Raw genomic sequence first — 55,228 nt, forward strand, 5'->3', positions numbered from 1 at the left:
CATTGGTCGGCGCGCATGGTCATGACGACGGCGCGCTCTTGAGTAGTCAGATGTTTGTAGATTTTTGCCATGGCGGCACCTTACAGCAGAAGGTGTTGCACTTGGTCTTTGAGAACGCCGGGCATACGACTAAACAGTCAGGCTGTCGCCGGCCGGCCTTCGGCCAGCAAAGGCTGCCGATTGCGAAACCATTCGCTGGCCTCAGGCTCCCATGGGAAAGTATTTGTGGTGCTCGGGAAAATAATTTGATGGGCTCTGAAACCACTGCCTTTATTTAGCCACAGAGCCCAGCCCATGTATTGCTTGAAGTGCACAGGAGCGACGTCGCCGATCACGCACTCGAATCCGCCGCCCAGCAAGCCGGCAACACGCGAGCCCGGTGGCAAATCGCGCCCGTCCCGCATTTGTCGATAGCATTCGTTGATCGCGTAGTGGGAAAGCTCGCTCTTTAATCCGATGACGATGAGTTCCGGCATTCCCAATGATTGCTCAATTCCGATCGAGTAAGCAAACGGCGGCAAGCCTTCTTCTTCCATAACGCTGATCACATGGAGTCCATACTCTTCGATATCAGCAAGGGCTTTCGCGTCGCCATCGCCAGAACAGGCGGTTTGCTCATCCTCATCTTCCTCCTCTTCATCGGGCGCTTGCTCCCAACGTTCCCAGTCCGCGCCGACCTTTTCTCGCCACGCGCTCCAACCTGGAAGCAGATCGCTGACCTGCCCCAACGTCGCGTCGCGCTCGAGGATGCATCCCAGACAAAGCAGGATGCACTCCCCTGGCTCGTACGTCGTGGCATCGAGAAACTGCCAACCGCCATCGCGATCATGCGACACGCGTAGCACCGGAAAGCCATCGTGCACTACTTTGGCTGTAGAGAAGGTTACCGTGTTGGTAGCGTCAGAGAACGGCCAGTTCAAAAAATCGTGCGTGTGTTCGGACATGTGGGAATCCGTGATTGGTTGACTCGCACACGTAAACCGGCAAGCGAACACGCAGTTTATTACAAGACGCGATAGAAGTGAGTCTCCTGCTTCGGCGCGAGCCATGTGAAACATGCCACGGACGAAAAGTCGCCTGTCGCCGCACCGCTGTCTCTTGCCTGCAACGCGAGGCGATAAACGCCTGGCTTAGCTTGCGGACACAGACCTGACGTTGGCGCAACGCGTGCGCGCCCATACTGCCGCAAATAACGCTGCAGTCAGCGGGACGAACGTGCCGGCTTCCGGATGGGCCGCTTCTGATTCATCCCACACGCCTGCGGGTAGCCCACCGAACTCATCAGCCGGATGGTCGCGCGTGTAGCGATACGCTAAACCATTGCCGTTAATTTCCAGGTAGCGCGTAAAGTAGCCGTCGAGATCGATCTCGAAATAGCCGAGATAGTCTTTCAAGCCGCGGGTATTGCCGATGGACGAGTAGAGCCGGTAGAGCATGGAACGCCTGTCGAGTGGTGTTAATGTAATAGGGATACGAGACACAGTCACCGCCCAACTACAGAGACAATCAAATGTAGAACGCGAGTGTGGAAAGTCAAGGAGTCGCCTGGTATGCGTCAAGGCTGTGATAAGAAGTCTCTCCAACATATCCCGAGCCGCGCAGGGCGGAAAAGCGTAGCGCACTCCGCCAGCGAGGAGTATGCAGTGCGAGCTTGCAAACATGGCAGAATGCGCTCCGCTTTTCCGTCTTGCATTTACCTATTCAAAGAAGTCGTCGTCGACTTCGCCCTTCATGGCGGCGCGCACCGCTTTCTGGGAAAATCCGCGCTGCATCAGGAAGCGCACTTGCTTGTTGCGCTCGGCAGGATCGGTAGCGACCGTACCGAACTTGCGCTGCCACACTTCGCATGCCCTGCCCGTTTCGCTGTCGCTCAAACCCGCCTTTAATTTCTGCAAGGCTACACCACCTACGCCATGACTCTGCAGCTCGGCCATGATGCGGCTGTTGCCGAAACGATGGGCGCGCCGGTGGATCAGCGATTCGGAGAACCGCTCTTGCGACAGCCAGTTGTTTTTTTCCAGAAAGTCGAGCAGAGCGGCGACGTCGTCGCCCTCTTGCGCATACTTGGACAGCTTGCGCCCCAGTTCCAGCCGGCTGTGCTCCCGCATCGATAAAAAACGCAGGGCACGGCCTTTCAGGCTCAGTTGGGGCCGGGCCATCAGCAACGACGCCCGATTACTCGGCGACAGCTTTCAGCTTGGGCGCCTTGGCCGCGACCGCCGGCTCTTCGCCTGGGAGAGGCGGCAGTTCGCGTACGCCGAGCGCGGCACGGACCTTGTTCTCGATCTCGCGCGCCAATTCCGGCCGCTCCTTGAGGTAGATACGCGCATTGTCCTTGCCCTGGCCGATGCGTTCGCCGTTGTAGCTGTACCAGGAACCGGACTTTTCGACGATCTTGTTGTCGGCGCCCAGGTCGAGGATTTCGCCCTCGCGCGAGGTGCCTGCGCCGTACAGGATGTCAAAGTGCGCTTCCTTGAACGGTGGCGCGATCTTGTTCTTGACGACCTTGACCTTGGTTTCGTTGCCGATCACTTCGTCGCCCGACTTGATGGAACCGGTGCGGCGAATGTCCAGGCGTACCGACGCGTAAAACTTGAGCGCATTGCCGCCGGTGGTGGTTTCCGGGCTGCCGAACATGACGCCAATTTTCATGCGGATCTGGTTGATGAAAATGACCAGCGTGTTGGTGCGGTTAATGGAACCGGTCAGCTTGCGCAGTGCCTGGGACATCAGGCGTGCCTGCAACCCTGGCAGCGAATCGCCCATGTCGCCTTCGATCTCGGCGCGCGGGGTGAGCGCGGCTACGGAGTCGATGACGATCAGGTCGACGCTGCCCGAACGCACCAGCGCATCGCAAATTTCCAGTGCCTGCTCGCCCGTGTCAGGCTGCGAAATGAGCAGGTCCGACAGGTTGATGCCCAGCTTTTTCGCATAGCCCACGTCCAGCGCGTGCTCGGCGTCGATAAAGGCGCAGGTGCCGCCCAGCTTTTGCATTTGCGCGATGGTCTGCAGCGTGAGCGTGGTTTTGCCCGACGATTCGGGACCGTAGATTTCCACCACGCGCCCGCGCGGCAAGCCGCCCACGCCCAGCGCGATGTCCAGACCGAGCGAACCGGTCGAGACAACCTGGACTTCTTCCACCGGGGCGTTGCCGTCCATACGCATGACGGAGCCCTTGCCAAACTGCTTTTCAATCTGCGCCAGGGCGGCGGCCAGCGCCTTGCCCTTTTCTGCAGCGTTCAATACGGTTTTCTTGTCGTCCATAATTTTCTTTCAGTCTGAAGAAGGGCGGGGTGGCGCCACAGGTACATCACAACAGGTACTGTACAAGCGTACAGTAGTTTTGGCAAGCCTAACGTGCAGACAATTTTAAAAAATTACCCGGCCTTGCCCCAAATGAAACACAATAGGCGCAAATCAAAACAGGTGCCCACGGATGCGTATTTTACTTGCCGAAGATGATAGCGTGCTTGCCGACGGACTGACGCGCTCCTTGCGTCAGTCGGGCTACGCCATCGATTGCGTCAGCAATGGCGAGGAAGCCGACACCGCTTTGTCGACCCAGGAGTTCGATCTGCTAATCCTCGACCTGGGCTTGCCCCGGCTCTCGGGCCTGGAAGTGTTGCGGCGCCTACGGGCGCGCGCCTCGCTGCTGCCGGTCCTGATCTTGACGGCGGCCGACTCGATCGAGCAGCGCGTCAATGGCCTGGACCTGGGCGCCGACGACTACATGGCCAAGCCGTTCGCGCTGTCGGAACTGGAAGCGCGGGTGCGCGCCCTGACCCGGCGCGGCGCCGGCGGCGGCCCGGCCGTGGTGCGCCATGGCCCGCTCACGTACGACCAGGTCGGGCGCAGCGCCTACATCAACGAGCAGATGCTGGACCTGTCGGCGCGTGAACTGGGCCTGCTTGAGATTTTGCTGGCGCGCGCCGGGCGCCTGGTCTCCAAGGAACAGCTGGTCGACCATTTGTGCGAATGGGGCGAGGAAGTATCGAACAACGCCATCGAAGTCTATGTGCACCGGCTGCGCAAAAAAATCGAAGTGGGCGGCGTGCGCATCGCCACCGTGCGCGGTCTGGGCTACTGCCTCGAAAAATTCGCGCCCGCAGCCGTCGACGACGCAGCGCCGTAACAGTGGATGACCGCGATGCCGGCCTGACCCAGGCCACCGCGCTGGCGCCGGATACGGTGCTGTACGTGCCGCCCAATACCGAGCCGGACGAAGACATGCAGCATTCGCTGTTTGGCGAAATCCTCGACTGGATGCTCGCGCCCCTGCTGCTGCTGTGGCCCATGAGTATCGCTATCACTTATCTGGTGGCCAAGTCGATCGCCAACCAGCCTTTCGACCATGCGCTGGAAGACAGCGTCACGGTGCTGGCCCAGCAGGTCAAGGAAGTCGACGGCAAGGTCCGCTCGCGCCTGCCCGGCAGCGCGCGCGACATCCTGCGCGCCGACGACGTCGACAATGTCTACTTCCAGATCGCCGGCCCGGACGCGGCCCACATCGACGGCGACCGCGATCTGCCGCAGCCGGCCAGTCCCGAGCACTACCGCAGCGGGCGCGTCCACTTTCGCAATGATGTCATGCACGGCACGCCGGTGCGCATCGCGTTTTCGTACGTGAACCTGGGCCCGCTGGCGGCGCGCGGCGAGGAACCGCATACGGCGCTGGTGCAGGTGGCCGAAACGCTCGACAAGCGCGCGCTGCTGGCCAATGAAATCATCAAGGGCGTGATCCTGCCCCAGTTCATCATCCTGCCGATCGTGCTGGCCCTGGTCTGGTTTGCGCTGGCGCGCGGCCTGTCGCCACTGGCGCAGCTGCAAGAACGCATCCGCGCGCGCCGCCCGGACGACCTGTCGCCCATCGATGCGCGCCAGGTGCCCGAAGAAATCTCGCCGCTGGTGGGCTCGCTCAACGACATGCTCGAGCGTCTGGCGCAAACCATCGACATGCAAAAGCGCTTCATCGCCGACGCCGCGCACCAGATGAAAACGCCGCTGGCGGGCATGCGCATGCAGTCCGAACTGGCGCTGCGCCAGGTTGATCCGGGCGAAATCCACCGCTCGCTCGAGCAGCTTGCCACCAGTTCGGAATCGGCCACGCGCCTGGTCAACCAGCTGCTGGCGCTGGCGCGCGCCGAGTACCAGCCGCAAGCCGGCCTCGCACTCCTGGAACTGGACTTGAACGGCGCCGCGCGCGCCATCGTGCACGACTGGGTGCCGGCGTCGTTCGCCGCCAAGATCGACCTCGGCTTCGAAGCCCCCGCCGGCGCGGTACTGGTGGCCGGCCACGCGCTGATGCTGCGCGAGCTGCTCTCCAACCTGATCGACAATGCGCTGCGCTACACGCCGGCGGGGGGCAGCGTGACGGTGCGCGTGCGCTACGACGGCGGGTATGCCAACCGCGCGCTGCTGGAAGTGGAAGACACCGGTCCGGGCATCGCCCCGGCCGAACGCGTCCACGTGTTCGAGCGCTTTTACCGCATCCTGGGCAGCCGCGCCCCCGGCAGCGGCCTGGGTCTTGCCATCGTGCGCGAGATCGCGCAGCAGCACGGCGCCGAAGTCGACATTTTCAACAACCCGCGCAGCACCGGGCCCAAAGCGCCGGGCTGCCTGTTCCGGCTGACCTTCCCGCCCTACCCTGCGCTCGACGCGGACCTTGCATGACCAGCCCCGACCCCAATCTGAACCTTGACCCCGACCTCGATCGGGCGCGGCGCGCGCAATTGATCGCAGCGCGCGACGCCCACTGGCGCCGTGCGCGCCGCGTCACCATGCTGCTGCTGCTGACATGGTTTGGCGCCACCTTCTGCACCGTGTTTTTCGCGCGCGAGCTCTCCGCGCTGACCATGTTCGGCTGGCCGCTCTCTTTCTACCTGGCCGCGCAGGGCGTGGCGCTGGTGTACCTGGCCATCATCGGCGTCTATGCAATCGCGATGGACCGGCTCGACCGCCGCTTCGCACGGCGCTTGGCCGGAGCGGCGCCATGAAAGCGGCGCGCACCTATTTCAAGCGCCTGTCGCGTTACTATCTTTACTACGCGGCGACCTTCTTCGCTTTTCTGGCCTCGCTCGCGCTGCTCGAACGCGAAGGCATGCCGCGCGTGTGGATCGGCTACCTGTTCATGGTCGCCACGATTGCCTTGTACGCGGTGATCGGCGTCGTCAGCCGCACTTCGAACGTGTCCGAATACTATGTGGCCGGGCGGCGCGTGCCGGCCCTGTTCAACGGCATGGCCACCGCCGCCGACTGGATTTCGGCGGCCAGCTTCATCAGCCTGGCCGGCGGCTTGTACCTGCACGGCTTTGACGGCCTGGCCTACATCATGGGCTGGACCGGCGGCTACTGCCTGGTGGCGCTGCTAATCGCGCCCTACCTGCGCCGCTTCGCGCAATACACCATCCCTGACTTCCTGGCGGCGCGCTACGGCGGCGGCGCCGGCGGGCGCGGTGCGCCGGTGCGCATGATCGCCGTGGGGGCCACCATCATCGTCTCGTTCACCTACGTGGTGGCGCAGATCTACGCGGTCGGGCTGATCGCCTCGCGCTTTGCCGGCGTCGATTTTTCGGTCGGGATTTTCCTGGGGCTGGCCAGCATCCTGGTGTGTTCCTTTTTGGGCGGCATGCGCGCCATTACCTGGACCCAGGTGACGCAGTACACCATCATCCTGGTCGCCTTCCTGGCGCCCAGCATGTGGCTGTCGATGAAGCACGCCGGCAGCCCGCTGCCGCAGCTGGCCTACGGAACGGTGCTGCCCAAGCTGGCGCTGCGCGAGCGCGCGCTGCTGGCCGACCCCAGGGAATTGCAGGTGCGCGCGATTTTTCGCCAGCGCGCCGACGAATACGGCGCGCGTCTGAAGGCGCTGCCCACCTCGTGGGAAAACGGCTTGCAGGACACGCAGCGGCGCCTGGACGCGGCACGCCTGCGTAACAGTTCGCTGGCCGAGGTGCGCGCCGCCGAGCGCGCGCTGATTGCCTACCCCAAGACGGCCGAGGAAGCGGCGCGCACCTGGAACGCGGGGCGCAGCGCCAACCTGGCGCGCGCCGCGCCGCCCTCCCCGCACGCCACGCCCTTTGCCGCCGACGATAAGGAAGGCTCGGACATCGCCCGCAACAATTTTCTGGCGCTGGTACTGTGCCTGATGCTGGGCACGGCCGCCCTGCCCCACATCCTGATGCGCTCCTACACCACGCCCTCGGTGGCCGAAACGCGCGTGTCCGTGTTCTGGACCCTGTTTTTCATCCTGCTGGTGTACCTGACCATTCCGGCGCTGGCGGTGCTGGTCAAGTTCGACCTGTACACCACGCTGGTGGGCAGCGACTACGCGCACCTGCCGACCTGGATTTCGTACTGGGCCAACGTGGACAAGGTGACGCCCCTGATCAGCGTGGCCGACATCAACGCCGACGGCATCGTGCAGCTGGCTGAAATTGCCATCGACGGCGACGTGCTGGTGCTGGCCACGCCCGAAATCGGCGGACTGCCGTACGTGATTTCCGGCTTGGTCGCCGCCGGCGGCCTGGCGGCGGCGCTGTCGACGGCCGACGGCCTGCTGCTGGCGATCTCGAACGCGCTCTCGCACGACGTGTATTACAAGGTAATCGATCCGTCCGCCTCGACCCAGAAGCGGGTCACCATTTCCAAGCTGCTGCTGCTGGGCGTGGCCTTCATTGCCGCCTACGCCGCTTCGCAAAAGCCGGGCGACATTTTGTCGCTGGTGGGCGCGGCGTTTTCGCTGGCCGCCTCGACGCTGTTTCCGGCGCTGGTGCTGGGCGTGTTCTGGAAGCGCGCCAACAACACCGGTGCGATCGCCGGCATGCTGGCCGGCTTTGGCGTGTGCGCCTACTACATGCTGCATACCAATCCCATCCTGGGCGGCAGCGCGGCCGGCCAGTGGTTTCATATCGCGCCCATTTCGGCCGGCATTTTCGGCGTGCCGGCCGGCCTGGCCGTGCTGGTCGCCGCCAGCCTGCTCACGAGTGCACCGGGGGTCCAGACGCGCGCGCTGATCGACCATCTGCGCTCGCCCGAATGAGCGCCGTAAATGTCCCCGAGGACAGGTATGCGCCCTGAATATTTTATGAACTGAGCAACATCACGGTCAGATTGTTGTACGATCTTTCTCCAAAACAATCTCCCCAGAGGCAGCCATGTCCCGTCCTTTCCGTATCGCCCTTTTTTGTCTGGCCTGCGCCGTGGGTGGCCATGCCAGCGCCGATGAACTCGTTGATGCCAACGCGGCGCTACAGCAGAAAAATTACCCGGTTGCGCTCAAGCTGTTCGGCAAGCTCGCCAGCGACAACAACCACGAAGCGCAACTGCGCCTGGGCGAAATGTACTGGTACGGCGAAGGTGCGCCGCTCGACCGCGCCAAGGGCGACGCCTTGTTCGCCCAGGCCGCCGCCGGGGGCGATCCGGGCGCCGTGGCCGCCACCAAGCTCAGTGCCCAGCGCGCCGCGCACGCCGCCGACATCGCACTGTGGACGGGTGGTTATACCGGCGCCGAACTGCGTGCGGGCCAAGTCAACTGCCAGGCGCCGGCCCTGCCTGCGGGCCGCTCGATCGTCAACGACGAGATCAAGCGGATCGGTGCGCAAATTAGCGCCTGGACCGGCTGCTACAACGGCTTCGTCGCCAACATGGCCACCGTCATGCCGCCAGGTAAGACCATTCCCGGCGGCGTGCTCGAAGTGATGAGCGAGCAGGAACTGGCGCAGGCCAAGGGGCACCTCGAGCAGGTGTACAAGGGCGTGATCGCCGCCGCCAAGGCCGATGCAGATCGTTTTATTGTCCAGCGCGATCAATGGCAGGCGGCAACGCTGGAATACGTCAAGGCAGAAAACGACAGGATCGCGGTGCGCACCTTGCAGGCCAAGCGTGATCTGGACCGCACGGAAGCGGCCCGCGTGGAAGCCAACAGTTTCCGACCAATGGCCAAGCCCGTCGGTCCCTCGAAATAGTGGCAGCGCAAGCGTAGCGCGCGCGCCCACCGGTGCGCGTCACTAAAGCTGCTACCATCGCGCTTCCATTTTTGGAGGTCCGCCATGCAAGCATCGCTGCTGCTCGCCCTTGCCACCTTGCTCGCCGTGCAGGCGCCGGATACGCTTGCCGACACCATGTACAAGTGCGTCGAGGCGAGCGGCAACACCGCCTATTCGAGCCGGCCATGCACTGGCCAGGCGCGTGAAGCAAAACAGTTCGCGGTGCCGGCGCCCGAGACGGAACAGGCCAGCAGCGCGCGCTTGACGCGCGAACGCGCGCAGTTGCGCGTCGCCGACAAGCAGTTCAGGCAGCGCCTGGCTGAACGGAACGCGAGGGAAGGCGGCGCGCGAACCTATGGCGCCCATCCCGTTGCCAACACTGCGCGCGGCGGGCAGCGCCAAGGTGGGCAAGCCAAACCGGTGCAAGGCAAGCAGTCGCAAGACCAGCTGGCCAAAGACACGCTGGCAAAAGAACGCGCCGAGGCGGCCAGGCTGAACGCAGCGCGCATCGGCAACTGCAGCATGCGCCGGCTTGAGGCGAACTGTCTGTAAACGTGCCAAAAACAGCCGGTCCCCAATTCGGGTTAAGCTTGCCGTTAAATCGGTTCACTCAAGGAGATGCGCATGTCGTCGGGAAAAATTCTGGTAGCCCAGGGAGGCGGCCCTACCGCCGTCATCAACCAGTCGATGGTCGGCGTGGTGCTCGAAGCGCGCCGCTTCAGTAACGTCACCCGCGTATACGGCGCCATGCACGGCGTGCGCGGCATCGTCGACGAAGCGTTCATTGACCTGACCCAGGAAACCAGCGCCAACCTCGAACTGGTGGGCGCCACGCCTTCGTCAGCCCTGGGTTCGACGCGCGACAAGCCCGACATCGCCTACTGCCAGAAAATTTTTGAAGTGCTGCGCGCGCACGAGATCGAACACTTCTTTTACATTGGCGGCAACGATTCGTCCGACACGGTGCGCATCGTCAGCCTGGAAGCGAAAAAGGCCGGCTATCCGCTGCGTTGCATCCACATTCCCAAGACCATCGACAATGATTTGGTCGGCAATGACCACACGCCGGGCTTTCCGTCGGCCGCGCGCTTCGTGGCGCAAGCGTTCGCCGGCGCCAACCTGGACAACCGCTCGCTGCCGGGCGTGTACGTGGGCGTGGTCATGGGCCGCCATGCGGGTTTTCTGACCGCGGCCGCTGCCCTGGGCAAAAAATTCCCGGACGATGGCCCGCACCTGATTTACCTGCCCGAGCGCACCTTTGTTCTGGAAAATTTTTTGGCAGACGTCAAGCGCACCTATGCGCAGTATGGCCGCTGCGTGATCGCCGTCTCCGAAGGCATCCATGATGCGTCGGGCGAAGCGATCGCCAGTTTGCTGTCGTCCGAAGTTGAACGTGATGCGCACGGCAATGTGCAACTGTCGGGCACCGGCGCACTGGCCGATTTGCTGTGCGACGAAATCAAGGCCAAGCTCGGCATCAAGCGGGTGCGCGGCGACACCTTCGGCTACCTGCAGCGCTCGTTCATGGGTTGCGTCTCCGACGTCGACCAGCGCGAAGCGCGCGAGGTGGGCGAAAAGGCGGTGCAGTTCGCCATGTGGGGGGATCAAGACGGGTCGGTCGCCATCAAGCGCAGCGGCGACTACGCGGTCGAGTATCAACTGATGCCGCTCGAAGACGTGGCCGGCAAGACGCGCGTGATGGAAGACCTGTTCATCAGCGAGAGCGGCACCGACGTGACCGACGCTTTTCGCGCTTACCTGCGCCCGCTGCTGGGCGGCGGCATGCCGGACGCGCACCGCCTGCGCGCCGCGCCGGTGGCTAAAATCCTGAATAAATAAGTCGGCGGCGACCCGGGGCCAGACTGTCGATCTGACCCCGGTCATTTTTTCGCGCAATACCGTCTCTGACTACAGGCGTCAACATTATCATAATGATACTCTTCTGACTGGGCAACTTTGCCAGCTACCGGAGTCATGCGATGCCGTTCCCCCTGGCCAGAATTGCCCGCTTGAGCGCGGCAATCGCGCTACTCTCCTGCGCCGTTGCGACCAGCGCGCGCGCCGCCGAAGCATTGCCTCCCATCGACAGCTTTTTCGCCAGTGCGCGCTTTAGCCACCCGCAGCTCTCGCCCAACGGCAAGCTGTTGGCCGTGGTCACCGGCGCCCCCGGCAAGCGCGACGAGCTGACCGTGCTGGACCTGGTGGACGGGCGCGTGTCCGTGGCCGCCAATTTCCGCGACGCCGATATCGGCGACTTTCAGTGGGTCAATGACAAGCGCCTGGTGTATGCCACGCGCGACCGCCAGGCAGCGCAGGGGCAGATGCACAATGGCCCCGGCCTGTACGCGGCCAATGTCGACGGCAGCGGCGCGCTGCAGCTGGCCGACCGCAGGGACAACGTCGGGCGCACGCCGGTGCGCGTTGCCAACGGCCGGGTGATGCTGCCGTGGCACACCTATCTCGCCAGGCAGGCCGGGGCCCAGAATTCAGACGCCGTGTATGTCTACAGCCGCCGGATGGCGGGCGGCGAGTTTCAGGAAGTGGACTTGCTGCTGCTCGACACGCTCACCGGCCGCGCAAAAAAGGTCGACGCTCCGGAACACGTCCAGGGCTGGGTGCTGGACCAGGCGGGCGAGCCGCGCCTGGCCATCACGGGGGAAAACGACAGCCAGTCGGTGCAGTACCGCGATCCGGCCACCCAGGCCTGGCGCGCGCTCGTCACCTTCGACGCCTTCAAGGGCGGACCGGGCGCCTTTTCGCCGCTCGCCTTTGGCGCTGACGGCACGCTGTATGTCGCCGCCAGCAAGGGCAAGGACAAGATCGCCCTGCACACGCTCGAGCTCGCCAGCGGCAAGCTCAGCGCTAAGCTCAGCGACAAGCCACTGGTCGTCGCCGATGACTACGATTTCAATGGCCGCCTGATCATGGGCAAGTCCGGCTTGCTCGGCTTTCGGGTCGTCACCGACGCCGAAAACACGCTGTGGTTCGATCCGGCCATGAAGGCCGTGCAGGCCGAGGTCGACAAGAGCTTGCCCGGCACCGTCAACCTGCTCAGCGTGGCCACGCGCGGCGAAACGCCGTGGGTGCTGGTGGAATCGTATGCTGACGTACGGCCCAGGACGCTGCTGCTCTACAACAGCGCGACCAAGGCCTTCAAGCGCATCGGCAGCACCAATCCTGCCATCAAGCCGGAACGGATGGGCACCCAGCAAGCCATCAGCTACACGGCGCGCGACGGCCTGACCATTCCCGGCCTGCTGACGCTGCCGGCCGGAGGCCGGCGCGCCGGCCTGCCGCTGGTGGTGCTGGTGCACGGCGGGCCTTACGTGCGCGGCAATTCATGGGGCTGGCAGCCGGAGTCGCAATTTCTCGCCTCGCGCGGCTATGCGGTGCTCGAGCCGTCCTACCGCGGCAGCACCGGCTTTGGCAGCAAGCACTTTCGCGCCGGCTGGAAGCAATGGGGCTTGAAGATGCAGGACGATATTGCCGACGGCGCCAAGTGGGCGATCGCGCAAGGCTTGGCCGACCCCAAGCGCATCTGCATCGCCGGTGCCAGCTACGGCGGCTACGCCACGCTGATGGGACTGGTCAACGATCCGGACCTGTTCAAGTGCGGCGTGGACTGGGTTGGCGTGACCGACATTGCGCTGCTGCGCAACGGCCAGTGGTATTTCGCCAGCGACCTCACCGAACGCTACCTCAAGTACGGCATGCCGGTACTGGTGGGCGACGTGGACAAGGACGCGGCGCAGCTGAAGGCAACCTCGCCCATCGAACAGGCCGCGCGCATTACCCGACCGCTGCTGCTGGCCTACGGCGGCGCCGACCGGCGCGTGCCCAGCTACCACGGCACACTGTTTTACGAAGCGGTAAAAAAGACCAATCCGAACGTGGAGTGGGTGCTGTATCCCGAAGAAGGGCATGGCTGGGCCTTGCCGGAGACGCGCGTCGACTTCTGGGGCCGCGTCGAAAAATTCCTCGAGAAAAATATCGGCCAACCTTAGGGAGTAGCGTCGCTGTCGGCCACGCCGTCTCCCGGCGCCCCTTCGCCATCGTCAATCCATTCGATGATGTCGCCCGGCTGGCATGCCAGATGCTCGCAGATCTTGGCCAGGGTGCCAAAACGGATGCCCTTGACCTTGCCGGACTTGAGCAGCGACAGGTTCTGCTCGGTGATGCCGATGTAGGCGGCCAGGTCCTTCGACTTGACCTTGCGCCGCGCCAGCATCAGGTCCAAGTGGATCACGATGCTCATCAGACGAAACCCTCGTTGTCCTCGGCCAGGCGGCGCCCTTCATGCATCAGCCGGATAATCAGGTAAAACAGCGCGCATACGAGGATCAGCAGCAGTTCGGTGCTGGTGACGCCAATCGACACCCGGTTTTCTGGCGCGTTGCCAATGAGCCGAAACGCCAGCGTTCGCACTGGCGCCTCGACAATGGCAAGGCAGGTCGAGGCCAGCGCGGCGCCGGCAAAAGCGCGCACGTGGGCGATGGTGTCGAGATCGAACAGGGCGCGGCGCTCGATGTTGGCCAGCGCGCGCAGCAATCGCCACAGGCCGTAGCCGAGCGTGAGCAGCACCGGCAAACCGGCCAGCACACCGGCCAGCCTGTGCGCAGGGGCGAGCGCGCGCGCGGCGGCGGCGCTCATGCCGTCCGGGCTGATCTGCATGAAAAACCCAAGCGGCAAAACGCCGCTCCAGCCCAGCACAAAAAACACCAGCTGCAAGACCGCGCAGGCGGCAAGCAGCACCCGGATCACGCGAATTTCTGTTTTCATGATAAAATTTTTATCGCTATACAGTAATTTATTACTGTAAAACATGTATAAATGATTGTGATACATTTATTTTATCATCCAACAGGAGCCGCGTATGCGTGCCTTACCCGTATTGCTCATTGCCGCCGCGCTGTCAGGTTGCGGCACCATGGAAGTAGGCGAGCGCAATTTCATCAAGCCGGACAAACCCGGCACGCCCGCAGCGGCGCACCTGGACGCGGCCAAGCACCTTGGCGCGGGCGTGCTGCGCGACGAAGAAATTGCCACGCCCGACGGCGCCGTGCTGCGCGGCATCCGCTTTCAGCCACCTGGCGCCACGCGCGCCGTGCTCTACTTCGGCGGCAACATGTTCCACCTCGACCAGCACGGCGCCGAGCTTTTGCCGCTGCTTGCCTCGTGCGGCACCGGCGTGGCCGTGTTCGACTATCGCGGCTACGGGCGCAGCAGCGGGCAACCGAATATGCAGCGCATGGCGGCCGACGCGGTGCGCCTGTACGACCATGTCAGCGCGCAGTTTCCGGGCGGGGTGATCGTGCACGGGCAATCGCTGGGCAGCATTCTGGCCGCCTACGTGGCGCAGCAGCGCCCGTCCGCGCGCGGCATCGTGCTCGAATCGACCACCAGCAATGTGCAGGACTGGGTCGACGCCGCTGTGCCGTGGTACGTCACTTTAGTGAGCGAGGTGAAGGTGGAAGCGGGGCTCAGGGCGCTCGACAATGTCGCGGCCATGGGCGGCTACGGCGGCACCAGCCTGGTGCTGGTGGGCGGCGCCGACAAGGTCACGCCGCCCCCGCTGGCGCGCAAGGTGTTTGACGCCATTCCCGGTCAGCGCAAGCAGTGGCACCTGGCGCCGGGCGCGGGACACAACGACACCTTCGGGCGCCCGGATGTGATGCCCGTCTATTGCAAGCTGGTGCGCGAAAGCTGAGACACCACCACCCCGGCGATCCACCCCGGGGTGAGATTTATTCGACGATGGTCTGGTGCTCGTCGCCCGCGCGCGCGCGGATGGCGCCGATGCGCGAGACGGTTTCGCCGGCCGCTTGCAGCTGCGCGAACGCGGCGTCGGCGTTTTCTGGCGAGACGATGACGATCATGCCGATGCCGCAGTTGAACACGCGGTGCATCTCGGCATCCGCCACGTTGCCGTGCTGCTGCAGCCACTGGAACAGCGGCGGCATGGTCCATGCCTTGGAGTCGAGCACTGCCGTCAGCCCCGGCTGCAGCACGCGCGGGATGTTTTCAACCAGGCCGCCGCCGGTGATGTGGACCATGCCCTTCACTTCCATCGCTTCCATCAGCGCCAGCAGCGGCTTGACGTAAATGCGGGTCGGCTCCATCAGCACGTCGGACAGCTTGCGGCCATGAAAGTCGCCTTCCAGGTCCGGCTTGGCCACTTCAATGATCTTGCGCACCAGCGAATAACCGTTCGAGTGCACGCCCGACGAGGCCAGCCCCAGCACCACGTCGCCCGGGCAAATCTTGGTGCCGTCGATGATCTTCGATTTTTCGACCGCGCCGACGGCGAAACCGGCCAGGTCGTATTCGCCGGCCGGGTACATGCTCGGCATTTCCGCCGTTTCGCCGCCGATCAGCGCGCAGCCGGCCTGCTCGCAGCCCTGCGCGATGCCCTTGACGACGGCAGTTGCGGTCGGCACGTCGAGCTTGCCGCACGCGAAATAATCGAGGAAAAACAAGGGTTCCGCGCCCTGCACCAGGATGTCGTTCACGCTCATGGCGACCAGGTCGATGCCGACCGTGTCGTGCCGGTTCAGCTCGAAAGCGAGCCTGAGCTTGGTGCCCACGCCGTCGGTGCCCGAGACCAGCACCGGCTCCTTGAACTTCTTGCTGATCTCGAACATGGCGCCGAAACCGCCGAGGCCGCCCATGACGCCTTCGCGCATGGTGCGCTTGGCAAACGGCTTGATCGCTTCGACCAGCGCGTCGCCGGCATCGATATCGACACCGGCATCGCGGTAGGAGAGGGAAACATTAGAAGATTGGCTCATGGTGTATTTGGCGGCGGAGGCGGTAAAATAGAGGGCGGTGGACCTGTTCGGGCCGAATCTGGACTGAACCCGGGCTAAAACTGGACAATCCGCTATTTTATCAAAACGGCCCGCCGTCAGCCGAATTAACCCACATTACAACAAAACTACATGCCATCGACCCTTTTCCAGGACCAGCAACGCGCCGCCTTCCGGCCGGCGTTCTGGCGGGCATTTAGACCATGAAACAGCTGGTACTCGACCTGGGCGCCGAACAAGCCCGCAGCCTCGACACCTTCGAGGTCGGCCAGAACGCCGAGATGGCGCACCTGATGCACCAGTTCGCGCAGCGCAGCGCGCGCGAGCATTTCGCCTACCTGTGGGGCGAGAGCGCGGCCGGCAAGACCCACCTGTTGCAGGGCCTGGCCGCCACGAGCGCTTCGCGCTATATCGGCGCGGACGCGACCGAGGCCGACTTCGTCTACACCCCCGACGTGTCGCTGTACCTGCTCGACGACTGCGACAGGCTGTCGGCCGCGGCCCAGATCGACGCCTTTGCGCTGTTTAACCAGATCCGCGAACACGGCGCCTACATGGTCTCGACCGGCCCGGTGCCGCCGGCCGTGCTGCCGGTGCGCGAAGACCTGCGCACGCGCATGGGCTGGGGCCTGATCTACCAGATTCACGGCCTGTCGGACGAGGAAAAAATCGCCGCCCTCACCCATGCCGCCGAAGCGCGTGGTTTGACGCTTTCGGCCAGCGTGTTACCCTATCTGCTATCCCATTTCAAGCGCGACATGCGCTCTTTGTCGACGATGCTCGAAGCGCTTGATCACTATTCCCTCGAAACCCAGCGCCCGGTCACCCTGCCGCTGCTGCGCGACCTGCTATTGAACGCTCCCAAAGAATGAAGAACCTGGCCCTGTTTGACCTCGACCACACCCTGCTGCCGATTGACTCGGATTACGAATGGGGCCAGTTCCTGGTCCGTACGGGCGCTGTCGATGCGGTCGCCTTCAAGCGCGCCAACGACGATTTTTTCGCCCAGTACCAGGCCGGCACGCTCGACCCGGTCGAGTACCTTGAATTCGCCCTTGGCACGCTGGCGCGCTTTCCCCGCACGCGCCTGGACGCCATGCACGCGCAGTTCATGGCCGAAGTGATTGCGCCGGCGATCCTGCCGCAGGCGCGCGCGCTGCTGCAAAAGCACTTGGATGCCGGTGACCTGGTCTGCATCATCACCGCCACCAACCGCTTCGTGACGGCGCCGATCGCCGCCGCGCTCGGGGTCGAACACCTGATCGCCGCCGTGCCCGAGGAAGACGCGCACGGCAACCTGACCGGCAAGCTGCTCGGCAGCCCCACTTCCGGTCCCGGCAAAGTCACCCACACCCACGCATGGCTGGAACAGATCGGCACGCCCCTCTCCGGGTTTGGCAGCAGCCACTTCTACAGCGATTCGCACAACGATATTCCCCTCCTGTCCGTCGTCACCCACCCTGTTGCGACCAACCCGAACGCTGCGCTATCAACGCACGCAACGAGCCTTGGCTGGCCTTCACTTTTCCTATTCAATGATTAAAAAATTCATCCGCAAAATTTTGGGCGTCAAAGACAAGCAGCCGGTGCGCGACCTGACGCAGCCCATCATCCTGACCGCGGCCGAACACGGGATCGACCCCAGGCTGCTGTCGTCGAACGCGATCCGGGTGACGTCCTCGCTGCAGGAGGCGGGCTACAAGGCGTTCGTGGTCGGCGGCGCGGTGCGCGACCTGCTGCTGGGCGTCAAACCCAAGGACTTCGACATTGCCACCGACGCCACGCCCGACCAGGTCAAGCGGCTGTTCCGGCGCGCCTTCATCATCGGCAAGCGCTTCCAGATCGTGCACGTGATGTTCGGCCAGGATTTGCTGGAAGTGACGACCTTTCGCGGCGCCGGCGAAGCGTCTGCGCCCAAGGATGAACACGGGCGCGTCTTGCGCGACAATCATTTCGGGCCCCAGCACGAAGACGCGATGCGGCGCGACTTCACCATCAACGCCATGTACTACGACCCGGCCACGCAAGAAGTGCTGGACTACCATGGCGGCATTGCCGACATCCGCGACAAGACCTTGCGCATCATCGGCCAGCCCGAAGCGCGCTATCGCGAAGACCCGGTGCGCATGCTGCGCGTGGTGCGCTTTGCGGCCAAGCTGCAGTTCACGATCGAGCCGCACACCCGCGAGCCGATCGCGGTGATGGCGCCGCTGATCAACAACGTGCCGGCCGCGCGCGTGTTCGACGAAATGCTCAAGCTGCTCATGAGCGGCCACGCGCTGGCCTGCCTGCAGCAGCTGCGCAAGGAAGGCTTGCACCATGGCCTGCTGCCGCTGCTCGACGTGGTGCTCGAGCAGCCGATCGGCATGAAGTTCGTCACACTGGCGCTCGAGTCGACCGACAACCGGATCAAGGCCGGCAAGGGCGTCTCGCCGGGCTTTCTGTTTGCTTCGCTGCTGTGGCACCAGGTGGTGGAAAAATGGACTGCCTACCGCGCCGCCGGCGAGTCGCCGATTCCGGCGCTGCATCTGGCCGCCGACGACGTGCTCGATTCGCAGACCGAAAAACTAGCCCTGCAGCGCAAGATCGGTTCGGACATGCGCGACATCTGGTCGATGCAGCCGCGCTTTGAGCGGCGCAACGGCAAGGCGCCGTACAAGCTGCTCGAGCATCTGCGTTTCCGTGCCGGCTACGACTTTTTGCTGCTGCGCTGCGAGTCGGGCGAGATCGACATGGACATCGGCGAATGGTGGACCGCTTTCTATGAAGGCGACGCGGTCGAACGCGAGCAGCTCTTGACCACTGCCGTGGCTTCGCCCGCGGGAGCGAAACGCAAGCGTCCGCCGCGCCGCGGCCCGCGCCAGAAGACCGGTGCTGAAGGCGAAGCCGAAGGCGGCGGCGCCACCGAAGAATGATCGCCTACATCGGCATTGGCGCCAACCTGGGCGACGCCAGCGCCAATGTCGACGACGCGCTGGTGCGCCTTGCAGCGCTGGACGGCTGCCGCGTGTTGGCCGCGTCAAGCAAATACCGCACCGCGCCAATCGATTCGTCGGGTGCCGATTACGTCAATGCGGTGGCGTGCATCGAGACGCCGCTGGCCGCAGCGGCGCTGCTGACGGCCCTGCATGCAATCGAACTGGCGCATGGACGCGAGCGGCCTTATCGCAATGCGCCGCGCACGCTGGACCTGGATATTTTATTGTATGGCGACGAGCAGATCGACCTGCCCGCGCTGCACGTGCCGCATCCGCGCATGCTTGAACGCGCGTTCGTGCTGGTGCCGCTGCTGGAGATCGCGCCCGGCATCATGGTTCCGGGGCGCGGGCTGGCGAGCGGCTTTTTGCCCGCAGTGGCGGGGCAAGGCATCGAAGCGATGGAGTAGGCATGCAGATTCCGTTATCGTCCAGACCACCGTGCTGCTGACCATGTCGAACGTCTTCATGACCTTCGCCTGGTACGGGCACTTGAAGAATATGTCGACCCGGGTGTGGTGGTATGCGGCGCTGGTGAGCTGGGGGATTGCACTGTTCGAGTACCTGCTGCAGGTGCCGGCGAACCGGATCGGCAACACCCAGTACAGCCTGGCGCAGCTCAAGATTTTGCAGGAAGCGATCACGCTGACCGTGTTCGTGCCGTTTGCGATGTTTTACATGAACCAGCCGTTCAAGCTCGATTATGTATGGGCGGGCTTGTGCCTGGTCGGGGCCGTGTATTTCATCTTCCGCAGCTAGGCTCCCAGCACATTCCCCCGGTTCGCATTACACTAGCGCGGACATCCCATTTTCAATATCAAAGGATCATCATGAGCGGTTACTTGCAAGGTAAGGACATGGCTGGCGGCAACACTCCTGCGCCTGTGAAACCGGTGGTCACCAAGGCGGTGACGATCCCAAGCTTGAATGCGATGCGCGCGGCCGGCAACAAGATTGCCATGCTCACCTGCTACGACGCCAGTTTCGCGTCGCTGATGGACCGCTGCGGGGTCGAAGTGCTGCTGATCGGCGATTCGCTCGGCATGGTCTGCAATGGCCACACTTCCACCCTGCCGGTCACGGTGGCCGAAGTGGCCTACCACACGGCCGCAGTCGCGCGCGGCAACAAGAGCGCGATGGTGCTGGCCGATATGCCTTTTGGCAGCTACGCCACTCCGCAAGCGGCTTTTGACAACGCCGTCAAGCTGATCCAGGCTGGCGCCCACATGGTCAAGCTCGAAGGCGGCGCGTGGCTGGCCGAGACGGTACGCTTCCTCACGGACCGCGCCGTGCCCGTCTGCGCGCACCTGGGTCTGACGCCGCAGTCCGTGCATCAGCTGGGCGGCTACAAGGTGCAGGGCAAGACGATTGAAAGCGCCGAACACTTGAAGGCCGACGCCAAGCTGCTGCAAGAAGCTGGCGCGGTGCTGCTGGTGATCGAAGCGATTCCGACGGCGCTGGGCAAGGAAGTGACGGAACTGCTGACCATGCCGACGATCGGCATCGGCGCCGGCCCCGACTGCTCGGGCCAGGTGTTGGTCATGCACGACCTGCTGGGCGTGTTCCCGGGCCGCAAAGCCAAGTTCGTGAAAAACTTCATGGAAGGGCAGACCAATATCGACGCCGCAGTGAGCGCTTACGTTGGTGCGGTCAAGGATGGCAGTTTTCCGGCGCAGGAACATTGCTTTTGATGTGAATGCCTGATCACACGGTGGTTGGGCCGAAGGCTGCGGCATGGCGGGATGCGCTTGCGCTTTTCCGCCCTACGTGGGCGCCGCCTGCTGGTCGCGGCGAAACGCGTGAGCGCGGACCGTAGGGCGGAAAAGCGTAGCGCATTCCGCCGGAGTTGCCACTAACCGTGGCGCCAGGACCGGACGTCAAGCGTGGCCTGCGCCACCGTGCGGCGCACCGCTGTAGAGTGCCCCCATGACACCCGCACCCCGCCTCTTCATTGCCCTGCTGCCCGACCCTGCAGTGCGCAACCATCTCGCTGCCTGGCGCGACGCCTGCTCCTGGCCGCGCCCGGCAACGCCGGTAAAAACGGCGCGCCTGCACTTGACGCTGCATTTCCTGGGCGATGTCCCGCTCACGCGCCTGCCCGAACTGCAAGTGCCTTGCGAATCGTTTTCCCTGCGCTTGACACATGCAGCACTTTGGCCGCACGGCATTGCCGTACTTGAACCGGACACTGTTCCACCCGCCCTGCACGCGCTGCACGCCAACCTGCAAGCCGCGCTGCACGCCGCCGGCCTGGCTGTCGACCAGCGGCCCTACCGTCCCCACGTGACACTGGCGCGCCGCGCAACAGGCGCCGCCTTGCCGGATGCCGCGCGATCTGTCAACTGGCCCATCCACGCCTACCACCTGATGTCGTCAGCGCCGGCCTCGAACGGCAGCTATACAACGCTGCAGATGTTCGGCTAAGGCACCGGCTAACGCACCGGCGGCGTCACCAGCACCCCGACATAGCCATCCGGTACCGCGAGCGCATGCACCCGGCAATTGCCCGGCAGCGGCTTGAATTCCCCCAGTTCCAGCCCCAGGCATTTGAGGTGCGCTTCGCGCCGCGCCCACGCGTGCGCAAACAGATCGGCGCGCCGCGCGGGCGACACGATGGCCAGCATATCGCGCACTTCCCGCCCCAGGTAGTCGAGCGCCACCCGATCCATATCAGGCGTCTCCTGCACCTGCATGACGTCGATGCCGACCGCGCCGCGCGCATTGAACGCGGCAAAAGCAAAGGGCCCGGCGTGGGTGATCGACACGCCCTGCGCCGACGGGTGCCCATTGAGCAGCAGCTGCGGCGCGGCACCGGCCACTGAGCGGATCGCCACTTCGTCGGGGGACATGCCCAGCTTGCTGCCAACGAGTTCGCGCAGCGCGGCGCGGATCTGCAGGCGCGCCGTTGCGCGCGGCGCATAAGCCGTGTCCACCCGCACCACATGCAGGCCGGGCTCGACCATCACAATGTGCATCAGCGGCATCAGCGCACCAGCGCCGCGGGACAACCGGCCCAGCTGGTGCCAGGCGGGATGAACTCGCCCTTCATCACCAGCGTCAACGGTCCGACGCGGGCATTGTCGCCTACGGATGCGCTGTAGAGCACCGAACTGCGGGGCCCCATGTACACCTTGCGGCCGATCTCGACCCGGTCGATCTTCATGACGCGGTCCTCGAACAAGTGCGTTTGCGGGCATGCCAAGGCATTGAGTTCGCTGTAGTCGCCGATGCTCACGCAATCAAATTCGGTGATGTCGGTGGTGTCCAGATAGACGCCCTTGCCGATCTTGCAGCCGAGCAGGCGGAACGCGACCGGCAGCCACGGCGTGCCGCGCAGGTAGCGCATGAAGTTGGGCACCGCGATCCCTTCATACATATTGGTGACGCCTTCGGAGAGCCAGACAAAGCTGGTCCACATGGGCGCGGCGCGCTTGCGGTAGCGCCCGAGCAGCAGCCATTTCATCCCCAGCACCAGCAAGAAATTGACGGCGCAGTAGCCCAGCCCGGACAGCGCCAGGTACAGCACCACCTCGCGCCAGCGTTCGGCGCCGGCCAGCGGCATCACGTTCAGGACGATGGTGTAACCGACCGCAATCACCAGTGCATGGGGCGCGACGATCCGGAACGATTCGACCAGCGTGCGGCCCAACCGGCGCTGCGGCGACGGCCGGTAGGTCAGCGATTCGGGGTAGCCGCTGGTTTCTTCGCGCGCCGGCAAATGGATGGGCGGTGAACCCAGCCAGGTGTCGCCGCTGGCCATTTGCCCGTTGCAAGGCGCATGCGTATGGACCCCGACCAGCACCCGCTCGGGCAGGATGGTGCCGTCTGGAATATAGCTGCCGTTGCCGACAAAACTGCGGTGCGACACGACGGTTGCCTCGGTAGTCATCCAGCCGCCGTCGATCTGCTCGTCGCCCAGCATGACGCCGTCGGCAATGAAGGTTTCGTCGCCCAGCGTGAGCATGTCGGGCACGACGCCAAGCGCCGTCGAAATTTCCGCGTCGCGCCCGACCTTGGCGCCCAGCAAGCGATACCAGGTGGAGGCGAACACGGTTGCATAAATGCCGTGCAGCACATTCAAGCTCGATTCCTGGATGTGGCTGACCAGCCACTTGGCGCAGTACGTGTTGCTGTGAACGCGGGAGCGGCCCGGTGTGAGGCGCGGCAGGAAGCCCCAGCGGATGCCGGCCGACACCAGCAGCGTCATCGTGATCAGCACCGCGCTGGCGGGAAAGGCGAGCACGAAATAGCGCACCAGTTCGGTTCCCAGGTCGCCGCTGCGCAGCCATGGCAGCACATCGATTTCATCGAGCCAGTCGATCAGTATGAAGCTGGGAAATACCGGCATGAAGAACAGCGTCGACACGAGCAGCATGCCGAACACGAAAAACAGCCCTTCCCCGGCCAGGCGCAAGCGCCCGACTGGCGGGCGCGGCGGCACATCCGGCACAAAAGGGCCGATATCGCGCGCGGGCGACCCGCCCCATACGCGCCCGGGCGGCACGCGCACGCCATCAGCGAGCGCCGACTGGCCCTCCACATGGCCGAGTGCGCCGACGGCGGTATTACCTTCCAGGACGCAGAACGAGGAGACGCAGGCATCGTCGCCCAGTTCCACCTGGCCGAGCAGCAGGCGGCCCCGTTCGACCCGCGCGTTTTCAATGTTGACGGCGTTGCCGATGCTAACGCCGTCGCCCACGCGCAGCAGGTCGGGCGCGCGCAACGTCATCGAGCCGATGATCACCGAGCGCCCCACCTTGGCGCCAAGCGCGCGCAGCCACCAGTTGCCGAGCGACGAGCCGCTTAGCAGGTAGACCGGCGCGCCTTCGATCAGGCGGTCGGCCAGCCACCAGCGATAGTATGTCCAGCCCCACAGCGGATAGGAGCCGGCTTGCATGCGGCCGGCAACGAGCCACTTGCCGGCGATGGCGACCAGGAACTCCATCAAGGTGGCCAGCAGGAAGACGACGATCGAGGCGGCAATCGCGCGCGCCACCGAGTCGCCCGGCTCGCCCGAGAAAAAGTGGTAGGTGAAAAACGGCGCCAGCCACTGCGCCATGCGCAGCGTCACCAGCGGCGGCACGGCGGCCGCCTGCGCCACGGCGCAGGTCCAGCGCTTGAGGCTGGAAGGCGCCTCCCAGTCGGCCTGCGCCTGCTGCGCGACCCCGGCCTCGGCCAGCACGGCGGCGATGCGCCCGATCTGGCGCTGCTGGTAAATGTCGCGCACCGTCACGTGGGCAAAAGCGGGGTCGGCGCGCAGGGCCGACGCCAGGCGCGCGGCAAAAAACGAGTGCCCGCCAAGGTCGGTGAAAAAATCCGCCTCGCGCCGGATCGCCGCGCCCGGGAACAGCGTGGCGAGCGCCTTGAACAGCGCAACTTCCGCGGGGGTGTCGGGCAGGTCCGACTCGCCTGCGGCGCCTGGCGCCGCGGCGCTGAGCGGCATGGCCCTGAGCGCCTTGCGGTCAATCTTGCCGGAGGTCAGGCGCGGCATCAGCGCCAGCGTCTCGAAGCGGCCCGGCACCATGTACGGCGGCAGCAGCGCGGCCAGCGCGTGGCGCAGGCGCACACTGTCGACGCCCTCGCCGCCTTCGCCGCCCGAAGGTACGATGTAGGCGACCAGCTGGTCGATGCCGTCATCGTTGCGCAGCAAAACCGCGACCGTTCCCACGCCGCCCTGGTGCGCCAGCACCGCTTCGATTTCGCCCAGTTCCACCCGAAAGCCGCGGATCTTGACCTGGTCGTCAGTGCGCCCCAGGCACTGCACCTGGCCGTCGGGATCGATGCGGGCCAGGTCGCCCGTGCGGTACAGGAAGGCGTCATGCACGCCGCTAGACCAGGGATTGGGCAGGAATTTCTCGGCCGTCAGGTCGGGCCGGCCCAAGTAGCCCGCCGCCAGCCCGGGGCCGGTGATGCACAGCTCGCCGGTGCTGCCGCGCGGCTGCAGCGCCAGCGCCGCGCCTTCGGTGGCAATGACCAGCAAGCCGTAGTTGGGCAAGGGCGTGCCGATCGTGATCGGGCGCCCCGGTTCCAGACGCGCCAGGCTGGCCGACACCGTCGCTTCGGTCGGGCCGTAGGTGTTGAAGATCTGGCGGCCGGGGCTGGACCAACGCTCGACGACCGATTCGGGACACATTTCGCCGCCAAGGTTAATCAGGCGCAGGCACGGAACGTCTTCGCTGAACAGCGCCAACAAGGTGGGCACCGCGTGCAGGACGGTGACGCGGTTGGCGGCCAGCATGCGCGGCAGCGTTTCCGGGTCGCCCGCCACGTCCTTGGGGCCGATCCAGAGCGTGGCGCCGACCAGGTAGGCGATCCAGATTTCTTCGAACGACATGTCGAACGCCACCGAGAAACCCTGGTAGACCCGGTCCTGCGCGACAATGCCGAGCACCTGGTTCTCGCTGCGCAGGAAGTGGCAAATGCTGCGCTGGGAGATGACGATGCCCTTGGGCTTACCCGTGGAGCCGGAAGTATAGATGACGTAGGCCGGGTTGTCGGGCGTCACCGGGCCGCGCCGGCGCAGCACGCCGCCATGCTCGAGCGGGGCAAGCAGCAGCGGCGCCTGCCAGACCGGAAAAGCGGCGCCAGCCAGTTGGGCGCTCAGTGCCGCGCTGGTGACCACGCCAAAGGCGGCGGCGTCATCGACGCAGACCAGCAGCCGCTCGACAGGGGTATCCTGGTCGACCGGCAGCCAGGCGGCGCCGGTTTTGGCGATGGCCGCCTGCAGGACCAGCAGATCGATGCCGCGCTCGATCCACAGCCCGACGATATGGCCGGGCCGCACGCCAGCGTCGATCAGGCGCGAGGCGGCCAGGTCGGCCAGACGATCGAGCTGGTCGTAGGTGAGTTCGGTGGTGCCGAAAATGAGGGCGATCTGGTCGGGCGAGCGTCTGGCGCTCGCTTCGAGCAGGTCAGCGAGGACTTCCTCGCGCAGCAAATTGGGGGCGGTGACGCCGTACAGGATATCGGCGTGCACGCCGGCGACTTCGGGCATCAGTAATTCTTCGTTCATGACATCACTTTGGTGGCATTTACGCTCCAATGAGCGCACGCAAACACCATATACCACTGAGCGGGACGGTGCATGGTCTTACTGAAAATAAATTTATCAGTGCTGGAGATCTATGACTTCAGGCGACCTTCAATCCGGCGATCAAGAACCAGCCAGACGAGCGCGACGCAGATGTAGAAGGCGAAGCCGAGCCAGGGATGAACGAACGCGGCGCCCACGCCGATTGGATAGCACAACAGCGACAGCAGGCCCTTGCGGTCGCGGCCGATGGCTTCGGCGAGCATATGCTCGCCCTGCTGGCGCATCAGGCAGCGGACCAGGATTGCATAGGCGACGGCGCACATGAACAGGACCACGCCGTAAGCGGCCACGGGCAGCGTGGCAAAGTGGTTTTCACCCATCCAGCCGGTGACGAAGGGAATCAGCGACAGCCAGAACAGCAGGTGCAGGTTGGCCCAGAGGACGGCGCCGGTGACGTGGCTGACTGCGTGGAGTAGATGGTGGTGATTATTCCAGTAGATGCCGACGTAGATGAAGCTGAGGACGTAGCTGAGCAGCACGGGTACAAGCGGAAGCAGCGCGCCGAGCGAGTCGCCGTGCGGCACCTTGAGTTCCAGAACCATGATGGTGATGATGATCGCGATGACGCCGTCGCTGAATGCCTCTAGTCTACCCTTGCCCATGTCGGCCCTTTATCTCCAGTGATTGCAATTCGTTCCAGAACAATTTGGTGACCGTGATTTCCCGGAGGATTGCACAGCATATTTGCGTTTGCACGGATCTGATATGCAGCGTTGGGCATGATGCCTATCATAACGTAGACAAAAGTTGTACGCAGCGAATCCCGAGTCCATGCGGTCCGCATAATTGTTTTTAAGTGCTAATCGAGATTTCGCTATTCCGGTCTGAAAACGATGCATAATGAAAACGCTACAGTTAGTAACAATGAACTTAGTACCCTTGCAGTTGAATCTACATTCCCTTCGCCGTCCACCACGATCAATCGTCCACTGAAGGTGACAATATGAAATTAGGTAGCGCCACGATAATTTCTTTCCTGACCCTTGCTGTTGTCTCCGTTGCTGCGGTCGCTGCCCCAGGCACACCAATTGGAGGAATCATCGTCAAAGGCGGGAAAAATCCGGGAGGGCAGATGCTTGTGTTGGGGACGACAGATGCCGAGGGCAAATTCAAGATTAAGTTTGCGGAGAGTGGCGACTACAAGCTTGAATTCGTTGGCAGAGTGAACAAAAATTTGGTTGCGCGGGGCGCCGACGACGTAGGTCTTGAGTATGCTGTACGAGCGGTCGCTGACACGCAGAAGCTACTTCAAGGCGCAAGTCATACAGCACGCTTTTCGAGCAACCTGGGAAATGCTCAGCTTGTGGTAACGGTGCCAAAAGGTGGTGCCGAGATTGCCGGAGTGCTCCAAACCACCAGCCCAGTCGAGGCCGGCCCATCGGCCGAGCGCGCTATTAATGAGAGCGGCGTAAGCGTGAAGTCATCGAAACCGAAGGGTAGCAAGTGATCTCGAACCAAGCCGAGTACGGAATTTTCGATGAAGGTCACATCCACACGCGTGCCTGTTCCAGGGTTTCAGCGGCACTACTGCGCGCCTTCGCGACCCAGATAGTACCAGTACTCCTGAGTCCAGGTAGCGCATCAATAACGGTCTGATTCGCGCAGCTTTCGAATGAATTCCCCTGCTGACTCTGTCTGCGGAGTCATCTGTGCGCGGTGTTCGGCAAGACTGGACATTTGCTTGCGCGCAGGCTCGCTGGGCACGAGCTTCACAACCGCACGCCCACGCTTGGTAATCGAAATTTCCTCGCCGGCTTCGGCCAAGCTGATCAAGCGACTCAGTTGTGCCTTTGCCTCGGCAAGCGTATAGGTGGACATCGTTCCCGCCTGACTATTCAGATGATCATCTGCTCATAGCATGTGACTCAGTCGCGGGAGCCTGTCGTCCCGACGCCTACACTTTACGATCGCGCCGGGCCACATATATATGCGCGAAAGAATAGTCAGTCCGAGCCATCATAAATCTCGCCCTCATCACCGGATACGAACGCGGCCAGCTCAGAGGCAAGCAGCAAGGCGGCAGACATAATGGGATCATCACGGGAAGTAGAAGACGGCGCCTTGAAAGAAATTTTCCCTCGATTCCAATGAAACACTCTCGCCCATTGGCCTTCCACCAAGATTGCTACGGTCCCGTCCTGGCCTTGCACGGCGATTTTTGCTCCGGTCACGGGGTTTATGGCTGTTGAATTCGCCTCATCCAATTGACGCTCGCCGTGCGCTGTTACGGTCGCAATCCATTCCACCAGTTCAATCGGATCTTCGCGCTCGATGTGCAGTCCGTATGCCACTACTGTTCTCCTGATGTCGAATTCGGCGGCGCCAAGTCGCCACTGTTTTGGCGCGCCAGCACATCATTAACGATGAGAAGCCTTGCGTGAGTTGCACGAACGGTCAGCAAGGCCGGTCTCACCAATCGAAGTCCATCTGGCGCGCCGTGCTTGTCGCAAGGCGATGATCGACAATCCGCGCTACCAGATGAAGGCTCATGTCGATGCCAGCGGAAATGCCGGCGGAGGTAACAACGTGGCCTTCGTCCACCCAGCGTTGCCCATCGAGCACGTTCACCGAGGGAAACATCGCCTGCATTTCCGCGATATCTTCCCAATGGGTTGTCGCTGCCTTCTTTTCCAGCAAACCAGCTTTGCCCAGGAGAAACGCGCCGGTACAGATGGAGGCCGTGATCCGGGCGCTCCTGGAGCATGCTTCGATCCATTTGGACACTTGCGGCTTGGCCAATTCTTCGGTGACGATTCCGCCCGGGACGATCAACAAATCAATGGGGGGATGATCCTCAAAGTCATAGTCCGGAACCACACGCAGACCGGCGCGTGCCCGCACTGTTGCCTTCGATTGAGCCACCGTGAAGACATCGAAGGTCGAGGTTTCGGTGCCGTGAAGTCGTTTGAACACCCGCGATGCGGTACTGAACACTTCATAAGGGCCGGCGAAATCCAGCACCTCTACGTTCTCGAACAGAAAGATGCCCACCGTGCATACCATGCCCACTCCGTAAATCAGTAGCGCATAAAAAGCGACATGACCATGCCGGCCACGACAATGAGCGGAATGAGCGCCGCAGCCAACGCAATCCCGGCGCGCACCTTGGCAGTACGAAGGGCGTAAGCGGCCAGGCCTATCGCAGCAATGAGGCTTAGCGCCCCCGCAAAAAACACCGCTGTCGACCATTTCCGCGCTGCTTCAACCTGCTCGCGTGCATCCGGCGCAGGATCGCCCATCTGGGAGAATACCCCGAACAGCGCCAGCGGCCACGCCACAGCAACAAGAATGAGGGCCAGGTTTGCTGCCGTCGTTTTTTTCATGATCCGCCATATGCAAGATGACTGCGAGTGAGCACGTCATGCATCGGCATGCCGTTCAAAGTGCAGACGGTCGTACCACACGCCGCCAAGCTCGAAACTGCGCTTGGAACGGCCGTACTGCACGAACCCATTGCGCTCCAGCACGCGCACCGATGCTGCGTTTTCCGCGCGCGCATCGGCCTCGATGCGCAGCAGGCCAAGCTGGCTGAAAGCAAGCGCCACGACTTGGCGCACTGCCTCGCTGGCATAGCCCTTGCCGCCTGCCGACTCTGCAATGCGATAGCCCAGGACGGCAGAATGATAATGCGCGCGCTTTACTCCGCTCAGGTTGGCCCTGCCAACAAGGTCACCGGCGTCGTCCTTTACCAGAAACTGGTAGCCACGATCGTGGGCGGCATCGGCGAGCGCTGTTTCAATTGCTTGTGCCACGCCTGCGGCTGAATAATAGAAAGGCAGCCTTGCATTGATGTTCGCTTCGAAAAACTGCCGGTTCCTCAATTCAAAATCAAGCAGTTCACGAACATCAGAATGGCCCGGAGATCTCAAGGCGACCGTCGCGTCGGCCACATTAGAAGCCATCAACATTCATCCTATCTGGATCCAGGTGGTCTTCAGTTCGGTGTACTTGTCGAACGCGTGCAGGGATTTGTCACGCCCATTGCCCGACTGCTTGTAGCCGCCAAAAGGCACGGTGATATCGTCGCCATCGTACTGGTTCACATGCACCGTTCCCGCCCGCAGCGCGCGCGCAGTCTGGATCGCCTTGCTGATGTCGCGCGTCCACACCGCCGCCTGCAGGCCATACGGCGTGCCATTGGCCTGTTTTACCGCATCCTTGATGTCGGTAAAACTGAGCACCGACAGCACCGGGCCGAAAATCTCTTCCGAGGCGATGCTCATCGAACTGTCGACCTGGTCGAACAAGGTGGGCGCGACATAAAAGCCGCCCGTTTCCGTGCGCGCCGCAGCGCCGCCGAACAGCAGCTTGGCGCCGGCCTGCTTGCCCTGCTCGATGTAACCCATCACGGTCTTCATCTGCGTGGCGTCGACAATGGCGCCCATTACGGTAGCCTCGTCGAGCGGATCGCCCGGCTGGTACTGGGGCATCAGTGGCAGCGCTTTTTCCAGGAACGCATCCTTGATCGATGCTTCGACAAACAGGCGCGAAGGCGCGTTGCAGCTCTCGCCCTGGTTGAAGTAAATCGAGCCGATGGCGGCGCTGACGGCGGCGTCAATGTCCGGGCAGTCGGCGCACACGATATTGGCCGACTTGCCGCCCAGCTCAGTCCAGGCGCGCTTCAGGTTCGACTGGCCCGCCATCTGCAAGATCTGCTTGCCGACCTTGGTCGAGCCGGTAAAGCCGATGCAATCGACATCCATGTGCAGCGCGAGCGCGGCGCCAGCCTCGTGCCCGTACCCCGGAACGACATTGAACACGCCGGCGGGAATGCCCGCCTCGAGCGCGATCTCGGCCAGGCGCAAGGCCGTCAGCGGCGACTTTTCAGACGGTTTGAGGATCACGCTGTTGCCGGCGGCGAGCGCCGGGGCGATCTTCCAGGCGGCCATGATCATCGGGTAATTCCACGGCACGATGGCGGCCACCACCCCGACCGGCTCGCGCGTGATCAAGGCCAGGCTGTTGTCGGCGGTGGGCGCGATTTCATCGTAAATCTTGTCGATCGCTTCGCCATACCAGCGGATGCAGTTGGCCGCCGCCGGCACGTCCACGCTGCGGCTGTATTTGATCGGTTTGCCCATGTCCAGCGTTTCGAGCAGCGCCAGCTGATCGGTATTGGCCAGCATCAGGTCGGCGAACCGGATCAAGGTGCGCTTGCGCTGCGCGGGCGACTGGCCGGCCCAGCGCCGGTCCTCGAAGGCGGCGCGGGCGGCGGCCACGGCGTCGTCCACGTCGGCCGCCTGGCAGCGGGCGATGGCGCCCAAGTTGCGCCCGTCGATGGGCGAGATATTGTCGAAACGCTGTTCAGTCCTGGACCACACCCGCTCGCCGCCGATGAATGCGCGTCCGTCCGGCTTGACTGCCGCTGCCTGGTCATGCCAATTTGTTGCCGCCATTATTGTCTCCTCGCTGGATTTTGCCCTGGCGCGCCGTCGATATGGCGCACCCCGTTTGCCACAGTGTCGCATGTTAGACACTGGACCAAGTTTTCATTTTGACCAGTGTTTTGTCCCGGTATAATCCTCAGGTTTTGCCGCCGGCCATTCTTGCCAAAAATCAATATCAGACTTTGTTTTACTGGGAGTGACGATACATGAATTACACACTGATTACCTGCGTGGTGATCTATCTGCTCGCCACGCTCGGCATTGGCGTCTGGGCCGGCACCCGCATTAAAAACACCGCCGACTTTGCCGTCGCCGGGCGCAGCCTGCCGCTGATCATGGTGGTGACCACCACCTTCGCCACCTGGTTCGGCGCCGAAACGGTGATGGGCATCCCCGCCCGCTTCGTGCAGGGCGGGCTCAATGCCGTCGTCGAAGACCCGTTCGGCGCAGGCTTTTGCCTGATCCTGGTGGGCATGTTCTTTGCGGCCCGGCTGTACAAGCTCAATTTGCTCACCATTGGCGACTACTACCGCCAGCGCTACGGCAAAGGCATCGAGATCTTTTGTTCGGTCGCTATTATTTTAAGCTACCTCGGCTGGGTGGCCGCGCAAATTACCGCGCTCGGCCTGGTGTTTACGGTACTGACCAACGGCGCCATGAGCGAAGCGGCCGGCATGATCGTGGGCACGCTGGCGGTGCTGGTGTATGTGGTCGCGGGCGGCTTTCTGGCCGTGGCCATCACCGACTTCATCCAGATGATCGTGCTGGTCATCGGCCTGTCCATCATCGCCTATTTCGCGGCCGACCTGGCCGGCGGCGCGGACCAGGTGTTCGCCATGGCAAACCGCGACCACCTGTGGAAGTTCCTGCCGCCGCCAAAGTTCCATGACATGGTGTTCTTCCTGGGCGCGGCCGTCACCATGATGCTCGGCAGCATTCCGCAGCAAGACGTGTTTCAGCGCGTCATGTCGGCCAAGAACGCGCCCACCGCGCGCGCCGGCGCCATGATCGGCGGTGCGAGCTATATCTTGTTCGCCTTTGTGCCGATGTTCATCGTTGCCAGCGCCGTGCTGGTCATGGGCCAAAGCGGCGTGGACATGGTCAAGAATGATTATCAGCGTCTGTTGCCCACGTTCGTGATGACCAAGATGCCTTTGATGATGCAGATTATTTTCTTTGGCGCGCTGCTGTCGGCGATCAAGAGCACCTCGTCGGCCACGCTGCTGGCGCCGTCGACCAGCTTTGTCGAGAACATCCTCAAGCACCTGCGTCCAGGCATGACCGACAAGCAGCAACTGCTGGCGGTACGCGTGTCGATTGTCGTGTTCGCGGCCCTGGTGCTGACCTATGCGATCAAGATGCACGGCACCTCCATCTACGAGCTGGTCTCGAGCGCTTATCAGGTCACGCTGGTGGCCGCCTTTGTGCCGCTGGTGATGGGCATGTACTGGCAGCGCGCCACCACGCAAGGGGCGATCGTGTCGATCGCCGCAGGCTTGATCACCTGGATCCTGTTCTTCCCGCAGCTGACAACGTGGGGTGAGCATTTCCCCGGTCAGCTTGCCGGCTTGATTGCAGCGTTCATCGGGATCGTTATCGGTTCGCTGATGCCGCAAGTGCTCGGAGACCACAAGGTGCCGTAGGGCGTAAAAGCGCAAGCGCATTACGCCAATGTTCGCGTCAACGTGACGCGGACATTGGCGCAATGCGCTGCGCTTTTGCGCCCTACGGGTTGCGTCGTGGCAGAATCGGTTCGCTGATGCATTACATCAACGTGACGCGGACATCCGGGTTTTACATCCAGCCGCGCTGCTGCAGGTCGGCCAGCGTGGCGTCGAGGCAGAACCGGATCTTAGCGACCATCTCGTCGATCTGTGCGCACGTCATCACCAGCGGCGGCGCGATAATCATCCGGTCGCCGACGGCGCGCATGATCATGCCATTCTCGAACATGTGGCCGCGGCAAATCATCCCCACCGACTGATCTGGCTGAAAATACTCGCTGTCGTGCACATTGGCTGCTTTCTTGCGCACCAAATTCAAGCCCGCGACAAAGCCGCAGCTGTTGGCAAAGCCCACCAGCGGATGGTCTGCCAGCGCGGCGAACTTGGCCTTCAGGTATGGCCCCGTTTCCAGCGCCACCTTCTCGACCAGCTTTTCCTCGAGCAGGATATGCAGGTTTTCAAGCGCCGCCGCGCATGCGACCGGGTGGCCCGAATACGTGAAGCCGTGATTGAAGTCGCCGCCTTTATCGATCAAGACCTTCGCAACCCGGTCGCCCACCAGCACGCCGCCAAGCGGCACATAGCCCGAGGTCACGCCCTTGGCAAAGGTGATCAGATCGGGCTTGATCTGCATGAGTTCCGAGCCGAACCAGGCGCCCAGCCGGCCAAAGCCGCAAATGACTTCATCGGCAATGAGCAAGATGCCGTACTTGTCGCAGATGCGCTGGATCTCCGGCCAGTAAGTGGCCGGCGGGATGATCACCCCGCCCGCGCCCTGCACCGGCTCGCCGATGAACGCGGCCACCTTGTCGGCGCCCACTTCCAGGATTTTTTTCTCGAGCCAGCCGGCGGCCACCAGGCCAAATTCGTTTTCGCTCATGCCCTGGCCTGACTCAAGGTAGTTCGGCTGGCCGATATGCTCGATCCCGGGAATCATCCCGGCCTGCTCGTGCATCCCTTCCATGCCGCCCAGGGCCGATCCGGCCAGCGTGCTGCCGTGGTACGCGTTGTAGCGGCTGATGATGGTGTGGCGGCCCTGGTAGCCCATCAGGTCCCAGTAGCGGCGCACCATGCGCAGGTTGGTGTCGTTCGCTTCCGAGCCCGAGCCGGTGAAAAACACGTGGTTGAACTGCGGCGGCGAGAGCTCCACCAGCAGAGCGGCCAAGCGCACGGCGGGCACATTGGTGGTGTTGAAAAAGCTGTTATAAAACGGCAGCGTCTCCATCTGCTTGTAGACGGCTTCAGAAATGCGGGTGCGCCCGTAGCCGACGTTCACGCACCACAGGCCCGACATGCCGTCCAGGCTCTTGTTGCCTTCCGAATCCCACAGGTAGATGCCATCGCCGCGCACCATCACGCGCACGCCCTTTTCCTTCAGGGCGGCGTGGTCGGTGAACGGATGCATGTAGTGCTGCGCATCGAGCTTGCGGATCAATGCGGTGTCGTAGATTTCATGGACGGCCGCCTTGACGCCGGCAAGGACGGCAGCGGCTGGTGCTAAGGATTGTGGTGGCATGATGGACCTCGGTTTCGTGTTGATATTCAGACGTGAAGCAGCAAGTGTTCGCGTTCCCACGGACTGATGACGGTCATGAATTCCTGGTGCTCCAGGTCCTTGATGGCGGAATAGACGTCGATGAAGCGCTCGCCGAGCACGGCGCGCAGCTTGTCTTCGGCGCGCAGCATGGCCAGCGCTTCGGGCAGGCCTTGCGGCAGTTCGAACGGCATCTCGTAGGCGCTGCCGGTCATCATCGGGGTCGGCTCGAGTTGCTCGGTCATGCCCAGGTAGCCGCAGGCGAGCGTGGTTGCCAGCGCCAGGTAGGGATTGGCGTCGGCGCCGATGATGCGGTTTTCCACGCGCCGGTCCTGCACGCCCGATTCGGGCACGCGAAAGCCCACGGTGCGGTTGTCCAGGCCCCACTGGATGTTGATCGGCGCTGCCGTATGGCGCACGATGCGGCGGTACGAGTTCACATACGGCGCGACGATCGCCATCGCCGACGGCATGTAGCGCTGCAGCCCGCCGATGTACTGCTTGAACAGGGGCGACGCGGAACCGTCTTCGTTGCTGAAGATGTTCATGCCGGTCTTGGTGTCGACCACGCTCTGGTGCACGTGCATGGCCGAGCCGGGTTCGCCGGCCATCGGCTTGGCCATGAAGGTGGCGTACATGTCGTGCTTGAGCGCCGCTTCGCGCAGCGTGCGCTTGAAGAAAAACACCTTGTCGGCCAGGCCCAGCGGGTCGCCGTGCTGGAAGTTGATTTCCATCTGGCCGGCGCCGATCTCGTGGATCAGGGTGTCGACGTCCAGGTTCATCAGTTCGCAGTAATCGTAGATGTCTTCGAATAGCGGATCGAATTCGTTCACCGCATCGATGGAGTACACCTGGCGGCTTGTTTCAGCACGTCCGCTGCGCCCGATGGGCGGCTTCAGAGGCAGGTCCGGGTCGATGTTCTTGGCCGTCAGGTAGAACTCGAGTTCAGGCGCCACGACCGGCTTCCAGCCCTTGTCGGCGTACAGCTTGAGCACGCGGCGCAGCACCGTGCGCGGCGCGAAGTCGACCAGTTTGCCGTCCGAAAAATAGCAGTCGTGGATGACCTGCGCGGTCGGGTCAACCGCCCACGGCACCATGGTGATGGTGGTCGGGTCGGCCTTGAGAATCATGTCGCGGTCGGTGGTGGAAATGGCGCGGTCGTAGGCGCCGTCGGCGATCGGGTAGTTGCCCGTCACGGTCATGCCCAGCACCGCCTCGGGAATGCGCATGCCGCGCTCCTGCGTGAACTTGGCGCGCGGGAGGATTTTGCCGCGCGCGACGCCGGTCAGGTCGGGAATCAGGCATTCAATTTCGGTGACTCGTTTTTCATTGAGCCACAGGTCCATGTCTGTATAGGTAAAGTTTTCGCGAATTGCCATGATTGTCTCTCGGTAGTCTTGCTCAAACGCCGGACGAAAAACGTCCCGTGCGTACTATGGATGCTGGCGCGCTTGCGTGTCTGCGGGCGAAGCTAAGGAACCGGCGCGCCTTTTTTTGCGCAAAATGCGCGGCAGGCGTCGCCGAACGCGCCGAACATGCGCATCGAGTCGGGGTTCTCAAGCAGCCGCCATTCCGGGTGCCACTGCACGGCCAGCGTGAAGCCGGGCGCCGCAGGCACCGAAAACGCTTCGACCAGGCCATCGTCGGAGCGCGCTTCGATCGCAATCCCGTCGGCCAGGCGGTCCACGCCCTGGCCGTGCAAGGAATTGACCGCTATGTCGGTGGCGCCGCCCAGGATGCGCTGCAGCGTGCCGCCCGGCGTGAGCGTGATGCCGTGCGCTGGCGCATACTGCGCCTCGAGCGGCAGCGCCGGGTCTTCGCGGTGGTCCATCTTGCCCGCCACCTCCTGCACTGCCTGATACAGGCTGCCGCCCAGGGCCACGTTCAGCTCCTGGAAACCGCGGCACACCGCAATGACGGGAATGCCGCGCTTGAGCGCTGCGCGGATCAGGGGCAGCGTGGTGGCGTCGCGCCCGGGGTCTTGCGGCAGTTGGGGGTCGTACACGTCCTCGCCATAGTGGCTCGGGTGGACGTTGCTGGCCGAACCGGTCAACATGATGCCGTCGCAGGCATCGAGGATGCTTGCCAGGTCAAGCGCATCGCCCAGCGCAGGGACGATCAGCGGCGTGCAGCGCGCCCCGAGGACGACCGCATCGACGTATTTGATCTGCGCCGCGTAATAGGGATGCTCGCCTATGGCGCGGGTGCATGCTGGAACGAGAACGATGGGACTGCGCATAAAGCCTGCCAGTGTAAAAGTGCGGCACTCAGCACCATCATAAAGCCAATTCGGGACGATTGCGAGTGCCGATTGATGTATATCGAACAAGTGCCTAGCATACTTGCTTATGGCGAAGGATGCCAACACGCCGGGCTCTTTTCCTTACCGAAAGGAAATGGAGCGGAGCACGCAAGCTTGCCAATTGGGCTAACATGGATGATCTTCCTCCGACTCAGAAAGCCGATCATGCTGAACCTGAAAGACCCTACCCTGCTGCGCCAGCAATGCCTGTTAGATGGCGAATGGTGCGATGCCAACGATGCGAGCACCATCACCGTGTTCAACCCGGCCACCGGCGAGCAACTGGGCACGGTGCCGCACATGGGCGCGCTCGAGACCAAACGCGCGATTGACGCCGCCAACGTCGCCTGGCCCGCGTGGCGCAAAAAAACGGCCAAGGAGCGCAGCGCCATCTTGCGCAAGTGGAATGACCTGATGCTCGCCAACGCGGACGACCTGGCAGTCATCATGACGGCCGAACAGGGCAAGCCTTTGAGCGAATCGAAAGGCGAGATCGTTTATGCGGCTTCGTTCATCGAATGGTTTGCCGAAGAAGGCAAGCGGGTGGCGGGCGACACGCTGCAGTCGCCCTGGGCCGACCGGCGCCTGATGGTCACCAAGGAGCCGATCGGCGTGTGCGCGGCCATCACGCCGTGGAACTTCCCGGCGGCGATGATCACCCGCAAGGTCGGTCCGGCGCTGGCCGCAGGCTGCCCGATGGTGGTCAAGCCGGCCGAGCTGACGCCGTTTTCAGCGCTGGCGCTGGCGGTGCTGGCCGAACGCGCCGGTGTGCCCAAGGGCGTGTTCAGCGTCATTACCGGCGACTCCAAAGCGATCGGCGGCGAAATGACCAGCAACCCGATCGTGCGCAAGCTGACCTTTACTGGCTCCACCCAGGTGGGGCGCATTTTGATGCAGCAGTGCGCGCCGACGATCAAGAAGCTGTCGCTCGAATTGGGCGGCAATGCGCCTTTCATCGTGTTTGACGACGCCGACCTCGATGCGGCGGTGGAAGGGGCGATCGCGTCCAAATACCGCAATGCGGGCCAGACCTGCGTGTGCGCCAACCGCCTGTATGTGCAAGATGGCGTGTACGAGCAATTTGCCGAAAAGCTGGTCGCTGCGGTGGGCAAGCTCAAGGTCGGCAACGGCCTGGAAGAAGGCGTCACGCAAGGGCCGCTGATCGAAGAGAAGGCGGTCGTCAAGGTCGAGGAGCACATCGCCGACGCGCTGGCCAAGGGCGGACGGCTGCTGGCGGGCGGCAAGCGCCATGCGCTGGGTCACAGCTTTTTTCAGCCGACCATCATCGCTGATGTGACGTCGGCTATGCAGGTGGCTTCCGAGGAGACTTTCGGGCCGCTGGCGCCGCTGTTTCGCTTTAAAACCGAGGACGATGTGATCGCGATGGCGAACGACACCGAGTTCGGGCTGGCGGCCTACTTTTATTCGCGCGACATCGGACGCGTGTGGCGCGTGGCCGAGGCGCTGGAAAGCGGCATGGTGGGCGTGAACACGGGGCTCATTTCGAACGAGATCGCGCCGTTTGGCGGCGTCAAGCAGTCGGGCCTGGGGCGCGAAGGATCGACCTACGGGATCGAGGATTATTTGGTAATCAAGTACATTTGCATGGGTGGGATTTAATCTGGAGTTTAATCCGGAATCTAATCTGGATATTCATTGTATTTGCGGGCGTCGCCGCGCACTTTGTCGGCCGGGTATTTGGCGCGGTTGAGGATCATTTTCTCCTCGACCGCGGCGCCCAGGTCGACATCGAGCTTGTCGGCCAGGCGCACCAGGTAGACCAGCACGTCGGCCATTTCGTGGCGCACCTGTTCGAGCTTGGCGGGGCCAAGTTCGGCGGCCCCGCCGCTGTGCAGCCACTGGAAGTGTTCGAGCAGTTCTGCCGCTTCCACGCACAGGGCCGAGGACAGGTTCTTGGGCGTGTGGAACTGGTCCCAGTCGCGTTCGGAAACAAAGGTGCGCACGGTGTCGCGGATGGTGGTCAGGTCATGGCTCATCGCTTTATCCAATGGTATTGCCCGCATCGTCGCACAAGGTACGCCCCGTATGTCGGAAAAGCGTAGCGCATTCCGACAGGTGTCCACGGGACGCGAACATGTCGGAATGCGCTTCGCTTTTCCGACCTACGGACCTACGGCCCATGGCGGCGCAAAGCTGGAATGCGCTTTACACAGTGTATTCCTCGAGCCGCGACACCAGCTTGGGCGCCAGTTCTTCCGCGCCGCTCACGCTCATGCCCAGGTCGCGCAGCAGGCCGTCGTGCAGGCCATACACCCAGCCATGCACTGTCAACTCCTGTCCGCGCTCCCACGCGTCCTGCACCACCGTCGTCTGCGCGGTATTGACCACCTGCTCCGTCACGTTCAGTTCCACCAACCGGTTCGCGCGCGCGCCCGAGGCCAGCGATTCGCCCAGATATTTCTCGTGCTTTTGCGAGACGTCCTGCACGTGGCGCAGCCAGTTGTCGGCCAGGCCGATGCGCTTGTTGACCATGGCCGCATGCACGCCCGAGCAGCCGTAGTGCCCGCAAATAATGACGTGCTTGACCTTCAACACGTCAATGGCAAACTGCAGCACCGACAGGCAATTCAGGTCCGAGTGCACCACCACGTTGGCGATGTTGCGATGGACGAACAGCTCTCCCGGGGCCAAGCCAAGCAGCTCGTTGGCGGGCACCCGGCTGTCGGAACAGCCGATCCACAAATACTGGGGTGACTGCTGGTTCAGCAGCGATGTAAAAAAGCTCGGGTTGTTGGCAACCATCGCCGCCGCCCAATCCTGGTTGCGGGTAAACAGAGCCTGAATGTCTTGTTCTGATTGCGTGGTCATGTGGGATCCGTCGAGTCAGTATGATTATCGTAGGGTGGAACAGCGAAGCGCCTTCCACCAAAGGCACGCGTCAAGGCGACGCATGCCTTTGGTGAAAGGCGCTTCGCCTCTTCACCGTACAGTAGCGCACCTTGCGGGTGCGTTATTTTACTCGAAAAAATCCTTCACCTTATCCATCCACCCTTTGCTCTGCGGGCTGTGCTTGGCGCCGCCCTCGGCGGTCAGGCGTTCGAATTCCTTGAGCAGTTCTTTCTGCTTGTCGGTCAGCTTGACGGGCGTTTCTACCGCCACGTGGCAGAACAGGTCGCCCGCGTAACCGGAACGCACGCCCTTGATGCCCTTCGCTTTCAGTCGGAACGTCTTGCCCGATTGCGTACCTTCGGGGATGGTGAACGATACCTTGCCCGACAGCGTAGGCACTTCGATCTCGCCGCCCAAAGTCGCCTTGACGAACGAAATCGGCATCTCGCAATGCAGGTCGTCGCCTTCGCGCTGGAACACGGTGTGCGCCTTGATGTGGATCTCCACATACAGGTCGCCCGCCGGCCCGCCGTTGGTACCCGGCTCGCCATTGCCAGACGAGCGGATGCGCATGCCGTTGTCGATACCGGCCGGGATCTTCACTTCCAGCGTCTTGTTGCGCTTGATGCGTCCCTGGCCGCCGCATGGTGCGCACGGATCGGTAATGACCTTGCCGTTGCCGTGGCACTTGGGGCAGGTCTGCTGGATGCTGAAAAAGCCCTGCTGCATGCGCACCTGGCCGTGGCCTGCGCACGTGGTGCAGGTGGTCGGCGACGTGCCCGGCTTGGCGCCCGTGCCGTGGCAGGTGTCGCACTTGTCCCAGCTCGGCACGCGGATGGTGGTGTCGAAGCCGTGTGCTGCCTGCTCGAGCGTGATCTCGAGGTTGTAGCGCAGGTCGGCCCCGCGGTAGACCTGGGGACCGGCACCGCGCCCGCGGCCGGCGCCACCGCCGAAAATATCGCCGAAGATGTCGCCGAAACTGTCGGCGAAACCGCCGCCGCCAAAGCCGCCGGCGCCGCCGCCACCCATGTTCGGGTCCACGCCCGCATGACCGTAACGGTCATACGCTTCGCGCTTTTCCGGATTGGTCAGCATCTCGTACGCTTCTTTGACTTCCTTGAACTTCTCTTCCGATTCCTTACTGTCCGGATTGCGGTCCGGATGGTATTTCATCGCAAGCTTGCGGTACGACTTCTTGATTTCTTCATCCGAAGAATTCTTTGCGACCCCGAGGATCTCGTAAAAATCTCGCTTTGCCATTTGTCGGCACCTTGCTGTGTGACTGAATCTGAAACACTGACTCGTTTATGCAAAAAAACCGAGCCGCAATGGGCCCGGCCGTATCTGGAGGCAGGGGCGCGCGCCCCTGCATCTGTTACTTGGCGTCTTTGACTTCCTTGAAGTCGGCGTCCACCACGTCGTCTTGCGCCTGCTTGCCCGCGTCCGCGCCTGGCTGCTGCTGGCCGGCGTCGCCGCCGCCCGCTGCTTCCTGCTTGGCCTGCATGTCGGCGTACATCTTTTCGCCCAGCTTTTGCGACGCGGTCGACAGTGCTGCCACCTTGGCGTCGATCTCGGCCTTGTCGCCGGCCTTGATCGAGCCTTCAACTTCGGTGATCGCCGCTTCAATGGCTTCCTTCTCGCCGCCTTCGAGCTTGTCGCCGTATTCGGTCAGCGACTTGCGGGTCGAGTGCACCAGCGAATCGGCCTGGTTGCGCGCTTCGGCAAGTTCTTTCACTTTCTTGTCTTCTTCGGCGTTCAGTTCAGCGTCTTTCACCATCTTCTGGATTTCCGCTTCCGTCAGGCCCGAATTGGCTTTGATGGTGATCTTGTTTTCTTTGCCGGTGGCCTTGTCCTTGGCGCCGACGTGCAAGATGCCGTTGGCGTCGATGTCGAAGGTCACTTCAATCTGTGGCGTGCCGCGCGAAGCCGGCGGAATGCCCTCGAGGTTGAATTCGCCCAGGCCCTTGTTGCCGGCAGCGATTTCACGCTCGCCCTGGAAGACCTTGATCGTCACGGCAGGCTGGTTGTCGTCGGCCGTCGAAAACACCTGGCTGAACTTGGTGGGGATGGTCGTGTTCTTGTGGATCATCTTGGTCATCACGCCGCCCAGCGTTTCAATACCCAGCGACAGTGGCGTCACGTCCAGCAGCAGCAAATCCTTGCGCTCGCCCGACAGCACGGAACCCTGGATCGCGGCGCCGACAGCGACGGCTTCGTCCGGGTTGACGTCCTTGCGCGGCTCTTTGCCGAAGAATTCCTTGACCTTTTCCTGCACCTTTGGCATGCGGGTCATGCCGCCGACCAGGATGATGTCGTCGATGTCGGATACCTTGACGCCGGCATCCTTGATCGCCGTCTTGCATGGCTCGATGGTGGCCAGAATCAGTTCCTCAACCAGCGACTCGAGCTTGGCGCGCGTCATTTTCAGGTTCAGGTGGACCGGCGCGCCGTTCGCCATGGCGATGTACGGCTCGTTGATTTCGGTCTGCTGCGACGACGACAGTTCGATCTTGGCGCGCTCGGCCGAAGCCTTGATGCGCTGCAGGGCGATCGGATCTTTTTTCAGATCCAGGCCGTTAATCTTCTTGAATTCGTCGATGATGAAGTCGATGATGCGCTGGTCGAAGTCTTCGCCGCCGAGGAAGGTGTCGCCGTTGGTCGAGAGTACTTCGAACTGCTTTTCGCCGTCTACGTCGGCAATTTCAATGATCGAGACGTCGAACGTGCCGCCGCCCAGGTCATACACGGCGATCTTGCGGTCGGCCTTGTCGTTCTTGTCCAGGCCAAACGCCAGTGCGGCGGCGGTCGGCTCGTTGATGATGCGCTTGACGTCCAGGCCCGCGATCCGGCCGGCATCCTTGGTTGCCTGGCGCTGCGAGTCGTTGAAGTACGCCGGCACGGTGATGACCGCTTCCGTGACTTCTTCGCCAAGGTAGTCTTCGGCCGTCTTTTTCATCTTGCGCAGCACTTCTGCGGAGATTTGCTGTGGCGCGAGCTTTTTGTCGCGCACGCCGATCCATGCATCGCCGTTGTCGGCTTTGAGGATCGAATACGGCATCAGGCCAATGTCTTTCTGGACTTCTTTTTCGTCGAACTTACGGCCGATCAAGCGCTTGACGGCGAACAGCGTGTTCTTCGGATTGGTGACCGCCTGGCGCTTGGCCGGCGCGCCAACCAGAATTTCGCCATCTTCCTGGTAAGCAATAATGGAAGGCGTCGTACGCGCACCTTCAGCGTTTTCGATTACCTTTGGCTGACCATTTTCCATGATCGCGACGCAGGAGTTAGTTGTTCCCAGGTCGATACCGATAATTCTGCCCATGATGTTTTCCTTTTATTTACTTAGTTTCAGATAGCTTGGATATTTGGTAAAACGGCGCGCTTTCAAGACCTTGGAGCGCGGCAGGCGGACTTTATTTCGCCTGCGCCGCCGTGACGATGGCTGGCCGCAGCAGGCGGTCAGCGATCATGTAGCCCTTTTGCAACACATTGACGACGGTATTGGCTTCCTGCTCCGCGGGCACCACGGCCACGGCCTGGTGCTTCATCGGGTCGAGCTTGTCGCCCTGGACTGGCAGGATTTCAACCAGGCGGTTCTTTTCGAACGCCGAGGTCAGTTGCTTGAGCGTCATTTCGACGCCTTCCTTCAGGGACTCGACCGACGGGGTCTCGACCTTGAGCGCCATTTCCAGGCTGTCGCGCACGGGCACCATGGCCTCGGCGAAGCTTTCGATGGCAAATTTATGGGCCTTGCTGACGTCTTCCTGGGCGCGGCGGCGGATGTTTTCGCCCTCGGCCTTGGCGCGCATGAATGCATCGTGCATTTCAGCGAGCTTGGCTTCCGTGGCGCTCAACTGCTCTTCCAGACCGGGTGCGCCGGCTTCAGGCGCGGGGGCCTGATCAATTTCTTCCTGAGTCGCGGACACTTCTTGGTTTTCTTGGTCTTGCATCGAAAAAACTCCTACTATCAATGACTTAGCTGTTAATTGACGTGTCGTGCTAACCACACAGCCCCAGAGATGGGGATGTTAGCTACAGTTTCAAGGGATATATGTACGCGCCGCTCTGTGTGCAATGTTACAAATCTTACCAAATGGGAGATTCACTTCTGCGCGCGACGGATTACTATGTACTTAAGCGCGCAGGCCTGCGAATTGTCGCTTGCCACGCGTCCAGGAGTTCCCATCATGAAGTTGCCGCTCATTGCCATTAGCGTCGTCGCCTACACCGTGCTTGCCATGGCGTGGATCGTGTACGCCGGCTTGACGCCTGTCCACCAGCTATTTTAACAGGCCGGGCCGCCAGGCTCAGCTTGCGCCCAGCTTGACGGCATTGGCGCGCCCCGCTTGGGCATCCTTCAGTTCGGCTTCGCGTTGTGCCGACGTCAGCATGGTCGGCCAGCCCAGCAGGTGTTGCTCGGCCACGTCGGCCAGCGCCGCGATCCACGAGTCGGCCTCGTTCAGGCAAGGTATATAGTGAAAGTCGCGTCCGCCCGCCCCGATGAAGTCGTGCCGCGCTTCCATCGCGATTTCTTCCAGCGTTTCAAGACAATCGCTGGTAAAGCCCGGGCAGATCAGGTCGACCCGCTTGAACCCTTCCTGCGCCAGCTTTTGCAGCGTGGGCGCGGTGTAGGGTTGCAGCCACTCGGCCTTGCCGAAGCGCGACTGGAACGTCACCAGGTACTGCTGCTCGGACAAGCCCAATTCGGTGGCCAGCAGGCGCGCCGTCTTGTAGCATTCGCAGTGATACGGGTCACCCAGCATCAGCGTGCGCTTGGGCACGCCATGAAAACTCATGATCAGCTTGTCGCCGCGCCCGTTCGCTTCCCAGTGCTTGAGCACGGTGTCGCGCAGCGCGCCGATATACGCAGGATGGTCGTGATAGTTGCGGATCAGGCGCAGTTCGGGCACGTTGCGCACCTTGGCGTAGTGGGCGAACACCGCGTCGTTGATCGAGGCGGTGGTGGTGCCGGAATATTGGGGATAGGCGGGCAGAATCAGCACCCGCTCGCAATGCTCGGCCTTGAGCCGGTCCAGCACCTCGGCCAGCGAGGGCGAGCCGTAGCGCATCGCCATCACCACGCCGACCTTGTGGCCGCGCTGGCCGAGCGCGCCGCGCAGCAGCGTCGCCTGCTTTTGCGTGTGCACCTTGAGCGGCGAGCCTTCCTTGGTCCAGATCTGCGCGTACTTGGCGGCCGATTTCGACGAGCGAAACGGCAAAATGATCAGGTTCAGAATCAGCCACCAGACGGCGCGCGGGATTTCAACCACGCGCGGGTCCCACAGGAATTCTTTCAGGTAGCGCCGCACGGCCGGCGCGGTCGGCTCGTCCGGCGTGCCCAGGTTGACCAGCACGACGGCGGTCGTGCCCACGGTCCCGTGGGTGTACGGTGGTTCTTTGCGATAGGCCATGGTTGATCTGGAGAGTGAGGGCGAAGGAACGATATTATCCTAGATTACCGTGTTGCTCGTCGGATCGTCCGCGAACCGGGGTCAGATCACTTCTGCCGATGGGACAAAGTGGTCTGACCCCTGTTCACAGGCAACTATTCGTCCACATGCGCCGGCACTGCGGTTGGGAATGGCATGCGCGCCATGCGCGAGCGGGTGCAAGAACAAGGCGGAACGCTCGAGCATGGCCACTGCCGCCCCGGGTTCGCCCCTGTGCCCGAAGATAGAGTCATGAAACTCTGCCAGGCATCAGAACTGGCGATGCACCTTCAGCACGCGACCATAGCCGACCGTGCCGGTTTCCCACAGATTGAACTCGTCGTTGTGCTTGAAAAACGGCAGCGCGAGGTCGGGAAACAGGAACTCGACCTCGAGCGTGCGCGACGCGCCCAGTTCGAAGCCCGTCTCGCGCGGCAATTCGCACCTGAACGAAAAATGCTGCCCGCGCGCGCTCAGAATGCCCCGGTACTCGCCCCCCGGCAGCGCTTCGGCGCGCCCGCCCCGCTCGGTGGTCAGCAATTTGAGCTTGACGGTAATGTCGGCAATGATGGGATTGTTCACAGGGCGATTGAGAGTTAAGGAGCGAGGCCATTATAGATTCTTACCGGCCCGCCATTCCAGCCTTTTCAGGCGGATGTGACAATCGCCGCCGTCGCCCGCCGCACCACGGGCAGGATTAGCAGCAGCACGGGAAAGGCAAACTGCCACGACCAGGCCCAGGCCCGAATCCACATCGCGGCCACGCCCGGGACGAGCCCGACCGCCTGCAATAACTTGAACCAATCGGTACGATTATGTAAAGGGCAATCAGGACGCCAGCAGTTCGCGCGCGTGCTTGCGCGTGGTCGCCGTGATTTCCAGCCCGCCCAGCATGCGCGCCACTTCTTCCACCCGCGCCTTGCTGTCCAACACGTCGATGTGCGACACCGTCTTGCCGCCCGCGGTGGTGTCCTTGGCCACCTGGAAATGCTGGCTGGCCTGGCTGGCCACCTGCGGCAAATGGGTCACGCACAGCACTTGCCGCTCCTGCCCCAGGCGCTTGAGCAGGCGCCCCACCACTTCGGCGACCGCCCCGCCGATGCCGCTGTCGACCTCATCGAAAATCAGGGTCGGCGTGGTCGTCGCATTCGAGGTGATCACGGAAATGGCCAGCGCAATGCGCGCCAGCTCGCCTCCCGAGGCCACCTTGGCCAGCGGGCGCGGCGCCACGCCGGCGTGGCCGGCTACCAAAAATTCGACCTGCTCGACGCCGCTCGCGCTCGGCTCGCAGGGATTGAGACCCACGACAAAACTGCCGCCCGTCATGTTCAATTCCTGCATCGCGGCCGTCACCTGGGTGCTGAGCAATTTGGCCGCCGCAGTGCGCGTTTTGGACAACTTGCCGGCCGACGTCACATAGCTGGCCATGATTTTTTCTTCCTGCTTGCGCAAGCCGTCCAGGTCGGTGGCGTCGGCCAGCTGCTTGAGCCGTTCGGACAGCACGACGTATTCCCCGGGCAGGTCTTCGGGCGCAACGCGAAACTTGCGCGCGCTGCCGTGGATCGCTTCCAGGCGCGCTTCCACCTGGCGCAGGCGCTCCGGATCGAGATCAACCCGGTCCAGGTAATCGTTAAGCGCATACACGGCTTCCTGCAGCTGGATGAGGGCCGGCTCCATGCAGTCGAGCACCGGCTGCAGCTGGGCGTCGATGGCCACCAGCTTGCCCAGCTTGATGTTGAGCGACGAAAGCTGCGACAGGATCGGATGGTCGGATTCGGAGATCGCCGCCAGCGCCTCCTGCGCGCCTTCGAGCAAACTGGCCGCGTGCGACAGGCGGCTGTGCTCGTTGCCGATCTCGGCCCATTCGCCCGGCTTGACGGCCAGCTTTTCCAGTTCGCCCACCTGCCACTCCAGCCGCTCGCGCTCCATCAGCACGTTCTTGGCGTTGCTCTCGAATTCTTCGCGCTGCCTGGCCAGCGCGCGCCAGCTTTTGTAGAACGCAGCCACCTGCTGCGCGTCGCCGGCCGCGCCGGCATCCTTGAACGCGGCCTGGTTGTCGAGCAGCGCGCGCTGGGCCTCGGTTTTGAGCAGCGACTGGTGCGCGTGCTGGCCGTGGATGTCGACCAGCATGTCGCCCAGGTCGCGCAGCTGGGTGGCGGTGGCCGCGATGCCGTTGATGTAGGCTTTCGAGCGCCCCGCATTGTCGATCACGCGCCGCAGCAGCGCGCCGCCCTCCTCCAGCGCGAATTCATTTTTGACCAGCCATGCCTGCGCCGCGCCGCCGACCGCAAAATCGGCCGTGATGTCGGCCTTGGACGCGCCTTCGCGCACCACGCTGGCGTCGCCGCGCCCGCCGAGCGCCAGTTGCAGCGCGTCGATCAGGATCGACTTGCCGGCGCCGGTCTCGCCGGTAAACACCGAGAAGCCGCTTGAAAACTCAAGTTCGATCGCGTCGACAATGACGAAATCGCGAATGGAAAGTGTACGCAGCATGAGTCTTTTGAAGTGATGGTGGTCGGCGGGGTGGCGTGCGCCTAGCGCAGCTTGCCTTCACCCGAGGGGTATTCATTCCAGTGCAGCTTTTCGCGCAGCGTGTCGTAGTAGCTCCAGCCCTGCGGATGCAAAAACGTGATGTGGTTGGGCGAGCGCGAAATGACGATCCGGTCGCCGTGCAGCAGGCTGGCAAAGGTTTGCATGTCGAAGTTGACGCTCACGTCGCGCCCGCTGACGATTTCGATCACGATCTCGCTCGAGTCAGGCACCACGATCGGCCGGTTCGACAGCGCGTGCGGCGCAATGGGTACCAGCACGACGCCGTTCAGGCTGGGGTGCAGCAGCGGGCCGCCGGCCGACAGCGCGTACGCGGTGGAACCGGTGGGCGTGGAAATGATCAGGCCGTCGGAGCGCTGGTTGTACATGAAGTTGCCGTCGACGGTGACCATCAGTTCGGCCATGCCGGCGCCGGCGCCGCGCGCCACCACCACGTCGTTGACGGCCAGGCCGGAGGCGATCTGTTCGCCGCTGCGCATGACGCGCCCTTCGAGCAGCGTGCGGCGTTCCGAATTGGCGTTGCCGTTCAGGATTTCAGCCAGCGCCGGGATCATGCGCTCGATCGGGATATCGGTCATGAAGCCCAGGCGGCCCTGGTTAATGCCGATCAGCGGCACGTCGAACGGCGCCAGCTTGCGCGCGATGCCGAGCATGGTGCCGTCGCCGCCCATCACGATCGCCGCGCAGGCGCTCGCGCCGATGGCCGCTACATCCACCACCTGCAGACCGGTCGGGCCCACGTGGGCGGCCGTTTCCGCCTCCAGCACCACGCGGTAGCCGGCCCCTTCCAGGAACTGGACGATGCGCGCGATCGCTTCGTCGATGCCGGCGGTATTGGGCCGTACGACGAGCGCGATGGTTTTTTGCGTTTCAAGCGTAGCTGGCATAGAAATCTCGGCAGTGAGGGAGTAGCGACACGCAGGAGATTAACCCATATCGGTGGCTTCTGCCAGCCAGGGGCGTGGGCAGCAATGCTGTATGCATGAACAGTATAATCCCGTGGACGGCTTTCCGGCAAGCGCCAAGGCTATGCCATGACGGCGATTGCGTACGATGCGAAGATGCCGGCCAGAATGCTCAGCAAGTGCAGCAGCGCCAGCACCGCCCAGCGGACAAACGTCTTGGCGCGCGAGCCGCCGTAGACGCGCCGCATTGCCAGCGGCAGGTAGACGATGAGCCAGACGGCCAGCGCAAAGTCGAGCAAGCCGACGTTCAGGAAACTGGCCAGCAAAATCAGGCTGAACATGGCAAAGGCAAAGGCGTTGGTGTGCAGCGCGAACAGCAAGTGTTCGCCGTAGCGCCGGCCGGAACCTGCGTACAGCAGTTTGAGATAAGCGGCAAACAACGGCATCAGGATGAACATTGCATAGGGCACGTAGGCGAAAAACGCGGCGCCGAGCAGTTTGCTCTGCTCGGCGGCGGGCCGCGCGTTGAAGGCCTTGAGCTTTTGTTGGAGCGGCGCGGGAACCGCGCGCAGGATCATCAGTTCCGGGGTCCCCGGGTCGGCCTGTTGGATGGTGACCATCGGCTCGCCCGTGGCGGCTTGTTCGTCGACCTTGCCCACCGGCGTGCCGGCCAGCTTGAGCACGAAGAAAAACAGGATGCTGAAGGTCAGGTACACGCGCAGCGGCTGCACGTAACGCACGCGCCGTCCGGCGATGTATTCCGCGCTCAGGAAGCCGGGGCGCAGCAACAACTTGCGCACCGTGGTCCACAGCTTGCCTTCGAGCGCGATGTAGTGGCCGACGAATTCGTGGATGAATTCGCTGGCGCTGGGCACGTGCAGCGTGGTTTCCTGCCCGCACAATGCGCAGTAGTGGTAGCTGACGGCTGCGCCGCAATTGTGGCAGTTGGCAGTTTCTTCGTCGTGCGGGGCCGGATGGGTTGTCACTGATGTCTCGTCGCTGTTGCGGAAGGCAAATGTTACCGGTTTTGTTGGGAAAAATACATCATTCAATTGCGCGACCATCAAGTTGGCGCCGGGATAACATGCAGCCATTCACGAACCGAAGGAGCAGCATATGGTAGCCGAGACCCCGGACCGCAAGATCAACACGGACGTAAAGGTGAAGGATGATGGCGTAAAGCGCCTGCCGCACGAGCGCGACGAGTCGCCCAATGGCACCGATACCGACCCGCGCGGCGTGATGAAGCAGGCCGCCGACGACCTGGCCCAGGGCCTGGTTGACACCGACTTGCATGGCATGCGCGGCGTGGAAGAGAGCGTGGCCGGTAGCGGATCGAGTACCGGATCGGGGCAGGCAAGGCCGCGCGAGGATGCCAAGGATGGCATGCGGCATCATGATTCGGTTGTGCCGACCAATACCAAGCCGGAATAATTGGCTGCGAACAAATGGGACACTTTGCGGCAGCGTCACCTGCGGACGATGGGATTGCAGCATCTTTTGTCGCTCAAAGGTATGTGCGGCCCCGTACAGATACTGGTCACAGCGCAGTCCATCATGGCTGCACATTCATTTGCAAGGAGCACATCATGATCAAACGTTCAGGCAGCGCCGTCTGGAGCGGCGGCATCAAGGACGGCAAGGGAAATATTTCCACCCAGAGCGGCGTGCTCGACAACACGCAATACGGTTTCAACACGCGCTTTGAAGACGGCCCCGGCACCAACCCGGAAGAGCTGATCGGCGCGGCGCACGCGGGTTGCTTCACGATGGCACTGTCGGGCAAGCTTGGCGAAGCCGGCATGACCGCCACGAGCTTGAACACGACCGCCACCGTCACGCTGGAAAAGCAGGACGCCGGTTTTGCCATCACCGCCGTGCACCTGAACCTGGTCGCCAACATTCCAGGCGCCAACCAGGAAGCCTTTGACGCGGCCGTGCTCGACGCCAAGCAAAACTGCCCCGTGTCCAAGCTGCTCAACGCCACCATCACGCTCGACGCCCGCCTCGAAGCGTAAGCGCCGTCAGCACGCCGTCAGCACGCCGTCAGCAAACAATCGTCCGAGCGCTTAGAATCGCATCTTCTCCCTCTTTCAAGGATTACGATGCGCATTCTGCATACCATGCTCAGGGTTGGCAACCTGCAGCGCTCGATCGATTTCTATACCAAGGTGCTCGGCATGACTTTGCTGCGCACCAGCGACAATCCCGAATTCAAATACACGCTCGCCTTTGTCGGCTACGGCAGCAATCCGGATCACGCTGAGCTGGAACTGACCTACAACCACGGCGTAGAGACCTACGAGATGGGCACCGCTTACGGCCACCTCGCCATCTCGGCCGATGACATCGTCGCCGCCTGCGCCTCGGTCAAGACCAACGGCGGCAACGTCACACGCGAGCCCGGTCCGGTCAAGGGCGGCAGTACCGTGATCGCTTTCGTCACCGATCCGGATGGCTACAAGATCGAGCTGATCGAGCGCAAGGATGGCGCCCGTGCCGGGGGCCTCAACGGGCCTGGTTAAATCCCCACCACTTCCTTGATACAGCCGTACAGCGCGTCCCACTTGAACGGTTTGAACATGTAGCCATCAGCGCCCGCCTTCAAACCCTTCATCACCTGTTGGTCCGACACTTCGGCCGTCACCATGACGACCGGCACCCGGGCCCACTCTTCCTTGCGCCGGATGACGCCGAGGATGTCGAAGCCGTCCTGGCCGGGCATGCCAGGCAAACCGATATCGAGCAGCACCAGGTCGGGCGGCGCGCCGTCGTTTACGATGGCCAACGCGGCCGGCACATCGCCGGCAACCTGCACGAGCATGCCTTTTTCGGTCAGCAGCAGCACCAGCAGTTGGGCCAGTTCCTCATCGTCTTCCACCACCAGTGCCTTGCGTCCGACTTCGCCGCCGGCCCGGCTCGACCCCGTCTTGGTACCGTAAGAATAAAAGCCCGATGAGCGCAGTTCGCTCGCCCCGCGCCGCGCCGCGGCCCATACCTGCACGCTTTCCTGGGGCGACAATTCCTCCACCGTGAGCGTCGGCAGCGCCTCCGGAAAGTCACTGCCGTCCAAACTTGAGGAGGGCGTGAATGCAATCGTATCGGCATCGTTGCGGTCATGCTCAAAGACGCGTATCAGTCCATGCTCGACCAGCGCGGCCAGCACCGGCGCATACTTCCCTTCCACCAGCGCGCCACTGTCGATCAGCTTGCGCACGCTTGCCGTGCCGTTGATGAGTGCCAGGACGCGCGCATGTTCGCGCGCCAAATTCTTGCCGCCAGATCTGAACTCGCCCATTCCCTTGGCGGTCTTGCTGTAGACAGTCGATGTATCCATGGTCTCTCCTAGCTTGCCGTTTGCATGATATTCAGCAGTCGCGCCACTTCCTCGACGTCGGCAGCAGTGCGCGTTTTCTGCCCGAGCAGGTCTTCCAGCAGCAGTTCGATCAAGCCTGCCTGCTCGCCCAGGGCATCGCACCCGAAGGAGCCGGCAGCGCCGGCCAGCGAATGGAGCAGCCGGTGCAGCTCGACCCAGTTGGCGTCGATGGCGGGGTCGAGGCGGCACAGCGCCAGCGCCGCATGCATTTTTTCGTAGCGCACCGGCAGCCGTCCAAGGAATACCTTGGCCAGCACGTCAAATTTGGCCTGTACGGCTTTTTGTTCGGGCGTCATGGCGCGGTCTGTTCGAACAGCGTGCGCACCTGCTGCGCGAGCAGCATCGGATCGAACGGCTTGGCGATCACGCCAATGGCGCCGATCGATTTGTAATAGCTCACTTCCGCCGCCTGCACCTTGGCAGTCATGAAGATCACCGGCGTGGCGGCGGTTGCGGCAATCGTGCGCAGCGCGGCCAGCGTTGCCGGACCGTCCAGGCCTGGCATCATCACGTCGAGCAGGATCAGGTCCGGGCTCAAGCCGGCAGCGGCCGCGTGCAGTGCCTCCTGGCCCGAACTGCAGGTGCGCAAAGTCATTCCGCCGACTACTTCCAGCGCCATCTGCGCCACCATCTGGATGTCCGGGTCATCCTCGACGTACATTACAAGCCTGATCTCACGCATGGTTTCTCTCGCATGTACGATGCGTTCTTATCTTGTGGTTCATGGTTGCTCGCTCGCCAGCGGCAAGTCGAAATAGAACTCGGTGCGCATCCCCGGCACGCTGGTAAAGTCGATCGTGCCGTGGTGCTTTTCAATGATCGCCCGGGAGATGTTCAGGCCCAGTCCCGTGCCGCCCTTCTGGCGGCTGTCGGTGGCGTCGGCCTGCGCGAACTTCTGGAAAATCCGGTCGCGAAATTGTTCCGGAATACCCACCCCGTGATCGGTCACCGACACGCGCGCCACGCCGGCCAGCCGGCGCAAACGCACTTCGACCACATCGCCTGACGGGGCGAACTTGGAGGCATTCGAGAGCAGGTTGATCAACACCTGCAGCAGGCGGTCGGTGTCGACGGCAGCGCGCGTTTCACCGGCGTCGGCGCGCAGGTCGAAGCTGACCTGGAACTGAGCGGCGTAGGCGTTGGTGGCCGCCACCGCCTGCTCGATCAGCGGCAGCAGCGGCTGCACCACGGCCTCAAAACGCATGCTGCCCGATTCGATTTTTTCAACGTCAAGCATGTCGTTAATGAGGCGCACCAGGCGATCGCAGTTCTTGGTGGCGATATCGAGCAGGACCATGGCCGTCGTGGGAATGGCACCGGCGGCACCGCCGGCCAGCAGGCCGAGCGAACCGCGGATCGACGTCAGCGGCGTGCGCAGTTCGTGCGACAGGGTCGAGACGAACTCGTTTTTCAGCTGCTCGATTTTCTTGCGCTCGCTCAGGTCCTGGGCAATGACGACAAAGCCGGCCAACACTTGCTCGTCCCACACCGCCGACACCGACAGCATGACCGGCAAGCGCGAGCCATCCTTGCGCACGTAGGTCCATTCGCTTTCGTCGCGCCTGCCGTCGCGCGCATTGGCGACGACGGCGTCGGCCAGCGCTGCGAGCGGGTGGCCCAGTTCGGCCGCCAGCGCGGCGCCGCGCGCGGCCAGCTCGGCCGGATCGTGCAGGACGGCCAGCGAGCCGTGCGCCTTCATGTCAGCCGCGGTATAACCGAGCATCCGCTGGGCGCCGGCATTGAACATGGTCAGTTTGCCCTGCAGGTTGACAGCGATGATCGCGTAGCGGGTACTGTCGAGAATGGCTTGCTGCAGACCGAGCGTTTCGGCCAATTGGCGGTTGGCGCGCTTTACGTCTTCGCTCGAGCGGCGCCGGTTCGAGATGTCGCGCACCAGGCCGGTGAAGGCGCGCCGATCATTGATGCGCATTTCGCTGACCACCAGGTTGGCCGGGAAGCGCTCGCCATTGCTGCGCTCGACGAACACCTGGCGGTTGAGCGACTTGCCGTTCTGGATGCCGTTTTTCGCGAGCACTGCGAGATCGCGCGCCAAACCGGCGCGGTAGTGCCTGGCCGCCAAGCGCATGATTGGCTGGCCGATGATGTCCTCAGGCCGGTAGCCGAAGATGCGCTGCGCGGCCGGGTTGAAGGTTTCGATCGTGCCCTTGTCGTCGATCGTCACGATGGCGTCGCCTGCGTGTTCGACAATTGCTTGCAGGCGCGATTCTTTTTCGTGGCAGATCGCGGTTGCCTGCTTGAGCGAATACAGGTTCAATTCCGTCTCGGCCCACTGCGCCAGGTCGCACAGCGCGCTGACGTCAGCGCTTGAAAAATGGCGCGCCTGATGGTCGATCAGGCACAGCGTGCCGACGCGCCAGCCGCCCGTATCGTGGATGGGAATGCCGGCGTAAAAACCGATATGCGGCGCACCAGTGACCAGCGGATTGTCGGCAAAGCGCGGGTCGGCGCGGGTATCGCCAACGATCAGCGGCGCCGAGTTCAGGATCGCATGGGCGCAGAAAGCAATACGGCGCGGCGTTTCGGCGAGCGCCAGCCCGGCGCGAGACTTGAACCACTGGCGGTTGCTGTCAATCAGCGTGACCAGGGCAATGGGAACGTTGAACATGCGCTGCGCGCTGCGGGTGATGCGCTCGAAGCGTTCATCGGGAGGCGTATCGAGCAAGTTCAGTCGGCACAAGGCCGACAGGCGTTCGACTTCGTCGGCGATTTCTGGTGGTTCAAGCAAAATAACATTTCCTACGCAATGTATTTACGCGGCATAAATGCGCCGAGTCCGGTCTCGACTATAGCGCGAAAGAGAAGCTGTGACAGCAGATACGCGAATGCGCAGGCGCGCTGGGTAGCGATTGGGGACGCAGTGCAAGACGGTCACGGCAAAAGTATAGTGGGTGCACGTAAAAAAGCGCCCCGCGAGGCGCTTTTCCGAGAGCTTGCTTGCCTACTTCACCAGCAGATTATTCACCGGTACCAGATCGGCTTCGCGCAGCGAACCTGCGGCCGACTTCAGGCGCAAGCCATTCATAATCGTGTCGTAGCGTGCGCGCGACAGGTCGCGGCGCGTCAGGTACAGCTGGCGCTGGGCGTTCAACACATCGATATTGATGCGCACGCCAACCTGGTAGCCCAGCTTGTTCGACTCGAGCGCTGACGTGCTCGACACTTCGGCCGCCTGCAAGGCGCGCACCTGCGCCAGCCCACTATTGACACCTAAAAACGCCTGGCGCGCGCCCAGGGCAGCGTTGCGGCGCGTGGTCTCGAGGTCGTTGCGCGACTTGTCTTCGAGCGCGATCGA

57 protein-coding genes (1 of these 57 cut by a window edge) are annotated in these 55,228 nt (G+C 62.8%); 22 read left to right on the top strand and 35 right to left on the bottom strand.

The annotated features are described in order from the left end of the window. Positions 1-137: 137 nt before the first annotated feature. The 4 genes from ACP7D4_RS08445 to recA form a co-directional block, all read right to left on the bottom strand. Positions 138-944, bottom strand: a complete 807-nt coding sequence (locus ACP7D4_RS08445; RefSeq protein WP_426107168.1) for a DUF4262 domain-containing protein — start codon at positions 942-944, stop codon at positions 138-140. 186 nt (positions 945-1,130) lie between these two features. Continuing rightward, positions 1,131-1,436, bottom strand: coding sequence for a hypothetical protein (locus ACP7D4_RS08450; protein WP_426208623.1), 306 nt, complete (start codon positions 1,434-1,436; stop codon positions 1,131-1,133). Positions 1,437-1,697: 261 nt separating this feature from the next. Beyond that, positions 1,698-2,159, bottom strand: coding sequence for a recombination regulator RecX (recX, locus tag ACP7D4_RS08455; protein WP_426208625.1), 462 nt, complete (start codon positions 2,157-2,159; stop codon positions 1,698-1,700). A 16-nt stretch (positions 2,160-2,175) separates the two neighbouring features. Beyond that, a complete protein-coding gene (gene recA / locus ACP7D4_RS08460) occupies positions 2,176-3,264 on the bottom strand; it encodes a recombinase RecA (RefSeq protein ID WP_426107174.1) in 1,089 nt (362 codons plus the stop codon). 172 nt (positions 3,265-3,436) lie between these two features. Here recA and ACP7D4_RS08465 point away from each other — a divergent pair, with 172 nt between their 5' ends. The 8 genes from ACP7D4_RS08465 to ACP7D4_RS08500 all read left to right on the top strand — a co-directional run bounded on the left by ACP7D4_RS08465 (position 3,437) and on the right by ACP7D4_RS08500 (position 12,988). Continuing rightward, positions 3,437-4,132 (top strand): response regulator, encoded by a 696-nt coding sequence (locus ACP7D4_RS08465; protein ID WP_426107176.1) that lies wholly within the window; start codon positions 3,437-3,439, stop codon positions 4,130-4,132. Positions 4,133-4,134: 2 nt separating this feature from the next. Next, the gene (locus tag ACP7D4_RS08470) at positions 4,135-5,670 is read left to right on the top strand and encodes a sensor histidine kinase N-terminal domain-containing protein (RefSeq protein WP_426107178.1); all 1,536 of its coding nucleotides are present in this window, start codon (positions 4,135-4,137) and stop codon (positions 5,668-5,670) included. Then, positions 5,667-5,993 (top strand): DUF4212 domain-containing protein, encoded by a 327-nt coding sequence (locus ACP7D4_RS08475; RefSeq protein WP_426107179.1) that lies wholly within the window; start codon positions 5,667-5,669, stop codon positions 5,991-5,993. The genes ACP7D4_RS08470 and ACP7D4_RS08475 overlap by 4 nt, the downstream gene beginning before the upstream one ends. Beyond that, entirely contained in the window at positions 5,990-8,038 is a 2,049-nt protein-coding gene (locus ACP7D4_RS08480; RefSeq protein WP_426208626.1) for a sodium:solute symporter family protein, read from the top strand. Before ACP7D4_RS08475 ends, ACP7D4_RS08480 begins: the two co-directional genes overlap by 4 nt. 115 nt (positions 8,039-8,153) lie before the next feature. Then, complete coding sequence (locus tag ACP7D4_RS08485; RefSeq protein ID WP_426208627.1) at positions 8,154-8,963, top strand: sel1 repeat family protein; 810 nt, start codon at positions 8,154-8,156, stop codon at positions 8,961-8,963. A gap of 84 nt (positions 8,964-9,047) precedes the next feature. Next, on the top strand, positions 9,048-9,536 hold the full coding sequence (locus ACP7D4_RS08490) for a DUF4124 domain-containing protein (protein ID WP_426208629.1): 489 nt from the start codon (positions 9,048-9,050) through the stop codon (positions 9,534-9,536). 72 nt (positions 9,537-9,608) lie between these two features. Beyond that, a complete protein-coding gene (locus tag ACP7D4_RS08495) occupies positions 9,609-10,823 on the top strand; it encodes a 6-phosphofructokinase (RefSeq protein WP_426107185.1) in 1,215 nt (404 codons plus the stop codon). A gap of 140 nt (positions 10,824-10,963) precedes the next feature. Beyond that, positions 10,964-12,988: an alpha/beta hydrolase family protein gene (locus ACP7D4_RS08500; RefSeq protein ID WP_426208631.1), complete on the top strand. Its 2,025-nt coding sequence runs from the start codon at positions 10,964-10,966 to the stop codon at positions 12,986-12,988. Here ACP7D4_RS08500 and ACP7D4_RS08505 read toward each other — a convergent pair. Both ACP7D4_RS08505 and ACP7D4_RS08510 read right to left on the bottom strand, forming a co-directional pair. Continuing rightward, positions 12,985-13,239, bottom strand: a complete 255-nt coding sequence (locus ACP7D4_RS08505) for a helix-turn-helix domain-containing protein (protein WP_426107187.1) — start codon at positions 13,237-13,239, stop codon at positions 12,985-12,987. The genes ACP7D4_RS08500 and ACP7D4_RS08505 overlap by 4 nt on opposite strands. Beyond that, positions 13,239-13,763, bottom strand: coding sequence for a DUF2975 domain-containing protein (locus ACP7D4_RS08510; protein ID WP_426107188.1), 525 nt, complete (start codon positions 13,761-13,763; stop codon positions 13,239-13,241). The genes ACP7D4_RS08505 and ACP7D4_RS08510 overlap by 1 nt, the downstream gene beginning before the upstream one ends. Before the next feature lie 94 nt (positions 13,764-13,857). Here ACP7D4_RS08510 and ACP7D4_RS08515 point away from each other — a divergent pair, with 94 nt between their 5' ends. Continuing rightward, positions 13,858-14,691: an alpha/beta hydrolase gene (locus ACP7D4_RS08515; RefSeq protein ID WP_426208633.1), complete on the top strand. Its 834-nt coding sequence runs from the start codon at positions 13,858-13,860 to the stop codon at positions 14,689-14,691. A 37-nt stretch (positions 14,692-14,728) separates the two neighbouring features. Here the strand turns inward: ACP7D4_RS08515 and purM are convergent, their stop codons facing one another. Further along, the gene (gene purM / locus ACP7D4_RS08520) at positions 14,729-15,772 is read right to left on the bottom strand and encodes a phosphoribosylformylglycinamidine cyclo-ligase (protein WP_426208634.1); all 1,044 of its coding nucleotides are present in this window, start codon (positions 15,770-15,772) and stop codon (positions 14,729-14,731) included. Positions 15,773-15,993: 221 nt separating this feature from the next. Here purM and hda point away from each other — a divergent pair, with 221 nt between their 5' ends. The 7 genes from hda (at position 15,994) to thpR (ending at position 21,189) form a co-directional block, all read left to right on the top strand. After that, positions 15,994-16,662 (top strand): DnaA regulatory inactivator Hda, encoded by a 669-nt coding sequence (gene hda / locus ACP7D4_RS08525; RefSeq protein WP_426107192.1) that lies wholly within the window; start codon positions 15,994-15,996, stop codon positions 16,660-16,662. Next, entirely contained in the window at positions 16,659-17,333 is a 675-nt protein-coding gene (locus tag ACP7D4_RS08530; protein WP_426107193.1) for an HAD family hydrolase, read from the top strand. The genes hda and ACP7D4_RS08530 overlap by 4 nt, the downstream gene beginning before the upstream one ends. After that, positions 17,326-18,705: a polynucleotide adenylyltransferase PcnB gene (pcnB, locus tag ACP7D4_RS08535; RefSeq protein ID WP_426107195.1), complete on the top strand. Its 1,380-nt coding sequence runs from the start codon at positions 17,326-17,328 to the stop codon at positions 18,703-18,705. Before ACP7D4_RS08530 ends, pcnB begins: the two co-directional genes overlap by 8 nt. Next, positions 18,702-19,175: a 2-amino-4-hydroxy-6-hydroxymethyldihydropteridine diphosphokinase gene (gene folK / locus ACP7D4_RS08540; protein ID WP_426208635.1), complete on the top strand. Its 474-nt coding sequence runs from the start codon at positions 18,702-18,704 to the stop codon at positions 19,173-19,175. The genes pcnB and folK overlap by 4 nt, the downstream gene beginning before the upstream one ends. A gap of 43 nt (positions 19,176-19,218) precedes the next feature. Further along, a complete protein-coding gene (locus ACP7D4_RS08545; protein WP_426208823.1) occupies positions 19,219-19,524 on the top strand; it encodes a DMT family protein in 306 nt (101 codons plus the stop codon). A gap of 71 nt (positions 19,525-19,595) precedes the next feature. Beyond that, positions 19,596-20,456: a 3-methyl-2-oxobutanoate hydroxymethyltransferase gene (gene panB / locus ACP7D4_RS08550; protein ID WP_426208636.1), complete on the top strand. Its 861-nt coding sequence runs from the start codon at positions 19,596-19,598 to the stop codon at positions 20,454-20,456. A gap of 235 nt (positions 20,457-20,691) precedes the next feature. Further along, positions 20,692-21,189, top strand: coding sequence for an RNA 2',3'-cyclic phosphodiesterase (gene thpR / locus ACP7D4_RS08555; RefSeq protein ID WP_426208638.1), 498 nt, complete (start codon positions 20,692-20,694; stop codon positions 21,187-21,189). Between the two features lie 8 nt (positions 21,190-21,197). On the opposite strand, the gene ACP7D4_RS08560 is transcribed toward thpR, so the two are convergent. The 3 genes from ACP7D4_RS08560 to ACP7D4_RS08570 form a co-directional block, all read right to left on the bottom strand. Continuing rightward, the gene (locus ACP7D4_RS08560) at positions 21,198-21,749 is read right to left on the bottom strand and encodes a 4'-phosphopantetheinyl transferase family protein (RefSeq protein WP_426107204.1); all 552 of its coding nucleotides are present in this window, start codon (positions 21,747-21,749) and stop codon (positions 21,198-21,200) included. Then, positions 21,749-25,777: a Pls/PosA family non-ribosomal peptide synthetase gene (locus ACP7D4_RS08565; RefSeq protein WP_426208640.1), complete on the bottom strand. Its 4,029-nt coding sequence runs from the start codon at positions 25,775-25,777 to the stop codon at positions 21,749-21,751. Before ACP7D4_RS08565 ends, ACP7D4_RS08560 begins: the two co-directional genes overlap by 1 nt. A gap of 110 nt (positions 25,778-25,887) precedes the next feature. After that, positions 25,888-26,460 carry a TMEM175 family protein gene (locus ACP7D4_RS08570; protein WP_426208641.1) on the bottom strand — a complete coding sequence of 191 codons (573 nt, stop codon included), beginning with the start codon at positions 26,458-26,460 and terminating at the stop codon, positions 25,888-25,890. A 341-nt stretch (positions 26,461-26,801) separates the two neighbouring features. Here ACP7D4_RS08570 and ACP7D4_RS08575 point away from each other — a divergent pair, with 341 nt between their 5' ends. After that, entirely contained in the window at positions 26,802-27,305 is a 504-nt protein-coding gene (locus ACP7D4_RS08575; protein WP_426107214.1) for a hypothetical protein, read from the top strand. Between the two features lie 134 nt (positions 27,306-27,439). On the opposite strand, the gene ACP7D4_RS08580 is transcribed toward ACP7D4_RS08575, so the two are convergent. The 6 genes from ACP7D4_RS08580 to ACP7D4_RS08605 form a co-directional block, all read right to left on the bottom strand. Next, positions 27,440-27,676, bottom strand: coding sequence for a type II toxin-antitoxin system Phd/YefM family antitoxin (locus ACP7D4_RS08580; RefSeq protein ID WP_426107215.1), 237 nt, complete (start codon positions 27,674-27,676; stop codon positions 27,440-27,442). 125 nt (positions 27,677-27,801) lie between these two features. After that, positions 27,802-28,149: a hypothetical protein gene (locus ACP7D4_RS08585; protein WP_426208643.1), complete on the bottom strand. Its 348-nt coding sequence runs from the start codon at positions 28,147-28,149 to the stop codon at positions 27,802-27,804. A 118-nt stretch (positions 28,150-28,267) separates the two neighbouring features. After that, positions 28,268-28,861, bottom strand: coding sequence for a DJ-1/PfpI family protein (locus ACP7D4_RS08590; protein WP_426208644.1), 594 nt, complete (start codon positions 28,859-28,861; stop codon positions 28,268-28,270). Between the two features lie 14 nt (positions 28,862-28,875). Beyond that, positions 28,876-29,181, bottom strand: a complete 306-nt coding sequence (locus ACP7D4_RS08595) for a hypothetical protein (RefSeq protein WP_426107220.1) — start codon at positions 29,179-29,181, stop codon at positions 28,876-28,878. Positions 29,182-29,217: 36 nt separating this feature from the next. After that, positions 29,218-29,760: a GNAT family N-acetyltransferase gene (locus ACP7D4_RS08600; protein ID WP_426208646.1), complete on the bottom strand. Its 543-nt coding sequence runs from the start codon at positions 29,758-29,760 to the stop codon at positions 29,218-29,220. A gap of 6 nt (positions 29,761-29,766) precedes the next feature. Continuing rightward, on the bottom strand, positions 29,767-31,254 hold the full coding sequence (locus ACP7D4_RS08605) for an aldehyde dehydrogenase (RefSeq protein WP_426208647.1): 1,488 nt from the start codon (positions 31,252-31,254) through the stop codon (positions 29,767-29,769). Between the two features lie 197 nt (positions 31,255-31,451). Here ACP7D4_RS08605 and ACP7D4_RS08610 point away from each other — a divergent pair, with 197 nt between their 5' ends. Then, positions 31,452-32,888 (top strand): sodium:solute symporter family protein, encoded by a 1,437-nt coding sequence (locus ACP7D4_RS08610; protein ID WP_426208649.1) that lies wholly within the window; start codon positions 31,452-31,454, stop codon positions 32,886-32,888. 151 nt (positions 32,889-33,039) lie between these two features. On the opposite strand, the gene ACP7D4_RS08615 is transcribed toward ACP7D4_RS08610, so the two are convergent. From ACP7D4_RS08615 to ACP7D4_RS08625, 3 genes are all read right to left on the bottom strand, one after another. After that, entirely contained in the window at positions 33,040-34,485 is a 1,446-nt protein-coding gene (locus ACP7D4_RS08615; protein ID WP_426208651.1) for an aspartate aminotransferase family protein, read from the bottom strand. A 26-nt stretch (positions 34,486-34,511) separates the two neighbouring features. Then, positions 34,512-35,882 (bottom strand): glutamine synthetase family protein, encoded by a 1,371-nt coding sequence (locus ACP7D4_RS08620; protein WP_426107226.1) that lies wholly within the window; start codon positions 35,880-35,882, stop codon positions 34,512-34,514. 92 nt (positions 35,883-35,974) lie between these two features. Beyond that, the gene (locus ACP7D4_RS08625; protein ID WP_426208653.1) at positions 35,975-36,742 is read right to left on the bottom strand and encodes a gamma-glutamyl-gamma-aminobutyrate hydrolase family protein; all 768 of its coding nucleotides are present in this window, start codon (positions 36,740-36,742) and stop codon (positions 35,975-35,977) included. Between the two features lie 228 nt (positions 36,743-36,970). On the opposite strand from ACP7D4_RS08625, the gene gabD reads away from it, so the two are divergent. Next, entirely contained in the window at positions 36,971-38,425 is a 1,455-nt protein-coding gene (gene gabD / locus ACP7D4_RS08630) for an NADP-dependent succinate-semialdehyde dehydrogenase (protein ID WP_426208654.1), read from the top strand. A 20-nt stretch (positions 38,426-38,445) separates the two neighbouring features. Here gabD and ACP7D4_RS08635 read toward each other — a convergent pair whose 3' ends face one another. The 11 genes from ACP7D4_RS08635 to ACP7D4_RS08685 all read right to left on the bottom strand — a co-directional run bounded on the left by ACP7D4_RS08635 (position 38,446) and on the right by ACP7D4_RS08685 (position 49,525). Next, complete coding sequence (locus ACP7D4_RS08635; protein WP_426107231.1) at positions 38,446-38,802, bottom strand: nucleotide pyrophosphohydrolase; 357 nt, start codon at positions 38,800-38,802, stop codon at positions 38,446-38,448. A 169-nt stretch (positions 38,803-38,971) separates the two neighbouring features. Then, entirely contained in the window at positions 38,972-39,634 is a 663-nt protein-coding gene (can, locus tag ACP7D4_RS08640; protein WP_426208655.1) for a carbonate dehydratase, read from the bottom strand. Positions 39,635-39,781: 147 nt separating this feature from the next. Continuing rightward, on the bottom strand, positions 39,782-40,915 hold the full coding sequence (dnaJ, locus tag ACP7D4_RS08645) for a molecular chaperone DnaJ (RefSeq protein ID WP_426208657.1): 1,134 nt from the start codon (positions 40,913-40,915) through the stop codon (positions 39,782-39,784). Positions 40,916-41,030: 115 nt separating this feature from the next. Next, positions 41,031-42,977 (bottom strand): molecular chaperone DnaK, encoded by a 1,947-nt coding sequence (gene dnaK, locus ACP7D4_RS08650; RefSeq protein WP_426208659.1) that lies wholly within the window; start codon positions 42,975-42,977, stop codon positions 41,031-41,033. A 91-nt stretch (positions 42,978-43,068) separates the two neighbouring features. After that, the gene (grpE, locus tag ACP7D4_RS08655; RefSeq protein ID WP_426208661.1) at positions 43,069-43,605 is read right to left on the bottom strand and encodes a nucleotide exchange factor GrpE; all 537 of its coding nucleotides are present in this window, start codon (positions 43,603-43,605) and stop codon (positions 43,069-43,071) included. A 357-nt stretch (positions 43,606-43,962) separates the two neighbouring features. Next, complete coding sequence (gene hemH, locus ACP7D4_RS08660) at positions 43,963-45,066, bottom strand: ferrochelatase (protein ID WP_426107239.1); 1,104 nt, start codon at positions 45,064-45,066, stop codon at positions 43,963-43,965. A gap of 288 nt (positions 45,067-45,354) precedes the next feature. Further along, positions 45,355-45,666 carry a hypothetical protein gene (locus ACP7D4_RS08665; protein ID WP_426107240.1) on the bottom strand — a complete coding sequence of 104 codons (312 nt, stop codon included), beginning with the start codon at positions 45,664-45,666 and terminating at the stop codon, positions 45,355-45,357. 65 nt (positions 45,667-45,731) lie between these two features. Further along, positions 45,732-45,875, bottom strand: a complete 144-nt coding sequence (locus tag ACP7D4_RS08670) for a DUF2798 domain-containing protein (protein WP_426107241.1) — start codon at positions 45,873-45,875, stop codon at positions 45,732-45,734. 37 nt (positions 45,876-45,912) lie between these two features. Then, on the bottom strand, positions 45,913-47,577 hold the full coding sequence (recN, locus tag ACP7D4_RS08675; protein WP_426107242.1) for a DNA repair protein RecN: 1,665 nt from the start codon (positions 47,575-47,577) through the stop codon (positions 45,913-45,915). A 41-nt stretch (positions 47,578-47,618) separates the two neighbouring features. Continuing rightward, positions 47,619-48,521 (bottom strand): NAD kinase, encoded by a 903-nt coding sequence (locus ACP7D4_RS08680; RefSeq protein ID WP_426107244.1) that lies wholly within the window; start codon positions 48,519-48,521, stop codon positions 47,619-47,621. Positions 48,522-48,661: 140 nt separating this feature from the next. Continuing rightward, positions 48,662-49,525: a DUF3667 domain-containing protein gene (locus ACP7D4_RS08685; protein ID WP_426208663.1), complete on the bottom strand. Its 864-nt coding sequence runs from the start codon at positions 49,523-49,525 to the stop codon at positions 48,662-48,664. Positions 49,526-49,655: 130 nt separating this feature from the next. On the opposite strand from ACP7D4_RS08685, the gene ACP7D4_RS08690 reads away from it, so the two are divergent. The 3 genes from ACP7D4_RS08690 (at position 49,656) to gloA (ending at position 51,064) form a co-directional block, all read left to right on the top strand. After that, on the top strand, positions 49,656-49,973 hold the full coding sequence (locus ACP7D4_RS08690) for a hypothetical protein (protein WP_426107247.1): 318 nt from the start codon (positions 49,656-49,658) through the stop codon (positions 49,971-49,973). A 155-nt stretch (positions 49,974-50,128) separates the two neighbouring features. Then, positions 50,129-50,557, top strand: coding sequence for an OsmC family protein (locus ACP7D4_RS08695; RefSeq protein WP_426107249.1), 429 nt, complete (start codon positions 50,129-50,131; stop codon positions 50,555-50,557). A gap of 87 nt (positions 50,558-50,644) precedes the next feature. After that, positions 50,645-51,064 carry a lactoylglutathione lyase gene (gene gloA / locus ACP7D4_RS08700; protein WP_426208664.1) on the top strand — a complete coding sequence of 140 codons (420 nt, stop codon included), beginning with the start codon at positions 50,645-50,647 and terminating at the stop codon, positions 51,062-51,064. Here the strand turns inward: gloA and ACP7D4_RS08705 are convergent. The 5 genes from ACP7D4_RS08705 to ACP7D4_RS08725 form a co-directional block, all read right to left on the bottom strand. Then, complete coding sequence (locus ACP7D4_RS08705; RefSeq protein ID WP_426208666.1) at positions 51,061-51,876, bottom strand: response regulator; 816 nt, start codon at positions 51,874-51,876, stop codon at positions 51,061-51,063. The genes gloA and ACP7D4_RS08705 overlap by 4 nt on opposite strands. A gap of 8 nt (positions 51,877-51,884) precedes the next feature. Next, positions 51,885-52,211, bottom strand: a complete 327-nt coding sequence (locus ACP7D4_RS08710; protein WP_426208667.1) for an Hpt domain-containing protein — start codon at positions 52,209-52,211, stop codon at positions 51,885-51,887. Further along, the gene (locus tag ACP7D4_RS08715; RefSeq protein ID WP_426208668.1) at positions 52,208-52,597 is read right to left on the bottom strand and encodes a response regulator; all 390 of its coding nucleotides are present in this window, start codon (positions 52,595-52,597) and stop codon (positions 52,208-52,210) included. Before ACP7D4_RS08715 ends, ACP7D4_RS08710 begins: the two co-directional genes overlap by 4 nt. Positions 52,598-52,636: 39 nt before the next feature. Next, entirely contained in the window at positions 52,637-54,661 is a 2,025-nt protein-coding gene (locus tag ACP7D4_RS08720; RefSeq protein ID WP_426208670.1) for a PAS domain S-box protein, read from the bottom strand. Between the two features lie 213 nt (positions 54,662-54,874). Beyond that, a protein-coding gene (locus ACP7D4_RS08725) for a TolC family outer membrane protein (RefSeq protein ID WP_426208672.1) crosses the window boundary here: on the bottom strand, positions 54,875-55,228 show its 3' portion. The gene runs 990 nt beyond the window's last position; only the last 354 of its 1,344 coding nucleotides appear in the window; its start codon lies beyond the right edge, outside the window; it ends in the stop codon at positions 54,875-54,877.

The sequence above is a fragment of the Massilia sp. TWP1-3-3 genome, assembly GCF_049897805.1.
Classification (GTDB): domain Bacteria; phylum Pseudomonadota; class Gammaproteobacteria; order Burkholderiales; family Burkholderiaceae_D; genus Telluria_A.

Bases quoted from the DNA above. Each gene is read 5' to 3' on its own strand.
- ACP7D4_RS08495 (WP_426107185.1), top strand. From the start codon at position 9,609: ATGTCGTCGGGAAAAATTCTGGTAGCCCAGGGAGGCGGCCCTACCGCC.
- recX (WP_426208625.1), bottom strand. From the start codon at position 2,159: ATGGCCCGGCCCCAACTGAGCCTGAAAGGCCGTGCCCTGCGTTTTTTA.
- ACP7D4_RS08465 (WP_426107176.1), top strand. From the start codon at position 3,437: ATGCGTATTTTACTTGCCGAAGATGATAGCGTGCTTGCCGACGGACTG.
- purM (WP_426208634.1), bottom strand. From the start codon at position 15,772: ATGAGCCAATCTTCTAATGTTTCCCTCTCCTACCGCGATGCCGGTGTC.
- ACP7D4_RS08690 (WP_426107247.1), top strand. From the start codon at position 49,656: ATGGTAGCCGAGACCCCGGACCGCAAGATCAACACGGACGTAAAGGTG.
- recN (WP_426107242.1), bottom strand. From the start codon at position 47,577: ATGCTGCGTACACTTTCCATTCGCGATTTCGTCATTGTCGACGCGATC.
- ACP7D4_RS08500 (WP_426208631.1), top strand. From the start codon at position 10,964: ATGCCGTTCCCCCTGGCCAGAATTGCCCGCTTGAGCGCGGCAATCGCG.
- ACP7D4_RS08485 (WP_426208627.1), top strand. From the start codon at position 8,154: ATGTCCCGTCCTTTCCGTATCGCCCTTTTTTGTCTGGCCTGCGCCGTG.
- ACP7D4_RS08705 (WP_426208666.1), bottom strand. From the start codon at position 51,876: ATGGATACATCGACTGTCTACAGCAAGACCGCCAAGGGAATGGGCGAG.
- ACP7D4_RS08505 (WP_426107187.1), bottom strand. From the start codon at position 13,239: ATGAGCATCGTGATCCACTTGGACCTGATGCTGGCGCGGCGCAAGGTC.
- hda (WP_426107192.1), top strand. From the start codon at position 15,994: ATGAAACAGCTGGTACTCGACCTGGGCGCCGAACAAGCCCGCAGCCTC.
- ACP7D4_RS08560 (WP_426107204.1), bottom strand. From the start codon at position 21,749: ATGCCGCTGATGCACATTGTGATGGTCGAGCCCGGCCTGCATGTGGTG.
- gabD (WP_426208654.1), top strand. From the start codon at position 36,971: ATGCTGAACCTGAAAGACCCTACCCTGCTGCGCCAGCAATGCCTGTTA.
- ACP7D4_RS08635 (WP_426107231.1), bottom strand. From the start codon at position 38,802: ATGAGCCATGACCTGACCACCATCCGCGACACCGTGCGCACCTTTGTT.
- ACP7D4_RS08600 (WP_426208646.1), bottom strand. From the start codon at position 29,760: ATGGCTTCTAATGTGGCCGACGCGACGGTCGCCTTGAGATCTCCGGGC.
- ACP7D4_RS08695 (WP_426107249.1), top strand. From the start codon at position 50,129: ATGATCAAACGTTCAGGCAGCGCCGTCTGGAGCGGCGGCATCAAGGAC.
- ACP7D4_RS08545 (WP_426208823.1), top strand. From the start codon at position 19,219: ATGTCGAACGTCTTCATGACCTTCGCCTGGTACGGGCACTTGAAGAAT.
- grpE (WP_426208661.1), bottom strand. From the start codon at position 43,605: ATGCAAGACCAAGAAAACCAAGAAGTGTCCGCGACTCAGGAAGAAATT.
- ACP7D4_RS08590 (WP_426208644.1), bottom strand. From the start codon at position 28,861: ATGGTATGCACGGTGGGCATCTTTCTGTTCGAGAACGTAGAGGTGCTG.
- ACP7D4_RS08615 (WP_426208651.1), bottom strand. From the start codon at position 34,485: ATGCCACCACAATCCTTAGCACCAGCCGCTGCCGTCCTTGCCGGCGTC.
- dnaK (WP_426208659.1), bottom strand. From the start codon at position 42,977: ATGGGCAGAATTATCGGTATCGACCTGGGAACAACTAACTCCTGCGTC.
- dnaJ (WP_426208657.1), bottom strand. From the start codon at position 40,915: ATGGCAAAGCGAGATTTTTACGAGATCCTCGGGGTCGCAAAGAATTCT.
- pcnB (WP_426107195.1), top strand. From the start codon at position 17,326: ATGATTAAAAAATTCATCCGCAAAATTTTGGGCGTCAAAGACAAGCAG.
- ACP7D4_RS08530 (WP_426107193.1), top strand. From the start codon at position 16,659: ATGAAGAACCTGGCCCTGTTTGACCTCGACCACACCCTGCTGCCGATT.
- ACP7D4_RS08580 (WP_426107215.1), bottom strand. From the start codon at position 27,676: ATGTCCACCTATACGCTTGCCGAGGCAAAGGCACAACTGAGTCGCTTG.
- ACP7D4_RS08475 (WP_426107179.1), top strand. From the start codon at position 5,667: ATGACCAGCCCCGACCCCAATCTGAACCTTGACCCCGACCTCGATCGG.
- ACP7D4_RS08605 (WP_426208647.1), bottom strand. From the start codon at position 31,254: ATGGCGGCAACAAATTGGCATGACCAGGCAGCGGCAGTCAAGCCGGAC.
- ACP7D4_RS08510 (WP_426107188.1), bottom strand. From the start codon at position 13,763: ATGAAAACAGAAATTCGCGTGATCCGGGTGCTGCTTGCCGCCTGCGCG.
- ACP7D4_RS08620 (WP_426107226.1), bottom strand. From the start codon at position 35,882: ATGGCAATTCGCGAAAACTTTACCTATACAGACATGGACCTGTGGCTC.
- ACP7D4_RS08680 (WP_426107244.1), bottom strand. From the start codon at position 48,521: ATGCCAGCTACGCTTGAAACGCAAAAAACCATCGCGCTCGTCGTACGG.
- ACP7D4_RS08565 (WP_426208640.1), bottom strand. From the start codon at position 25,777: ATGAACGAAGAATTACTGATGCCCGAAGTCGCCGGCGTGCACGCCGAT.
- panB (WP_426208636.1), top strand. From the start codon at position 19,596: ATGAGCGGTTACTTGCAAGGTAAGGACATGGCTGGCGGCAACACTCCT.
- ACP7D4_RS08710 (WP_426208667.1), bottom strand. From the start codon at position 52,211: ATGACGCCCGAACAAAAAGCCGTACAGGCCAAATTTGACGTGCTGGCC.
- can (WP_426208655.1), bottom strand. From the start codon at position 39,634: ATGACCACGCAATCAGAACAAGACATTCAGGCTCTGTTTACCCGCAAC.
- ACP7D4_RS08480 (WP_426208626.1), top strand. From the start codon at position 5,990: ATGAAAGCGGCGCGCACCTATTTCAAGCGCCTGTCGCGTTACTATCTT.
- ACP7D4_RS08445 (WP_426107168.1), bottom strand. From the start codon at position 944: ATGTCCGAACACACGCACGATTTTTTGAACTGGCCGTTCTCTGACGCT.
- ACP7D4_RS08715 (WP_426208668.1), bottom strand. From the start codon at position 52,597: ATGCGTGAGATCAGGCTTGTAATGTACGTCGAGGATGACCCGGACATC.
- ACP7D4_RS08570 (WP_426208641.1), bottom strand. From the start codon at position 26,460: ATGGGCAAGGGTAGACTAGAGGCATTCAGCGACGGCGTCATCGCGATC.
- ACP7D4_RS08515 (WP_426208633.1), top strand. From the start codon at position 13,858: ATGCGTGCCTTACCCGTATTGCTCATTGCCGCCGCGCTGTCAGGTTGC.
- ACP7D4_RS08490 (WP_426208629.1), top strand. From the start codon at position 9,048: ATGCAAGCATCGCTGCTGCTCGCCCTTGCCACCTTGCTCGCCGTGCAG.
- recA (WP_426107174.1), bottom strand. From the start codon at position 3,264: ATGGACGACAAGAAAACCGTATTGAACGCTGCAGAAAAGGGCAAGGCG.
- thpR (WP_426208638.1), top strand. From the start codon at position 20,692: ATGACACCCGCACCCCGCCTCTTCATTGCCCTGCTGCCCGACCCTGCA.
- ACP7D4_RS08575 (WP_426107214.1), top strand. From the start codon at position 26,802: ATGAAATTAGGTAGCGCCACGATAATTTCTTTCCTGACCCTTGCTGTT.
- ACP7D4_RS08450 (WP_426208623.1), bottom strand. From the start codon at position 1,436: ATGCTCTACCGGCTCTACTCGTCCATCGGCAATACCCGCGGCTTGAAA.
- ACP7D4_RS08595 (WP_426107220.1), bottom strand. From the start codon at position 29,181: ATGAAAAAAACGACGGCAGCAAACCTGGCCCTCATTCTTGTTGCTGTG.
- gloA (WP_426208664.1), top strand. From the start codon at position 50,645: ATGCGCATTCTGCATACCATGCTCAGGGTTGGCAACCTGCAGCGCTCG.
- ACP7D4_RS08625 (WP_426208653.1), bottom strand. From the start codon at position 36,742: ATGCGCAGTCCCATCGTTCTCGTTCCAGCATGCACCCGCGCCATAGGC.
- ACP7D4_RS08610 (WP_426208649.1), top strand. From the start codon at position 31,452: ATGAATTACACACTGATTACCTGCGTGGTGATCTATCTGCTCGCCACG.
- hemH (WP_426107239.1), bottom strand. From the start codon at position 45,066: ATGGCCTATCGCAAAGAACCACCGTACACCCACGGGACCGTGGGCACG.
- folK (WP_426208635.1), top strand. From the start codon at position 18,702: ATGATCGCCTACATCGGCATTGGCGCCAACCTGGGCGACGCCAGCGCC.